Below are 41,179 nucleotides of genomic sequence, written 5' to 3'. Positions count from 1 at the left end.
TTAGCGAGGGGTAGTTGACTGCAGAGCCGACCGTCCGACACGGGGGCAAGGGGGAAGCGGGATGGGCTTCTGGGGGTACTACGTCGTGGGTCACGGCGAGCGGCCGCTTGCGGAACTGGGCGCGCTCGGCGGCGCACGCGAAGGGCTCGCGCTGCACGAACGGCGCGCCGACGGCTGGCAGATCTGGGAGGCCTCCGTCCCCGACGTCGGGTCGATGGCGAAGCTCGCCGAGGACTCCGGGGCGCCCGCGCTCTTCGGGTTCGTGATGGACAGCGCGTGCGTGGCGGTCGAGGCGGCGGGGCCGGGGAGCGGGGCGTGGAACGCGTGCCTGGCGCGGGACGGGATGGCCTCGTTCCTCGCGGCCGAGGGCAAGGAGCCGGACGATCTGTTCCTGCCGCCGCAGGACGCCGCGGAGCGGGCCGCGGCCTGGGCCGAGGAGGCGGGGCGGCAACCCGCGCCGGTGGCGGACCTGGTGAAGGTGTTGCAGGCGCCCGCCGATCCCTCCGCCGAGCTGCTGTTCTTCCGGTTCCTGGAACGGCTCGGACTGCCCCGGCAGTGACTTCGGACTGGCCCGGCAGTGACTTCGGGCGGTCCTGACAGTGACGATTCGGCCACGAGGGTGACGCTTTCGGCCAGCGGAACGCAGTAACAGGAAGTGCAGCGTCCGCGACGGAAGGCGACCCCGATGAGCCTGGTGGAACTGATCGCTCAGGCCGACGACCGAAGTCTGGCCGCGGGCGGACTCGCCTGCCTGGACCGCTGCCTGCCGCTGCTCGGCGGGGCCGACGACGACGTCCTTCGCCCGCTCTGGTCGAGCCTGGACGCGGGCGGCGCGGGCTGGGGCGAGGAACTCGCGCTGGTCCGCAAGGCGTACGGGGCCGTGGGGGAGGCGACGGCGGGGGAGACGACCGTAGGGGAGACGACCGTAGGGGAGACGACGGTGGGGGAGACGTCCGACGAGGGCGCGGCCCTCGTGCACCGGATGCTGTCGGCCACCCCGGACCGCTTCCCGTCCCCAGACCTGCGCGCCTGGGCGGACGCCTGCTCGGCGGCGTCCCTGCAGATCCACCGCCTCCTCGACGCGACGTCCCCGGCCGACACGGACGGCCCGCTGACCTCCGGCGAACTCCGCCGCCAGACCCGCGTCCTGGACCTCCTCGCCACCCCCGGCGGCGGCCTGCGCCAGGCCCTGGTCGTCTCGACGGAGGGGCGCCGGGTCGTACGAGCGGTGGTGTCACGCCGGGCCCGGGTACACGGGTGACCCTCAACTCCCCTGCGCGCGAGGGGAGTCACCCGCCCGTGGCGTCCCGGCACAGCAGGCGCAGTGACCCCTCGCCCTCGAAGGTGCGGCGGGCCTCGCTGATCGGGTCCCAGAGGGTGCCGTCCGGCGTGCGCAGCCAGTAGGAGTCGCCCGACTCCTCCCAGAGCGCACCCAGTTCGCGGACAAGGACCTCGCCCGCGTACGCGCCGAATCCGCGCAGCGCGTGGGCGACCGCCTCGTACGGCGGGTCCTCGCGGCGGAGTTCGGCTATGACCCGGTCCACGCTCCACAGGCTCTGCGGGGTGTGGTCCAGGCGCAGGCGTGCGCCCTCGCGGAGCATCGAGACGGAGTCGGCGGCCCAGCGGGCGGGCTTCGCGGGCATGGCGGCCGTTGCTTGGAGTGCAGTCACGTAGGGCTACTGCGCGCTGAAGGCGCAGATCATTACCCGGTTCGGGACAGGTCCCCGGAACCCTCACAGACGCGTCGCACCGTGTTCGCCGAAGTTCGCCGAATCGACACGGGATCCGGGTCCGGGCGGAGTGCGCCGAGTGACGGGCGGGGCGCGGGTGGCGCAGTACGGATGTGAAGCAGATACGTATGCGACGCCCCCTGCGTGCCGTCGCCACCGCAGCCGTCGCCCTCGCCTGTGTCGCGGGATGCTCCGCCGGGTCGAGCGAGCCGGACACCCCGGCCGCCTCGGCGACGGAGAGCTCCGCCACCCCCGTCCCGTCCGAGATCCGGCTCGCGGGCGCCCTCGCCACCAGGACCGACGTCCGCGGCTACCGCCTGGAGGACAACGACCAGCCCGCCGTACGCCCCAAGGCCGACCGGGAGGAGTGCCGTCCGCTCGCCGACATGACCGGCTCCGGCGTCGCGCGCAACCCCGCGGCGAAGGCCTGGTCCAGCCGGTCCTACGGCTCGACCACCGAACGCGGCCTGGCCGTGACGACCAGCCTCTTCTCGTACGAGGGCGAGGGCGCCGCCACCACGATCGCCGCCGTCCGCACGGCCCTGAAGGACTGCGCCGACGGGTTCAGCACCTCGGGGAACAACGGCGGCGCGACCGTCGAGTACGTGGACGTGCGGACCGACGAGGCCCCGTCCGGCGGGGACGAGGCGGTCGCCTGGTCCATGACCGGCAAGGCGCAGGGCCAGCGGGTGCCGCTGCGGATGACCGCCGTACGCCAGGGGAACGTGCTCGCGCTCTTCCTCGCGCTGCACCTGAGCGACCCGGAGCGGGCGGAGCTGCCGCAGGATCTGTACGACGCGCAGCTCAGGAAGCTGAAGCAGACGCTGGGTTCCTGAGGGATCGCGGCCGATCGCGGGGCCTCGCGCCGATCGCGGGGCCTCGCGCCGATCGCGCCGATCGCGGGGATCGCATCGACCGCGGGGATCGCATCGACCGCGCGCCTCGCCCGGAAGGCCGCCAGCGATCGGCCGGGGCCGCCACCCCCCACAGGAGAGGCCCCGGCCGTCGCACGGCACGGGCCGCACAGGCCCGTACTCTCTTCAGCGCCGCCGTTGGGTTTTGTGTCACACCGCTCTGTGTCACCCGGCGGTTGCACGTTGTGCAGACATGGACGTGGGGGCCATTCACGCCGTAGCGTCTTGTTCCTGCTGGGCTGCGAAATGGGCAGGATGAGGGAGTTGTTGGGGGACGACGCGGAGCTGACCGCCGCGGTGCTTGCGGCACAGAACGGTGACGAGACCGCGTTCCGTACTGTGTACCGCGCCGTGCACCCACGGCTGCTCGGATACATACGCACGCTCGTGGGCGAGCCCGACGCCGAGGACGTGGCGTCGGAGGCGTGGCTGCAGATCGCCCGCGACCTCGACCGGTTCGAGGGCGACGCCGACCGCTTCCGCGGCTGGGCCGCGCGTATCGCCCGCAACCGCGCCCTCGACCACATCCGGATGCGCGGCCGCCGCCCGGCCATCGGCGGGGACGAGACGGAGCTCACCGGGAAGCCCGGCGAGGCGGACACCGCGGGCGAGGCCATGGAGGCGCTCGCCACCGGGGACACCCTTGCCCTGATATCGCAGTTGCCGCAGGACCAGGCCGAGGCCGTGGTGCTCCGCGTCGTCGTCGGCCTCGACGCGAAGAGCGCCGCGCAGACCCTCGGCAAACGCCCCGGTGCCGTGCGCACCGCCGCGCACCGGGGTCTGAAGAAGCTCGCCGAACTGCTCGGCGCCGACGCAGCCGACGGCCTCGGAGCCGTGCCCCCGCAACCCGGCCGAGGCCGCGCCGGACAGGCGCCCAAATTTCCGGCGGGTGTGACGGATTCGCGTTCGCGGACGCAGAAGGACATGTGATGGCCGACGAGCGGGACCACTGGCTTGATGGGGACGCGGCGGAGCGTTTGCTCCGCGGCGAGCCCCTCGACGCCGTCGACGATCACGCCCGTGTCCAGGCCGAACGCCTCTCCGCCGTGCTCGGCGACGCCCGCCGCGCAGACCCCTCCCAGCAGCCGGAAAGCGCCCGCGGGCCGCATCCCGACGGGGGTGAACTGCCCGGCGAGGCGGCCGCGTTGGCGGCCTTCCGGGACGCGCGCGGTGCGTATGCCACGCGTGTAGACGACGCCCCCGGCACCTGGGTCCTCGGCGGCCGTCCCGGTCCCGGCGACACCGCCGGAGTGCTCGGTGACAGCGGTGCCGTACGCATTGGCACAGCCGACGGGAAGCCGCGTACGCGCTGGGGAAGACCCGTGCGCTACGGCCTCGCCGCGGCGCTCGCAGCCTGCACCCTCGGCGGGGTCGCGATGGCCGGCGCCGGTGTCATCCCCACGCCCTTCGACCGCGGCCCCGAACCCGGACCCGGCGCCTCCGTCTCCGCGGCGCCCTCCGACCCCGACCCGCTGCTCTCCCCGTCACCCAGCACCTCCGCGTCCGACCCCGAGGGCGGGCACTCCGGTTCCGCGACACCGGACGGCGCGACCGAGGGCACTCCGGGCTCCGGGCACCCCTCGCAGGGCGGCGGCGCCCCGTCCGACCCGGGCGGTACCGCGCCGAAGCCCACCGACTCGGCTCTGCCGAAGGACGACCGGGCCCGGTGGTACGCACGCGTGGTCACCGGCTGTCGCGACTATCTCGCGGGCAAGCCGATGGACCCGGAGAAGAAGCGCCGTATCGAGCAGTCCGCGGGCGGGCCCGAAGGCGTACGGAAGTTCTGCCGGCAGGCCCTCTCCGGCGACGGCAGGAACACTGACGACAGGAGCGGCTCCGGCCGGGACGGCGACGGGGGCGAGGACGGGGACGGCGGTTCGGGCCGCGGCTCCGAGGGCGGCGGCGACGGCTCGGACGGCGGCAACCGGCACGAGGGCAACGGCGGGGCCGGGGCGATCGTCTCGCCCGACTCGGCCGTGCCCGCCTCCACCGCACCTAGCTCCGCCACTCCCACGGTGAGTGGCACGACCAGGACGGCCACGACGAGGACGGCCACGACGAGGACGGCCACGACCAGGACAGCCCCGAGCACGGTCTCCACGGCCGGTCTCGACGGCACCGGAAATCCGTGACCTCACCGTGATCATCCGGGTGTGACAGTTTTCGGCGGGGTGGCGCAGTAAGAAGTGAGCCGACTGGTCATCGGCCGCGCGCGAGCCGGGGTTCCCCCCGTACCCCACGGCTCCAGCGCAAATGGCGGGGGTGGGACACGTTCCCCCGGTCCCACCTCCGCCCCTCCTCTTATCGGCCCTTATCGCCCCTTGTTGGCCCTTCCTGGCCTGAAGCTCTCACCAGTGGACGACGACCTTGTCGCCCTTGCGGACCTGCGCGAAGAGCGCGGCGATCTTCTTCTCGTCCCGGACGTTCACGCAGCCGTGCGAGGCGCCCGCGTAGCCGCGCGCCGCGAAGTCCGCGGAGTAGTGCACGGCTTGGCCGCCGCTGAAGAACATCGCGTACGGCATCGGAGTGTCGTAGAGCGTCGACACATGGTGCCGGGGGACCCCTTGACGGCCCGCGCGGTGCCCGCGTCGTACCGGCCCGTCGGGTACCTGGGGAACCAGCCGATCTGCCGCAGCCGCGCCTGCAGTTCCCGCACCTTCGTGCCCTGCGCGCCCGGCGCGAGGACCGGGGCTTTCGGCGCGGCGCTCGGCGCGGGCTTCGTCGGGGCGGGCTTCGCGGGGGCGGGGGACGCCGAGCGGCCCGGCGGCTTCGCGTCCACATGGACGCCGTTGCCCGGGCCGGTCCCCGCAGCGTGCACCTTGCACCCCGAGAGCAGCCCCGCCACGGCGAGCACCGCCCCGCACCACGTCCCCGCCCGCGCCCGTCTCCCGTTCGTACGACCCATGCCGTGCCCCCCCTGCCGTCGTGTCCCCTTTGGGAGGGTTCCCGCGCATGATGGGGAGCGAACCGCTCCGTTTCGTACGAAACGGGTCCGTCCCTCCGGGAGGCACAGAGATGGCGCGCGAGTCCGAGTCGGGTCTGCCCATCGAGCCGGTCTACGGCCCCGAGTCGCTCGCGGGCTGGGATCCCGCGGGGCGGCTGGGCGAGCCCGGCGCGTACCCGTTCACGCGGGGCGTGTACCCGACGATGTACACCCGGCGGCCCTGGACGATGCGGCAGTACGCCGGTTTCGGCACCGCCGCCGAGTCCAACGCCCGCTACCGGCAGCTGATCGAGCACGGCACGACCGGCCTCTCCGTCGCCTTCGACCTGCCTACCCAGATGGGCCACGACAGCGACGCCCCGCTCGCGGCGGGCGAGGTCGGCAAGGTCGGCGTGGCCGTCGACTCGCTCGACGACATGCGGACCCTCTTCGACGGCATCCCCCTCGACCGCGTCTCCACGTCGATGACGATCAACGCCCCGGCCGCGCTGCTGCTCCTGCTCTACCAGCTCGTCGCCGAGGAACAGGGCGTGTCCGCCGCGCGGTTGACGGGCACGGTCCAGAACGACGTGCTCAAGGAGTACATCGCGCGCGGCACGTACATCTTCCCGCCCGCGCCCTCGCTGCGGCTCACCTCGGACCTGTTCCGGTACTGCGCGGCCGAGCTGCCGAAGTGGAACACCATCTCGATCTCCGGCTACCACATGGCCGAGGCCGGGGCCTCGCCCGCGCAGGAGATCGCCTTCACCCTCGCCGACGGCATCGCGTACGTCCGCACGGCGCTCGCCGCGGGCATGGACGTGGACGCCTTCGCGCCCCGCCTGTCGTTCTTCTTCGTGGCCCGTACGACGCTCCTCGAAGAGGTCGCCAAGTTCCGGGCCGCGCGCCGGATGTGGGCCCGGGTGATGCGCGAGGAGTTCGGCGCGCGCGAGCCCAAGTCGCAGATGCTGCGCTTCCACACGCAGACCGCCGGGGTGCAGCTGACCGCGCAGCAGCCCGAGGTGAACCTGGTGCGGGTCGCCGTCCAGGGCCTCGGCGCGGTCCTCGGCGGCACCCAGTCGCTGCACACCAACGCCTTCGACGAGGCCCTCGCCCTGCCCACCGACAAGTCCGCCCGACTCGCCCTGCGCACCCAGCAGGTCCTCGCGTACGAGACCGACGTGACGGCGACCGTCGACCCGTTCGCGGGTTCGTACGTGGTGGAGCGGATGACGGACGAGGTGGAGGCGGCGGCCGTTGAACTCATGAGCCGCGTCGAGGAGTTGGGCGGTGCGGTCGCCGCGATCGAGCAGGGCTTCCAGAAGGGCGAGATCGAGCGGAACGCGTACCGCGTCGCGCGGGAGACGGAGGCGGGTGAGCGCGTGGTCGTCGGCGTCAACCGCTTCGCGTCCGACGCGGAGGAGCGGTACGAGCCGCTGCGGGTCGACCCGGCCCTTGAGGCCCGGCAGGTGCGCCGCCTCGCCGAACTGCGCGCCTCCCGGGACGGGGCGGCGGTCGACTCGGCCCTCGCGGCGCTGCGGGAGGCGGCGGCGGGGGACGCGAACACCCTGTACCCGATGAAGGAGGCGCTCCGGGCGCGGGCCACGGTCGGCGAGGTGTGCGGGGCGCTGCGGGTGGTGTGGGGGGCCTACGAGCCGACGGAGCGGTTCTGAGTGCCACGCCCCGGGTGGCTCGATATCGCTGTCAGACCCCCCTGGTGTTCCAGGGCCATAGACGTAGAATCACCCTCCCACACGGCCCCTGCCTGGGAGCTTGTGCGACCTACGGGGAAATGTACTGATGAGCGAAATCGAGCCAGACAGACCTGCGCCGACCCTGCGTTTCAACGTCCTCGGCCCGCTTGAGGGGTGGGCCGACGGGGTGCGGATGCGCCTCGGCGGGGCGATCCAGGAGCGGGTCCTTGCGACCCTGCTCCTGGAGACCGGGCGGGTGGTGACCATCCCGCGCCTGGTCGATGCCGCGTGGGAGGGCGAGCCCCCGGCAACCGCCACGCACCAGGTGCGCAAGGCCGTCGCCGACCTGCGTCGGCGTATCCCCGGCGGCAGCGCGGTGATCCTGACCGACGGGCCCGGCTACCGGGTGGCGGTGGCGGACGACCAGCTGGACCTGCTTGAGTTCGGCATCCGGGTCCGGGCAGCCGAGCAGGCCGTACAGGAGGGGCGGCAGCGGCCGGCCGCGACGGAGCTGCGGACCGCGCTCGCCCTGTGGCAGGGAGCCGTGCTGTCCGGTTCGGGCGGCCCGGTGATCGACGCGGCGGCGACCGCCCTGGAGGAGCGACGCCTCGCCGCCGCCGAGCGGCTGTGCGAACTCCGCCTCGCGCTGGGCGAGAGCGCCGAGCTGGTGCCCGACGCGCGGGCGCTGGTCACCGAGCACCCGTTGCGCGAGACGTTGCGCGGCCATCTGATGCTCGCCCTCTACCGCTCCGGCCGACAGGCCGAGGCGCTGGAGGAGTACGGCAAGGTACGCGCGCTGCTCGTCGACGAGCTCGGCATCGATCCCGGGCCACGGCTTGCCAGGTTGTACGAGGACATCCTCCGGGACAGCCCGGCGCTCGCCGCGCCCGCGCCGCAGGCACCCGCTGCCGAGGCGGCGGTCCACGACCGGGCTCCGGAGGCGGGCGGCCTGGCGCGGGATGGCCTGGCGCGGGATGGCCGGGTGCGGGATGGCCGGGTGCCGGGCCCCCAGGCCGCGCCGGATCCGCACGGCGTCGCGGGCCGGCAGGAAGCCGGTTCCGAAGGGGCGGCGGAAGCATCGGAGGCGCCCTGCACCCTGCCGTACTGCCTGCCCGACTTCACCGGGCGGGCCAAGGAGCTGGCCGAGCTGCTCGACCCGGTGGCCGGCAGCCCGCCGGGCGAGCAGTCCGTGCGGGTCGTGGCCATCGACGGCATGGGAGGCGTGGGCAAGACGGCCCTCGCGGTGCAGGCCGCCCATCAGCTGGCCGAACAGTTCCCGGGCGGGCAGCTCTACGTCGACCTGCGGGGCTTCACGCCCGGCGAGCAGCCCGTACCGCCGGGGACCGTACTGGACACCCTGCTGCGGATGGCCGGTGTCCCGGGTGACCGCATTCCCGATGATCCGGCCGGGCGTACGCAGCTGTGGCGGGCGACTCTCGCGGGCCGGAAGATGCTGCTCCTGCTCGACAACGCCGCCGACGCCGAGCAGATCAGGCCGCTGCTGCCGGCCTCCCCCGGCTGCCTGGTGCTGACCACCAGCCGCGCGAGGCTCCTCGACCTCGACGGTGTCGAGTGGGTGTCCGTCGGTCTGATGACGGCCGAGGACAGCGCCGCGCTGGTCGCGGAGACGCTGGGTGCGGCCCGGGTGGACGCGGAGCCGGAGGCGGCCGTCGAACTCGCCGAGCTCTGCGGGCAGCTGCCGCTCGCCCTGCGCATCGCGACGGCCCGACTGCGCAACCGGCCGCGCTGGACGGTGAGTTATCTGGTCGAGCGGCTGCGCGACGAGACGCACCGGCTGAACGAGCTGCGGTCCGGCGAACGCGGCGTCGAGGTGACCCTGCAGCTGTCGTACCAGTCGATGGACGAGCGGCACCGTGCCGCGTTCAGGCTCCTGGGGCTGCACCCGGGCAAGCGGATCGACGTCCGGTCGGCGGCGGCGCTCCTCGGCATGGACGCGCGGGAGGCCGAGGACACCCTTGAGCTGCTGCTCGACGTCCATCTGCTGCAGCAGCCCGACATCGGTGTCTACACCTTCCACGACCTGGTGCGGAGCTTCGCCCACAAGCTGCGCTCGGGAGTGACCGAGGAGGACGACGCGGCGGCGGTCGAGCGTCTGCTCGACTACTACCTGACGGCGACGGAGACGGCGTGCACCGTGCTGTTCCCCGGCCGGGTGCACCGTCCCACCGGTCTCGCGGCGTACCGGGGCGAGCTGCCGCCGCTGGACGACGCCGCCCTGGCGTGGAGCTGGTTCGACCACGAGCACAGTGGACTGGTGGCGGCCGCGCCCCTCGCCGAACGGCACGGGCACGACCGCCACACCATCGGTCTGGTCCGCAATCTCAGCTTCTACTTGAACGCGCGGGGACGGTTCGACGAGTTCTGGAGCCTCTGCCACCTCGCGGTCGCCGCCGCCCGCCGCATCGACGATGCCGCCCTGCTGTGCGTGGCTCTGTCGAACCTCGGGGTGGCGTGCTGGAAGCTCGGCCGCTTCGAGGAGGGGCTCGCCATCGCCGCCGAAGGGCGGGACCTCGCAATACGTGCGGGGGACAGGGCGACCCAGGCGCATCACGAGTCGGGCGTCGGCATGCTCCTCGCGGTCCTCGGCCGGTTCGACGAAGCCCTGCCGTTGCTGCAACGTTCCGTCGTCCTGAGCGGGGAGCTGGGCACACCGCGAGCCGAGGCGGACAACCTGACCATGCTGAGCACGGTGCATGATCAGCTTGGCCAGTACGAGGAAGCCGCTGCGGCCGCTCGCCGTGCGTGGGACATCAGTGGTCCGCTCGGCTACCGCGAGAACGAGCTCACGGCTCTGACCGAGCTGGCCTTCGCCCATCTGGGCCTCGGTGAGATGGGCGAGGCCTACGACTTCCTCAAGCGCGCCCGCGACCTCTGCGACGAGACCAGACCGCCGGGGGACGTTGCCCTGGTGTCCGCTCTGTCTGCCGAGGTCGCCCACCTCTGCGGGGAGGAGGCCGGGGTGAGCGACTTCGCGCAGAGGGCCCTCGATCTCGTCCGTACGGGGGGCTCTCCGGTCCGGCTCGTGAAGGTGGAGAACATCGTGGGGCGTTTCCATATGAGGCGGGGCGAGTACGCCAGGGCACAGTCCCTGCACGCGCATGCGCACAAGGTCGCCTCGGCGATGGGCTACCGCTCCGAGGAGACCCGGGCGCTGGTGGGCCTTGGCCATGTCGCCGAGGCGCTCGGCGACCGGGGAGCGGCGGCCGAGCACCGCGCCGCGGCCGCCGAGCTGTTCGACTTCATGGGCCTGCCGGAGTGCCGCCGGGCGTGGTGAACCGAGGCCTCGGGCGCTACGGGAGGTTCGGGCTCGGTTCGCCCGCGAGGACCTCGTGCCCCGCCGACGGGCCGTCCGCCGTCGGCAGGTGGGCTGCCGCACCGACGCCGAGCGCCAGGGCGGCCGCCGCGAGGATTCCCATGAGTCCGGTGAGCGCGCGTCGCATGTTCGTTTCTCCTTGGTGTCGAGCGGTGTGCAGCGGTGTGCGGCTCGCGTTTCCTGCGGCCGCTTTCGATGGGTCGATACTCGCCGCGCCCGATACCGGTCGGATCCCGTCCCGTTCCTGCTCCCGTTCCCGTTCCTGTTCCCGTTCCCGCGCATATCGGCCCGGCCGTCTCATCCGTGGCCCAGCTCCCGGGAAGCCACGACGCGGGCTCCCCTCGCAGTGAGCAGTACGTCGGTCCGCGCCGCGCCCGACTCGTATCCGACCAGGTCGAGAAGGTCACGTACGGCCTGCCGGATGACGGAGCGCTGCGACTCGGTGGGTGGCCGCGCGGCGGGGCCGGCCGCCGTGATGTCGGCGACCAGGTGCATCCCGTCGACGGTGAGAGTCCTGACCCCGAACACAGGGCCGGGGCCGTCCACCGGGGCCCCGCTCCTGCCGATGAGGCGCCGCAGGGCGGAGGGATCGGGCAGGCGGCTCGCGGCCGCCTCCCGCTCCGGGAAGAGCGCGCGGTGCACCGCTCGGGCGGTCGTCGCGGCCCCGGCAGCGAGCGCGGACCCGGAGTCGCCCGCCAGAGAGAGCACATGCCGCACGTCGTGCTGCCGGGCCAGGGCCGTCAGGAGGGTGCGCAGCGCGGACACCTCGCCGAAGTCGGCGGACACCAGGCGTTGGTGCGGGATGCCCGCCTTCACCAGCGGCTCCGGCGGCCCGAGTCGGGGATCGGTGACCGCCCAGAAATCCAGGCCCGCGTCGGCGGCCGCTCGTACGAGACCTGGTCCTGGCATCACGAGCAGGACGCGAGGAACCGGCCGGGCGGCGCTCACCGCGCCGCTGCCGGGGTCGCGGCGAGCCGGTCGCGGATGGCCGACACCAGCTCGGCGATGCCTTGGTCCCTGAGCACCTGGTAGTGGTCGCCCTCCAGGTCGATCACGGTGGGCGGGGCGGCGGACCAGCCGGACCGGCCCTCGATGAAGGAGTAGTCGTCGCCGGACGCCCGGAAGATCGTCACCGGCGCCTCGATGCGCCGCTCGGCCAGCTCGACGAACGAGTAGTCGAACGCGTAGGTCTGCCCGACGATGCGGGTGATGCGGCGCACCAGCTCTTCGTCGAGCGCCGGGAAGGCGGCGGTGACGAAGGCCACGAAGCTGTCCTCGTCGTGCGTGGCCGACAGGCAGGCGTCAAGCTCGGGACCGGCGATCGAGCCCGCGAAGACGGAGAAGAGGATCGTCACGTAGGCCGGGTTGCGGTAGGAGGCCTCGCGGCCGTGCCGACGCCCGTCCGCCTGTCGCACCTTGGGGTTGCCGGGGCAGATCAGCAGCAGGTCCGCCACCCGCTGCCCGGCCTGTTCGAGCTGGAACGCCGTCTCGAACGCCACCCGGGCGCCGAAGGAGTAACCCCACAGCGTGTACGGCCCTTCGGGCTGCAGGCGCCGGATCTCCGCCACATCGGCGGCCGCCATCTCGCGGATGGTCGGATACGGCACCTCCCCGCTGTTGATCCCGGCCGACTGGATGCCGTAGAAGCTGCCCGGCATACCCGCCTCGCGGGCGAGGAGCCGCAGGTTCATCGGGTAGCCGCCGAGGCCGGGCCAGCAGAACACCGGGCTTCCCGCCCCGTTCTCGTGCAGTCGCACCAGGCGGGACGAGGGGGCCACGCCGCCTTCCCCGGCGTGGGCTGCCGTTGCCCGTACCGTCTCGATGTGCGCGGCCAGATCCTTCAGCTTCGGGTGTTCGAAGAGGATCTGCAGCGGGAGCGATATCCCGAACTCCCGGTTGATCACCCGGGTGAGCATCACGGCGGTCAGTGAGTTGCCGCCGGCCTCGAAGAAGCCGTCCTCCATCGACACGTCCGCGTACTTCAACGCCCGCCCCCAGGCCTCGGCCAGCCACCGCTCGGCCGGTGTCACGGGTGCGACGCAGGGGGACGTCTGGGCGGAGCCGCTCACCTGCTCCGTGGCCGCGAGGGCGGCGCGGTCGATCTTGCCGTTGGCGGTGAGCGGAAGGTCGTCGAGGACGAGCACCCGGTTGGGAATCATGTAGTCGGGCAGGAGCCTCGCGAGGTCGTCGCGGATGATCTCCGTCGGGCCGCGCATGTGGACGGAGTCCTCGCGCATCCCGGTGGAGAGCGTCTGCTCCTCGCTGACCTTGCCCCCGAGGAAGAAGTACGAGGCCCCCGATCCGATACCGGCGGCGGCGAGGACGGCGTCGATGCGCTGCGCGGCCGGCAGCGGGTGCCCGCTCTTCGACGAGTACCCGGAGGACATGAAGCCCAGGCGCAGCCCGTTGCGCTGCAGATGGTGCAGCTTCTTCCCGAGTTCCACGTACGCGAGCCTGCTGTCCTCGGCCCTGCTGACGGCGGTGATGCCGAAGCTCGCGGCCTCGTACACACCCTGGTTGATCGCGATCACGTCCTTCTTGCGCACCATCTCGTCGGATACGCGCTCGAAGTCGCCGCAGGCGTGGCGGTACAGACCGGTCGGCAGGCCCGGCACCTTGCCGGGGTGCGTCTGGAGGAAGAGTTCGACGTCGTCGTGGCCGGGCAGGCCGTCGTTCGGGACGATCTCGAACGTGCCCAGGCAGTAGTCCTCCTCGGCCACGTCCAGCGCCTCGCGCACCGTCTCCCGCTGTGTGCCGGGGCGGATCGTCAGCCCGTACGAGGGCAGGACCTCCTCGAACACGCCCAGCATGTGGCCGGTCTCGAACTCAAGGACCTCCTGGATGTTGTTGCTGTACACGGGCTCGATCGCCCGCTTCTTGCCCAGGAAGTGCACCCGCAGGCCTTCCGGTGCGCCGGAGCGTGCCGCGCCGACCAGGACGAGCCGGTGGTCCACGGGGTGGAAGTAGTAGACGCCGGCGTCTAGTCCGGCGAGTCCGCCGCTGGTCTCCAGGTACATCTGGGTGGCGTAGAGCGCGCCGGGGGAGGCGTAGGCGTACTTCGGCAGCAGCCGGTCCTCGCTGTGGAACGGCCCGAACCAGCGCAGGATCTCGCCCAGTTCGGCCGGGGCCAGCCTGCTGACGGGCCGCCGAAAGGCGGACACCTCACGCGGCTTGAGCAGCTCCCGCAGGTCGGCGTAGGAGACCTGGCCGCCCTCGTAGAAGCGGTAGGTCTTGCGGGCGAACACCTGACGGCGCTGCTCGTGCGACTCCTCGCGCCCGGACAGCTCGACCACGGGCCGGTCCCGCAGCTCGTCGGGGTCGCGCAGCCCCGCGTTGGACAGCTGGGCCTTGACCTGCAGCTTGCTGGACTTGGACTGGTGGTGGGCGCCGTGGCTGCCCTGGTCCATCAGGGCGGCTTCCCTGGGGTTCAGCTCCACGCAGGCGACGAGGTTCTGGAAGCCGGTACGGGGATCGTCGACGACCACCGTGGCCGCGCGCCGTACCCAGGTGTGCTCCTCGATCGCGGAGGCGACCTCCTCCAGCTCCACCCGGTAGCCGCGCAGCTTGACCTGGGAGTCGGCCCGTCCGGAGAACTGGATCGTCCCGTCCTCGTTCCAGTACGCCAGGTCACCGGTCCGGTAGAGGCGGTCGCAGGGGACGAACTCGGGTGCGGTGACGAAGCGTTCCCTTGTCTGGTCCGGAAGGTTCAGGTAGCCGCGCGCCAGTTGGATCCCGCCGATGTACAGCTCGCCCTTCTCACCGATCTCCACCGGCTGCAGGTTCTCGTCCAGGATGAAGCACATCGTGTGGTCCACCGGCACACCGATGGGAACGATCGCCGACTGGTCGTCTCCGGCGAGCGTCTCCGGGGCCACGCGATGCGCCGTCGCGTTGATGGTGCACTCGGTCGGCCCGTACAGATTCACCAGGGACGTGTGCGGCAGTTGCGCGGCGAACTCCCGCGCCAGCTTGACGGTCAGCGCCTCGCCCCCGGAGAACACCCGGCTGAGCGACGTGCACGACGGAAGGGTCTCCGTGTCCAGAAGCGCCTGCAGCAGTGTGGGAACACACTGCAGCGTGGTGACCTCGTTCCGGATGACGGTCTCGATGAGGGCCTCGGGATCACGGTAGATCCCGGGCGTTCCCATGACGACCCGCCCGCCGACGGCGGGAGCGAGGATCTCCCACTGTGCGGCGTCGAAGCTCATGGGGGTCTTCTGCAGCACGGTGGTGCCGGGGCCCAGATGACCGTGGTCCCGCATCCAGCGCAGCTGGGAGACGATCGCGCGGTGCTCGATCATCACTCCCTTCGGGCGGCCGGTGGAGCCCGAGGTGTAGATGACGTACGCGAGGTCGTGCGCGCGGGGAGCGGACCGCGCCGGCGGACGGGTGCCGGTGGTGTGCGCCCTGGTGGCGGGACCCTCAGGGGTGACGGTGCCCTCAGGGATGACGGTGCCCTCAGGGGTCAGGGCGATCACCGTGACTCCTGGTGGAGCGAGTTCCTCCGCTCTCGCCGTCAGATGCTCCTGGGTCACCAGGACTTCCGTGCCCGAGTTCTCGACCATGTAGCGCAGCCGGTCCTCCGGGTACTCCGGTGAGAGCGGCAGGTAGGCGCCGCCGGAGGCGAGGATGCCCCACGCGCCGACCATCAGTTCGAGCGACGGCTCGACATACAGCCCGACCGGGGTGTCCGCGGTGACGCCCAGGCGGCGCAGTTCACCGCCCAACTGCTCTGCCGCGCTGTTCAGTTCGTCGTACGTCAGTCTTCTGTCCTGGTGTACGACCGCCGTCTCGGCCGGTCGTACCGCGGCCTGCTGACCGAGCAGGTCGGCGACCCGGGTCTCCCCCAGGGGCGTGCTTGTCCGTGCGTTCAGCGTGGTGGTTTCCACCGGGTTCTCCTTCGACTGGTTGCCCGCGATCACGCGGCTGTGGACTCTTCGTGCTGTTGCTGCTGTTGCTGCTGTTGCTGCTGTTGCTGCTGTTGCTGCTGTTGCTGCTGTTCGCGCTGTTCGTGCTTCTGCTTCTGCTTCGTACGAGTGCTCGGGCGGTGTTCTCCGCCGGTCTGCGCGAGGACGACGGAGGCGACGACGGCGAGGGCGCCGACCGTCTGCAGGGGAGTGAGGGCCTCGCCGAGGACCAGGTAGCCGAGCAGCGTGGCGGCGAGCGGTGAGGCGAAGCCGAGAAAGGACACGGCGAGTGCGGGAAGCCGCTCCACGCCCCGGAACCAGATCGCGTAGGCGAACAGCGCCCCGATCAGGCCGAGGTAGGCGAACCCCAGGAGGTTGCCGCCGCTCAGCGTGGCGGGCAGGCCCTCGGCGGCCAGAGTGACGGGCAGCAGGACGAGCCCGCCCGCCGTCAGCTGCCATCCCGTGAAGGTCAGCAGGCTCACACCCGGCGGCCGGCCCCAGTGCTTAGTGAGGACGATCCCGGACCCCATGCACACGGCGCCGAGGAGGCCGGCGGCGATGCCGACCGTGTCCGATGCGGCGTGCGGCCGTAGGACAAGGAGGGCGACACCGCCCGCGCCAAGGGCACAGGCGATTCCATGGACGGGTCTGATCCTGTTCTTGAGGAGCAGGGCCGACAGGAGCAGCACGATCATCGGCTGCGCGGTCATGACCAGGGCGGCGACGCCTCCGGGCAGGTGGTAGGCGGCGACGAACAGCAGGTAGAAGAAGGCCCCGATGTTCAGCACGCCGAGGACCAGGGCGCGCCACCACCACCGCCCGCGTGGCAGCACACGGCCGACCGCCAGGAGGAGCAGTCCCGCCGGAAGCGCCCTGAGCAGGGCGGCGAGCAGGGGCCGGTCCGCAGGCAGGAGTTCGGTGGTGACCAGGTAGGTGGAGCCCCAGATCGCGGGGGCCAGCGCGGTGAGGACGGGTTCGAGCGCGCCCCGGTACCGGCTCACCGGGTCACCTGGCCGGGTGGCGTGGGCTGTTGCGGGCTGCTGCGGTGCGGGTGGCTGCGGTGCGGGTGGCTGCGGTGTGGGTGGCCGCGGTGTGGAGTGCTTCGGTACGGGGTGCTTCGGTACGGGGTGCTTCGGTACGGGGTGCTCCAGTGCGGGGCGCTCCGGTACAGGGTGCTGCAGTGCGGGGCGCTCCGGTACAGGGTGCTGCAGTGCGGGGCGCTTCGGTACGGGGTGCTCCAGTGCGGGGCGCTCCGGTACAGGGTGCTCACCGCGCACCCGGTGGACGTGGGCGTCACCGTGCGGGTCCTCTCGGGTCGGTGGCCGGTTCGGCGGTCATGTCCGACCCTCGGTGTCGCCCTTACCGATCCGTTCCCAGGGCGGTACCAGCCGTGCGGTGAGCCTTACGGGAACCGGACAGGACGGAATCGGGAACGGCGCCCGGCAGTCTCCTCGGCGACCGACCGCCCCGAGGAGAGGTAGCCCGTCCCATGCCCACGATCGTCCTTGTCTCCGGCAGCCTGCGCCGCGACTCCGTCAACACGGCCGCGCTCGCCACCCTCCGCCGACTTGTCACCGAACGCTCCGCCGAGGCCGAGGCCGAGGTCGAGGTCGAGGTCGTCCCGCTCTCCATCGGTGACCTTCCGCACTTCGACGGGGACGAGGAGCAGCGCGGAGATCCCCCCGCGGTCGCCGCGGCCAAGTCCCTGGTGGCCCGGGCCGATGCGGTGGTGATCAGTACGCCCTCGTACAACGGTGAGATTCCGGGCGTACTCAAGAACGCCCTCGACTGGTTGTCCCGGCCGTACTCCGAGAGCGCGCTGACGGGCAGGACCGTCGCCGTGCTCAGCGCCTCACCGGGACCGCGCGGCGGCGTGGACGCGCAGCTGGGCCTCGTCGGCGTACTGCGACGGGTCGGGGCCCGGGTGGTCGAGCACGAGCCGGTTGCCGTCGGCGGTGCCGAGGAACTGCGTACCGCGGACGGTGACTTCACCGACCCGACCGTGCTGGCCGGCCTCGGCAGTCTGGCCGATGCGGTACTCGCAGCCGTCGGGGCAGCCGACGCACGTGTCGGGGCCTGACGGCCATGACGATCGGCATCTTCCGTCAACTGGGCGAGGACCTGCGGGTCGTCGTCGAGCGGGACCCCTCGATGCGCAGCCGTACCGAAGCCCTGTGGCACCCGGCGCTGCCCGCACTGTGGACCCACCGCCTCGCCCACCGCCTCCACCGGCGCGGCCTGCGGAAATCCGCGCGGATCCTGGCGTACTGCGCCCGCCGGGCCACCGGCGTGGAGATCCATCCGGGTGCGGTGCTCGGCCGGCGCGTGTTCATCGACCACGGCGCGGCCGTGGTGATCGGCGAGACCGCGGTGGTCGGCGACGACGTGACGCTCTACCACCAGGTGACACTCGGAGCCGTCGGCTGGTGGAACGACGTGCGACGGCCCGAGGGCGAGCGCAGGCACCCCGTGGTGGGGCACCACGTCGTCCTCGGCACGAACGCGACCGTGATCGGACCGGTGACCGTGGGCGACCACGCTGTGGTCGGCGCCCAGGCACTGGTCACCAAGGACGTACCGGCCGGCGCCAGGGTCTTCGCTCCCACGGCGGTCGTCCAGCCCGTCGGATCGGCGGCGCGGCGTGAGGACGCCCGCCCGCCCCACCGCACCCCCCAGTCCGTCACGACCCGTAATGAGGACGTCTGTGAACCACTCTGTCGTCGACAGCATCGAGAGCCTCGTCGGCTCAACTCCCTTGCTCCGCCTACGACTTGACCGTCTCGCGGCAGACCTGTGCGCGGACGGAGCCCGGGCCTCCGGCTGCGCCGACGTCGAGCTGCTCGCCAAACTGGAGTCGGCCAACCCGCTGTCCAGCGTGAAGGACCGGGCGGCCCTGTACATGCTGCGGAGCGCGGAGGAGCGTGGCGAGATCCGGCCCGGAGGCACGGTCATCGAGGCCACCTCCGGCAACACCGGGATCTCGCTGGCCGCGTTCGCCGCATCCCGTGGCTACCGCTGCCTGATCGTGCTACCGGAGGGCGCCACCGCCGAACGGGCCGCCCTGCTCGGGGCGTTCGGCGCCGAACTGGTACGGACGCCGCGGGAGGACGGCTATCCGGGAGCCCTCGCCAAGGCCGAGGAGCTGCACGCGGCCATGCCCGGCTCCTGGTTCACCCGCCAGCACGAGAACCGCGACAACGCACGGGCCCACTACGAGACCACGGGACCGGAGATCTGGGAGGCCACCGGCGGCCGGATCGACGTACTCGTCTGCGGGGTGGGGACCGGCGGCACGCTCAGCGGGACCGCCGCCTACCTCAAGGAGCGGGACCCGGCGATCCGGGTCGTCGCCGTCGAACCCGAGAAGTCTCCGGTGCTCTCCCAGGGGACCGGCGGGCTCCACCGCATCCCCGGCCTCAACGGCGGTTTCGTCGCCCCCGTCACCGACGTCTCGCTGATCGACGTGGTGGTCACCGTCAGCGACGAGGACGCATGGCGGACCGCCCGCCGACTCGCCCGTGGCCAGGGCGTCCTCGCCGGGATTTCCGCCGGTGCCGCCGTGCACGCCTGTACGCAGCTCGCGGCCAAGCCCGAGTACGCCGGTACGACCATGGTCACGGTGCTGCCGGACACCGGTGAGCGCTATCTCAGCCTCTGGGCCCCGTCCGACACGGAGGGACGGGTGACATGGCAGTGACCGGAACCAGTCGGTGGCGAGGGTGGCGAGGGTCGCGAGGCGGCAGCCCGGCCCCCCGCTCTCCCGCGCACCGCCGCTACATGCTCGGCATGCTGGTCGACGCGACCGGCAGCGGCATGTACCTCCCGGTGTCGTTGCTGTACTTCCACCACGTCACCGGGTTGCCGATGACCCAGGTGGGCGCGTTCATGACCCTGGCCGCGCTCGTCGGCCTGGTGTGCACACCGGTGACCGGGATCCTGGTGGACCGGTTCGGCGCCCGTGCGGTCGTCGTGACCGGCTACGTGGTGCGGGCGGTGGGATTCGCCGCGTATCCGCTCGTGGACGACGGCGGGCAACTGCTGCTCGTGGCCACGCTCGTGGCGCTCGGGGACCGCTCGTTCCCGGCCGCGATCCAGTCGCTGATCGCGGACATCGCGCAGGGCACGGGGCGCGACCGCCTGATCGCGGTGCAACGCAGCCTGCGCAACGCCGGACTCGGCGCGGGCGGTCTGCTGGCCGGCGCGGTGCTCGGCATCGGCAGCGATCTCGCGTACCACTCCCTCGTACTCGGCAACGGTGCGGCGCTGCTGCTAGCGGCCGGCCTGCTCGGCAGCCTGCCGGGCACCCGCGGCAGGAGCGACGCCGGGCCCGGCGCGGAACGTGCGCAGGCCAAGAGGCCCGGTGGCTACCGCGATGTGCTGCGGGACCGGCCGTTCGTCCTGCTCACCGCGGTGAACATCCCGATCGCCTTCGGCTACATGGTGCTCGCGGTCGTGCTCCCCGTGTATGTGACGCAGGTCCTTCAGGCCTCGGCGTCCTGGCCCGGTGTGCTCTTCGCCGTGAACACGGTGCTCGTCGCGGGTGCGCAGGTGCCGGTGACCCGGCTGCTCGCACGTCATCGGCGTACGCGTTCGGCCGCGCTCGGCGGTGCGGTCCTCTCGCTCTCGTTCGTGTTCTTCGCGCTGCTCGGGGCGGCCCCGGACAGCGGGGTGCTGATCGTCGGCGTGTTCGTCGCGACCGTGCTGTTCACGCTGGGCGAGCTGCTGCACGGAGCGACCGCTTCCGCCCTGGCCACCGAGGCGGCCCCGGAGCGGCTGCGCGGCCGCTATCTGGCCTTCTACCAGTTCTCCTGGTCCGTTCCCGCGACGGCGGCTCCCGCGCTGTTCACCGCGCTGATCGCCTTCTCTCCCACCGCGATGTGGCTGCTGCTCGCGACCTGCGCCGGGCTCGCCGCGCTGGCCCTGGTCCGGCTCGAACGCCGACTGCCGGACGCGGCCGTACGACCCCGAGGGCCGGAGCCGGAGCCGGAGCCGGAGCCGGAGCCCGCACAGCCCACACCCCTCACCACCAAGGAAGGAACACCCCAGTGAACGGCACCAACGGCACCAACGGCACCAACGGCACCGACAGCACCGACAGCACCAACGGCACCAACGGCACCAACAGCACCAACCCCAGCAACAGAACCCTGCTGCTCGTCGGCGGTCTGGAGGAGCACCTCCGCAAGGCCAAGGCCCTCGGACTGAAGGTCATCCTCCTTCAGCACCCCACCAAGTACACCGCTGCTCAGGAGGAGTTGGCCGACCTCACGGTTCAGGTCGACTACACGGACTGGGACGAGGCGAAGGCAGTCGTCGAAGAAGTGCGGGAGACAGCGGACTTCAGCGCCGTAGTCTCGCTCACCGAAGCGGGCGTGGACACCGCCGCGCGCCTCAACGACCTCTACGGCCTCGGCGGCACCGGCCACGAGGTGACCGCCCGCATCCGGGACAAGTGGGCGATGCGCCGCCACATGGCACGGATCGATCCGGCCGCCGTCGGGGCCGCGCTCCTCGAAGCCCGCGAGGACCTGGACGGCTTCGGGGAGCGCTACGGCTATCCGTTCGTCGTCAAGCCGACCGACGCCACCGCCAGCTTCGGAGTGTTCCGGGTCGAGGGACGTGAGGACGCCGAGCGGGTCTGGGCCGAGGTGGAACGGCTGCGCGGCCGCCGTACGGACCGTGGCACGACGCTCTACACCATCCAGGAGTTCCTGATGGAGGAGTACGTGGACGGGCCCGAGTTCAGCGTCGAGTCCTTCAGCTTCGCCGGCCGTCACGTCATCGTCGCCATCACCGAGAAGTTCGTCGACGAGAGCAACTTCACGGAGCTCGGGCACGCGCTGCCCGCCCGCCTGGACGACCACGAGGCGGACGCGGTGCGCGCCTGCGTGGCGGGCTTCCTGGACGCGGTCGGCCTCACCGACGGCACGTGCCACACCGAGGTGCGGGTCGGCCGCCGCGGCCCCGCGGTCATCGAGTCGCACAACCGCCCGGGCGGCGACGCCATCCCCGATCTCGTCCGGGGCGCTTACGGGATCGACCTGGCGACGCTTGCCCTCGGCTGGCCCTTCGGCCTCGTCGAGGAGCTGCCCGACCGCCCGCTGCCCGAGCGCGGGGCGAGCACCCGGTTCCTCGTCGGCGGTCCCGGCACGGTCGCGTCGGTGGAGATCGACGAGGACCTCCAGGAACGCGACGACGTACTGGTCGCCAAGGTCACCGCACGACCGGGCGACACGGTCCGCCCGCTGCAGGACAACTGGGACCGCCTCGGCCTGGTCGCCGTGACGGCCCCGGACACCACGGCGGCGATCGAGTCCGGCGCCCGGCTGATCGAGAGCGCGGTCCGTGTCCGTATCGCCCAGGGGCCGACCGCCCCTTCCCTCGCCCATGTCGCCCCGGTCACCTCCCTTGCCCATGTCGCCCCGGTCACCTCCCTTGCCCATGTCGCCCCGGTCACCGACCGCACCCGAGCCCTGGAGAGCACCCGATGAGCATCCTGATCCTGCACCGCAACCCCCTGCAGCCCTACCCGTACGACAGCTGGCTGGCCGACTACGAGGGTGACGTCGTCCTCCTCGCCGCACGCGACAAGATCGAGCTCTTCGGCGAGCAGGTCCCGACGGGCAACCTCGGCTACCGCCGGCTCGAACTCCTCGACACCTTCGACGACGAGGAGCTGGTGCTGCGGCGCGCGCTCGAACTCGCCGCCGAGTACGACGTCGAGCACGTCATCGCCTTCCAGGAGGGCGACCTGCAGCGGGCCGCGTGGCTCCGGGAGAAGCTGGACCTGCCCGGTCAGCTGCCGGACGACGTCCTGCCCTTCCGGGACAAGGTCCTCATGAAGCAGCGGGTGCGGGCGGCGGGCATCGAGGTCGCCCCCCACACGGTGCCCCGGAACGCCGCGGACGTAGGTGAGTTCGCCGCGCGGCACGGGTTCCCGCTGGTCTTCAAGGAGCGCGACGGGTTCGGTTCGATCGGCCTGCGGATCGTACGGGACGAGGCGGAGCTCGCGCGCCAGGTCGCGGAGGAGTTCGGCCCGCACCGGACGCCGCGCGAGGACCTCCTCCTGGAGGCGTATGTTCCGGGCCGGATGTGCCATGTGGACGGACTGGTCGTGGACGGCCGGATCGCCTTCGCCTGGCCGTCGCAGTACCAGTACGACCTCTCCTCGTTCCAGAGCGACTCGGGCGCCCGTATCGATCTGACCCTGGACCCCGAAGACCCGCTCACCGAACGGCTGTTGGCGCTCACCGAGCGGTTTCTGGGTGCGCTGCAGGGCGGTACGGAGCACTACGCCTTCCACGCCGAGGTCTTCCACACGCCTGACGACCGCCTGGTCTTCTGCGAGGTCGCGAGCCGCCCCGGCGGTGCCCGGATCCGTGACGTGATGCTGGCGGTGTTCGGCGTGAACCCGGCCGAGTACGCGGCACGCGCCGCCGTCGGTCTGCCGCTGCCCGCCCTTGAGGCGCTGACCGGGGGCGAGCGCCTGGCCCCTCGGCGGATGGCCGGCCAGCTGCTGATGATGAAGCGGCCGGGCCGGGTGATCGGCGTACCGGCGCCGCCGGCCGACCCCTGGGTGGAGTTCTGCGCGGTCTTCGTCAAGCCCGGCGACGTGATGGGGGAGGCCTCCATCTCCTCGGACTTCCTCTCCGCGGCGGTGCTCTCGGCGCCGACCCGCGAGGAGTGCGAGCGGCGCCTGCGCGCCCTCGGGGACCGCTTCGAGGCGGAGACCGTGATCGACGCCGGGTGACCTGGGGCACGCCCTGGACCGGTCGCCGGGAAGCCGCGTCCGCTATCCGGAATGCGCTGTCCCGAGCGCCGGGCGCCGTGCGACACTCCGCGCATGTTCGGCGTCATAGACCTCCCCACGTACCTCGCGGGCCTGGCCCTGATCATTCTGCTGCCCGGCCCGAACTCCCTGTACGTCCTCTCGGTGGCCGCCCGTCGCGGCGTACGCACCGGGTACCGGGCGGCGGCCGGCGTCTGGTGCGGGGACACGGTCCTGATGACGCTCTCCGCCGCCGGTGTCGCCTCCCTGCTCCAGGCCAACGCGCTGCTGTTCGGCATCGTGAAGTACGCGGGCGCGGGCTATCTGACCTGGATGGCGGTCGGGATGCTGCGCGCCGCCTGGTCGATGTGGAAGAGCAGGCGCGAGGAGCGGGCGCAGGGGGAGGGCGAGGCCGCTGCGGGCTCGGACGAGCGGCCGTTCCGCCGGGCCTTCGTCATCAGCCTGCTCAACCCGAAGGCGATCCTGTTCTTCATCGCCTTCTTCGTCCAGTTCGTCGACCCGGGCTACGCCTACCCGGCGCTCTCCTTCGTCGTCCTCGGCGCCTTCGCCCAGCTCGCCTCGGTCCTGTACCTCTCGGCCCTGATCTTCAGCGGCACGAAGCTCGCCAACGCCTTCCGCCGCCGCAAGCGCCTCTCGGCGACGGCCACTTCGGCGGCGGGCGCCCTGTTCCTGGGCTTCGCGGCGAAGCTTTCGCTGGCCAGTACGGGGTAATCTGCCCCGCACACCCTGATCTGGGAGGGGGAGGTGCGACATGCCTTCGATGGCGCAGAAAGCGACGCTTGCCGATGCTGCCGAACTCCTCTGGGACGTGCTGCCGCCCGGGCACCGGGTGGAGGTTCTCCAGGGGAGGCTCACCGCAAGGCCGCACGCGGACGGATCGCACGCGCTCTCGCTGACCGAGTTGGGCAGGGCGTTCGAGCGGGCCGGTATCCGGGGCAGCGGGCTCGAATGGATCCAGGCTCTCGGCATCTGGCTGGCCAGTGGTCCCGATGACTACGCGGTCCCCGACTTCGCCGTGGTGGACAAGGGCTTCCTGGGTGCAGTGGTCGAGAAGAACTGCCACGCGCCACATGTCTTCCGGCTGGTCCTGGAAGTGACCTGCGTGGACTGGGCCGACGCGCTCGGCCCCAAAGCCGAGTGCTACGCCCAGTCCGGCGTCCCCGTCTACGTCGTCGTCGACCGCAAGCACGACGAGGTGCTGCTGTTCAGCGAACCGGTGGACGGTGTGTATCCCGAGCCTGTGCGCTTCAAGCGGGGGCAGACGTTCCGCGTGCCTGAATCGGTCGGAGTCTCCCCCGAGTTGAGCGTGAACACCCTCCTCGACGGCGACTGAGCCCTCACCTCCCCGTCAGCTTCCTCCGAATCAACGGCGTCCCCCACTCCTCCACATACCGGTTCAGCAACCGCGCAAGCACCAGCATCGCGACGATCGTCAGGCCGAACGTCGTCCAGGACGGCAGGCCGAGCCCTCGGTGCAGGGCGGCGACCGAGACCCAGCCGAGGTGTTCGTGGACCAGGTAGAAGGGGTACGTGAGCGCGCCCGCCGTGGTCAGCCAGCGCCAGTCGACGCGGTTCAGCCAGCCGAGGGCGATCGCGGCGACGGCCACGTATCCGAGCGTGACGACGGCGATGATGCCGAGCGATGAGCGGTACGAGAAGAACTCCGGGTTCGGCGCGTGCCACAGCCGGTCCACCGCGTAGTGCTGGCCGATCAGCCAGCTCACGCCGACGATGCCCCAGGCCGTGATGTCCTTGCGGTCCCGGTGCACCAGGTACAGGCCGATGCCGCCGATGAAGAACGGGGCGTACTCCGGCATCAGGACCAGGTCGAGGAGCGGCCAGTTCGCCGCCTCCGCGATGGCCGCCGCGAGCGTCCAGACCGCGCAGAACAGCACCACCCGCTGCCGGTTCGCGCCCGGCAGGACCACGCACAGCGCGAACAGGGCGTAGAAGCGCAGCTCCGCCCAGAGCGTCCAGCACACCCCGAGCACCCGGTCCACGCCGAGCGGCTGCTGCAGCATCGTCAGGTTCACCAGGGCGTCGCTGGGCGAGACCGCCGCGTACGTCACCGGGGGCAGCGCGAAGACCGCCGTCACCAGGACGATCGCGACCCAGTAGGAGGGGAAGAGGCGGGATACGCGGGACGCGAAGAAGGAGCGCAGGGGCCTGCCCCAGCCGCTCATGCAGATCACGAATCCGCTGATCACGAAGAAGATCTGCACGCCGAGACAGCCGTACGCGAACCACTCGTGCGCCGTGGGGAACTGGACCGCGGGCGAGCTGCCCCAGGCCTCGCCGATCTCGCCGTCCCGGCCGCCGTAGTGGTACGCGGCGACCATCAGGGCGGCGATGAGCCGGAGGCCGTCGAGGGCGCGCAGGCGCGGGACGCGGCGGGCGACGGACGGCCGTGCGACGACCGTGGTGGGGGCGAGGAGAGTGCTCGGCGGCGCGCTCATCCGAGAGCTGCCCGCTTGACGGCCCTGGCCCGGCGGGCCACGCGCCGCACCGTCGCATTGCGCGGAATGAAGCCCAGCTGGCTGGGGACACCACCCGGCAGGGCGAGCGAGGTGAGCCGGCGGCGCTTGAAGTAGCGCCAGGTGTGCGCGTTCAGGCGGTCCGAGAGATAGGACTCCGCGGCCGGGCGCAGCTCCGGATAGATCTGCGGCTGCATCGCGAAGCCGACGGCCTTGACCAGCCCTTCCAGGTCAGAGGTCTCCTGGTGCTGCGCCTGGACGGCCGCCTTGTCGGTCAGCTCGGGCACCGTCGCGTCGACGATCGTGACCGGCACCCGGTTGCTGTTCTGGTACGGGGTGAGCCGCTCCAGGAGCACCTCCGTGCCGATCCGCGCGACCGGCAGGCCGTAAAGCGCGGACGCGGTGAGCAGGGCCGTGGAGAAGCAGCCGACGACGAGGGCGGGGCGCAGCCGCTGGTAGAGCACCTCGGCGAGGACCGGCTCGTCCAGGACGGTCAGCCGGGCGCCGAGCCGCTCCGCCTCCTCCTCCAGATGGCGCGACCAGCGGGCCGGGGCGCTCGGGTGCGGCTTGAACACCACGTGCTCGTGGCCGAGTTCGAGGGCGCCCTTGAGCATGCGGACGTGCAGCCGCTCCTCCTCCTCGGCGGTGAGGATGTCGAGCGCCGAGAGGTACTGGCCGAGCAGCAGCGCCGGTTGACCGGACGGCAGCTCCAAGTCGCCCTGGCTGTCGTCGAGTTCACCGAGCACCTTGGTGAAGGTGTCGGTCGGCACGATCTCCGGCCCGACCCCGAACTCCGTGAGCAGCAGCGGCTTCAGACCCGGTACGAGGTCCAGGTGCAGCAGCCGGTCGATGCGGGTGCCGACCAGCGGGTCCAGCTTGTTGCGGGTCGGGCCGTAGCTCATCAGGCCGTCCGCGTACACGTCCACGGGGGCGCCGGTGAAGATCTGGGTGAGCGCCAGGGCCGGGTTGACCTGGATGGACTCGACGGCCAGATGGATGTCGTCGTCTCCGAGGTCCCACAGCATCCGCAGATACCGCTCCCACAGCGGGATGTCGTCCGCGCGCGGCGACCAGCCCCCGGGGTGGAACGGGGAGATGGCCTCGTTCCAGGAGAGCACCCCGTCGAAGCGGCCGCGCAGCTGCTCGAAGCCGGGCATCGTGTCGAGGGCCGGGGCGGTCTCCGGGTTGGCCGCGTTGTTGCTGACCAGGAGCAGGCGCCGGGAAGCGGCCGGGAAGCAGTCCGCGTCCAGGGCTGCGGCCAGGGTGGCCGTCCCGTACAGGGTGGAGGCGAAGAAGATCTGCGTGGTGCCGCGGCCCCCCGTCGACGTGTGCGAGGTCATCACGCGGCCACCTCCGCCGAGACCGGACGGCGGCGCAGCCGGCGCAGCCGGGTCGCGCGCTTCACGTCCATGGAGTCGAGCGCGTCGTCGAGTACGTCCTGCGGCATGCGCTTCAGTGCCGCGGCGCTCAGCGAGCGCAGCTTTCGGGCCACGGGAGGTTCAAACCTTTCGATGGATCCCAGGTGGTGGGAAATGATCGCGCAGTACGTCCGCACCGCTTTCGGCAGCAATTCGGCCGCGTCCCGGTCAGCGGCGGTTTCCCGTACCACCTGGTCGAACGCCCGAATGAAATCGAGCTGCCGTACGTCCCCGATCTGGGTCAGCGAGGAAGCCACCCCGCGCCGGTAGTAGACGCCCAGATGCCCGAGAACGGCCATGGATTCGGCCTCCCGGTGCAGGCGCCAGATCCACGGCCGGTCCTCGGCCGTGCGCAGTCCGTCGGTGAAGTGCAGGAGGCCCTTGTCGACGAGCCGGCGGTGGTACATCCCGGCCCACGCGAACGCGTAGTCCACCGAGGTGGACCGGTCCGCGGGCAGGATGATCGAGCGCGGGTCGAGGGCCACGCCGCGCCGCCCGTGCGGCACCCGGTGGACGCTGCGCGCCCGCGCGGTGCACTGCACATGGTCGGTGCGCACGAAGTCGCAGCCCAACTCCTCCATGGATGCGAGGAGTTGCAGGTAGTACCCGGGCGCGAGCCAGTCGTCGCCGTCCAGGAACGTGAGGTACTCGCCCTCGGCCACGTCGAGGCCGGTGTTCCGCGCCGTGGCCAGACCGCCGTTCACCTCATGGCGTACGTATCTGACCCGGGCGACATCACAGAGCTCGCGCTCGGCCCGCCGCAGGATCTCCGGCGTCTCGTCGCGCGAACAGTCGTCGACGAGAATGAATTCGAAGTCGGCACGCGCGTTGTCCCGCAGCGATCGCAGGGTGTCGGACGCGTATTGCTGCACGTTGTAGAACGGCACGATGACGGAGAGCTTAACCACGCAGGGGACGTTAGGTTGCCGAGCGCCATTCGTCTCGACCGTTAGTGGGCCGGTGGGTGAACGAAGCATGGCGGAATGGTTAACCGGCCTTTCTCGCGGGCCAGTTGGCCGTTCGGCGGTCTGCTGTTAACCGTTTGTTGTATTCGGATTAGGCCGCGCCTCCGAATTCCTTCCTAGCGTCATCGACGTGCCAAGTACGAGGAAGAAGCAGCGGGTCGCCGTCCTCGCGGATTCCGACACCCGATGGAAGTGGGGCTCGCTCACCGCGAGCCGCCTCATCGAGGACAGTCGGCAGGACGTCCGCCTTGACGGTTACCTGCTCCGCGGCCGGGCGACGCCCACCCCCCGCCAGCTCGCCGAGGTGGGGGTGCGCGCCGACACGCTGCGCGAAGTCACCGCCGTCGAGTTCCTGCGCGCGATGGAAGGCCAGGGGCAGGACGGCGACGAGCCGTACGACCTGATCGTGCTCGCCCTGGTCGGCGGAGCCGTGCAGGCCCTCCTGCACGGTCTCGCGCACAGCTGGCGCGGCCGCGAGCAGCGCCCCGTGGTCGCCACCGGCTATGTCGGCGTCGTCTACGAGAAGCTCGCCGACGGCCTGCTCCTGCGCCACGGCGCCGACCTGGTCCTCGCCAACTCCCGCCAGGACGCGGAGCGTTTCCGCGCCGTGTACGAGGGCGTGGGCGCCGACGCCGGCTCGGTCGTGGAGTGCGCGCTGCCCTTCCTCGGCGGCGAACCGTACGACTCCGGTCGGACACAGCACCCGTACACCGTGGTCTTCGCGGCGCAGCCCTCCGTGCCGGAGAGCCGCAAGGACCGCGCCTACCTCCTCGACCGGATGGTGGCGCACGCCCGCCGGCACCCGGAGCGCGAGGTGCTGATCAAGCTGCGCTCCAAGCCCGGCGAGCACACCACGCACATCGAGGAGCTCCCGTACCAGAAGCTGGCGCAGAAGGTCCCCGGCGGACTGCCCGCCAACTGCCGCCTCGTCTACGGGCACATGGGCGAGGTCCTGGACCGCACCGACCTCCTGGTCACGGTCTCCTCGACCGCAGCCCTGGAGTCCCTGCACCGGCGCATCCCCACCGCGGTCCTCACCGACCTCGGGGTGCGCGAGGCGCTCGGCAACCACCACTTCGTGGGCTCCGGCTGCCTCGCCTCCTGGGACCAGCTCGACGAGGGGCACGTCCCGGAGCCGGACGAGGCGTGGCTGGCCCGCCAGGGGGTGGAGGTCGAAGGGGCCTACGACGCCGCCCGCGCCCGCGTCGCCGAGCTCGCCGCCCTGGACCGGATGCCGCCCCTCGACCCGTACTACACACCCGTCACCGCGCCCGGCTACCAGCCCGGCGTGCTCGCCCGGCACCACCTCGGGCCCGACGGCGCCCCGCTGCCCGGTGCGCCCCTCGCCGCGAAGGAGCCGGGCCCGGTGCGCCAGGTCGTACGGCAGGCCGCGCGCGGCGCCTACCGGCACGGCGTGCAGCGCGTGGCCCCGGTGATCCGGCGGATGGGCGAGCTGTGAGCACCCGCCCCACCGGGAGTCCCCGGCCCGCCGGGAGTCCCCGCCCCGCCGTGAGTCCCCGTACGACCGCCGTGGCCGGCGCCTCCCCAGCCTTCCGCGTACCCACCGCCCCCCAAGGAGAACAGCCCATGAGCAACTCGCAACCGGGAGAACCGAGCCCAACCGCCGCGCCCGTGCGCCGCGTTCTCGCCGTGATCCCCGCACGCGGCGGCTCCAAGGGCGTACCCGCCAAGAACCTCGCCCCCGTCGCGGGCGTGCCGCTCGTCGCCCGCGCCGTACGCGAGTGCCGCGCCGCCCGGCACGTCACCGACGTGGTGGTCTCCACCGACGACAAGGCCATCGCCGCCGTCGCCCGTGAGGCCGGTGCCGAGGTCGTGCTCCGCCCCGCCGCCATCGCCGGGGACACCGCGACGTCCGAGGCCGCCGTCCTGCACGCCATGGACGCGCACGAGGCGCTGCACGGCTCGCCCGTCGACGTGGTCCTGCTCGTCCAGTGCACCAGCCCGTTCCTGACCCGCGAGGACGTGGACGGCGTGGCCGCCGCGGTCGCCGAGAAGGGCGCCGAGACCGCCCTCACCGTCGCCCCCTTCCACGGCTTCGTGTGGCGGGACAGCGCGGACGAGGCGACCGGGGCCGTGGACGGTGCCGTCCGCGCCCGGAACGCGGTCGACGGCAACGGGTCCGCGTCCACCGCCACCGTGCTCGCCGCGGCCGGGGGCTACGGCGTCAACCACGACAAGTCGTTCCGCCCGCGCCGCCAGGACCGCCCGCAGGACCTCCTGGAGACCGGCGCCGCGTACGCCATGGACGCCCCGGGCTTCCGCGAGCACCGGCACCGCTTCTTCGGCCGTACGGAACTCGTCCGCACCGACCCCGCAAGGGTGTTGGAGGTCGACGACCCGCACGACCTGGCGCGCGCCCGCGCGCTCGCCCCGCTCCTCGACCGCGAGGAGCTCCCGACCGCGTCCGACGTGGACGCGATCGTCATCGACTTCGACGGCACCCAGACCGACGACAAGGTGCTGATCGACTCCGAAGGACGGGAGGTCGTCGCCGTGCACCGCGGCGACGGACTCGGCATCGCGGCCCTGCGCAAGTCAGGCATCCCGCTGCTGATCCTGTCCACGGAACAGAACCCTGTGGTCGCGGCCCGCGCACGGAAGTTGAAGATCCCCGTGCTGCACGGCATCGACCGCAAGGACCTCGCACTCAAGCAGTGGTGCGAGGAGCAGGGCATCGCGCCTGAGCGCGTGCTCTACGTCGGCAACGACGTCAACGACCTCCCGTGCTTCGGCCTCGTCGGCTGGCCCGTGGCGGTCGGGAGCGCCCACGACGTCGTGCGCGGCGCCGCACGCGCCGTCACCACCGTCCCCGGTGGCGAAGGCGCGATCCGAGAGATCGCCAGCTGGATCCTCGGCCCTTCTCTCGACTCCCTCAACAGCTAAGGAAACACCTCATGTCTGCTGCATCCCAGTCCCGCCTGCGCACCCTCGGCAACAAGACCGCGGGCCCCGGCCGTCCCGTCTACATCACCGGCGAGATCGGCATCAACCACAACGGTGACCTGGAGAACGCGTTCAAGCTGATCGACGTCGCCGCCGAGGCCGGCTGCGACGCGGTCAAGTTCCAGAAGCGCACCCCGGAGATCTGCACCCCGCGCGACCAGTGGGACATCGAGCGCGACACCCCCTGGGGCCGGATGACCTACATCGACTACCGCCACCGCGTGGAGTTCGGCGAGGCCGAGTACCAGGCCATCTCCGACCACTGCAAGAAGCGCGGCATCGACTGGTTCGCATCGCCGTGGGACACCGAGGCCGTCGCCTTCCTGGAGAAGTTCGACATCCCGGCCCACAAGGTCGCCTCGGCCTCGCTCACGGACGACGAGCTGCTGCGCTCGCTCCGCGCGACCGGCCGCACGATCATCCTCTCGACCGGCATGTCCACCCCTCGCCAGATCCGCCACGCGGTCGAGGTCCTCGGCTCGGACAACATCCTGCTCTGCCACGCCACTTCGACGTATCCGGCGAAGGCCGAGGAACTCAACCTGCGCGTGATCAACACCCTGCAGGCCGAGTACCCGAACGTCCCGATCGGCTACTCCGGCCACGAGACGGGCCTGCAGACCACGCTCGCCGCGGTCGCGCTCGGCGCCACCTTCGTCGAGCGCCACATCACCCTCGACCGCGCCATGTGGGGCTCCGACCAGGCCGCTTCCGTGGAGCCGCAGGGCCTCACCCGCCTGGTCCGCGACATCCGCACCATCGAGGCCTCCCTCGGTGACGGCGTCAAGAAGGTCTACGAGTCCGAGCTCGGCCCGATGAAGAAGCTGCGCCGCGTCGAGGGCGTCGTGGCCGAGGCCGAGTCGGCGGACCGCGAGCCGGTCGCGGTCTGACGCGGCACACGGAACCCACGGAACCCACGGAACCCGGAGACACCTCACGGTGATGTCCGAACACGGGCCCGACGGCGCGCCCCGGGACGCGGAGCAGGTCACCCCTGCCCTCCGCGCCCCGGGCGGCCGCGGTGCCCACCCTCGTACGGGCTCTCGTACGGGCTCTCGTACGCGCTCTCGTACGCGCTCTCGTACGGGCTCTCAGGTGGGCGGCACCCTCGCGTTCGTGGAGAGCCCGGTCCAGCTTCTGAACGTCCTGGAGTGGGCGCACGAGGACGCTGGGCGGCCGGGCGTACGAGGGGAGTTGACGATAGTCATCCTCTCCCCCCTCGACCCGATGTCCCGCGGCCAGCTGCGCCGCGTCGCCGAACTGGCCCGCGACGAGGGGCACGCGGTGCGCTGGGAGGAGGCGCGCGGCGGCGCGAGCGCCCCCCTGAAGACGATCGGCGCCCTGGCTCCCGAACTGCGCCGGGCCGCCCGCATCGTCATCGGAGACCCGTTCTCCCGCTACGTACAACTCCTCCTCACCATCACCCGCGCCCGCGACCTGGTGGTCGTCGACGACGGCACGGCCACGATGGAGTTCATCGCCCAACTCGCCCGCGGCGAGCGGCTGGTGCGCTGGCACCGGCACGGCGGCCGCCCCGGCCCCCGCGACCTGGTCTTCGCCCCCTTCGCGCGGGCGGCGGTCCGCCGCCTGACGCCCGGCTCGGGCAGCGAGGTGGAGGTCTTCTCGTCCATGCCGGTGAACGAGATCCCCGAAGGCGTACGCCTCACTCCGAACACCTTCGCCTGGACCCGCGCCCGCTTCGGCCCGCCCCGCCTGACGAAGGGCGCTGACCTGGTGGGCACGTCCCTGGTCGAGACGGGCGTGGTCGACCCGGACCGCTACCTGGAGGCGGTCAGGCGCCTCGCCCGCACCCACGGCGCCACCCGCTACTTCGCCCACCGCCGCGAAAGCGCCGAGAAACTCCACGCGCTGGCGTCCGCCACGGGCCTGGAGATCGTCCGCCCCGACCTCCCCTTGGAACTCATCGCCCGCAGAGGCCCCATCGGCCGCACCATCCTCAGCTTCCCGTCGACGGTCGTCCACACGCTGCCGCTGGCCCTCGCGGGCACGGAGGTCGAGGTGGCGGTCTGCGACATCGACCCGGCTTGGCTGACGGAGAACGCGTCGCCTCGGGCGGAGGGGTTCCTTTCGGGGGTTACGGGGACGGCCAGGGACGTACGACGGTTGCACTCGACGGGGAGTGCCTGAGGGCAGGCATCAAGGGTGCTCGTCCGGGAACGGTGGGCGCACGAACCGCTTCAGACGTTCCTCGGACGCGCCGTACGCGGAGACGTTCCGCCGCGCTTGCGCCAGGCTCACGCGGTTGGGGCCACCGACACATCCCTCCGGATCGTCCTCAGCGGGGCTGTCGTCCCCCCTCCCCCAGGACAGACCGAGCATGTCTCGTGCCGCCCTCTACGCTCAATCGTCAGGAACCCGCATCAGGAACCCGCATCAGGGGCAGGCGGACCTGCCGCTGGCGGAACCGCCGTCGACTTCCCTTCGTTCCTCCACCTCAAGCCATTGCATCCGTACGGTCGGCAAGGCGCTTCAACTCGGGGGGTGCGGAGCGTCCGGCGACGAGCATGAGGTCACGAACGGCAGACCGGGCCGCAACGTGCGACTGGACCATCTCGGGAGCGAGCTCCTCCGCTCGCAGGAACCAGCGGATGGCCTCACCCGCATGGCGAAGTTGTGCATGCGCACGCCCGAGAGCCATGGCCAGACGTGCCTGACGCTCGGCGGAGAGATGCGTGGCGTCCAGTGCCTCACCGACATGGAGCGCTTCACCGGCGTCACCCAGATCCACAGCGATCGAGACGGCCTGGATCTCGACATTGGTCGGGCCGAACTCGAGGTCGAAGTCGTTTCTGTCCTCGCCAAGTTGAAGCGCGATCCGACGTGCACTCTCCAGCTCCTTCTGCGCGTCCGCACGGTTCTGGGAACGGGCGTAGACCAGGGCGAGTACGAGGTGCAGGGATCCGAGCAGAGACAGGGTTTCCGCAGTGACGCGCTCGGGGCCGTTCGTGTGCCGACGCAGGACACTGACCGCCGAACGGGCCGCATGCTCGGCTTGGTCGTAGCGCTTCAGCCGGACGAACGCGTGCGCCAGCCGGAAGATGCCCGCGAAGACGTCGAGCGGGCGCCCGGACCGCTCGGCCGCGCTGATCGAGCGGTCCGCGGCCACCCAAGCGGCGTCTGCCTCGTTCTGGCGGACGAACGCGGCGGACAGGGCGTGGTAGGCGCGCGCCAGGAGGGAGTACGCCTCGGGTCGGTCCTTCGCCGCGGCGGTCCGGGCAGCGCGTTCGAGGCGCGGCAGGATGCGCCCCAACTCCGTACTCAGCTCCGTGTACCGGTCGCTGTGAGCGAGGTGCCAGATGCTGTCCACGGCTGTGCGCAGCTCAGCCATGTCGGGGCTCTCGTTGCGGCCTTCCTTGTCGAGCACCACGTCGAGTGCGGGATGACCGGAGAGCAGCAGCCTGGCCTGATCGAGGTCGTTCGGGACCGGGCCGGTGGCAGGTGCGCTGCTCGCCTGCGGCGCGTCCGGGCGCAGGTCCTGGACGGATACGCCGAGCGCGTCGGCCAACAGCCGCAGTACATCGAGGCGGTTGACCGGCTGAACGCCTCGCTCGACCTGGGACAGCCAGCTCGGCGTACGGCCGATCTCGGCGGCGAACTGCTTCTGCGTCATGCCGCGTTCGGCCCGAAGTCCGGCAACGCGGGCGCCGAACGAGCGCCGTCCCTCGTCGGTCACTGGGATCACTGCACCTTTCCGTCGATGGCGGACAAGAGCGTCACCTCGGTCCGGGCAACGTATCGCTCCCGCTCACGCAGGAAGTGCTGCACGTACGGCTGCGCTTCATGAGCTTCGAACGCGGCCCGGTCCTCGTACAGCTCGTAGAAGACCCGGACGCTCGGTTCGTCCGGTACGCGGTGGGTGAGGTAGAGCGCCGTTCCGGGCTCGGCGGCTCTGACACCTTCGAGGGTCTTCGCGGTCAGCGCGTCGAAGGCATCGTTGGCGCCTTCGCGCAGGGTGAAGCGGACCACCAGTCCAAAACCTGAGTGCACCCGAACTCCTCTGTCGTTGTCGCAGTCAGGTTCTCAGGTGGGTAGTCCTGTCGGTAGTAGCAGTTTCACTTGACTCGCAATTTTTCTGCTACTACTTTGGTGACGATGCAGATACGAGGCGTCACGAAAGGACCCCCGCGACCGCGTCAACGGTCCGGGGGCATGGCCAACCTGACGGAAGCAGGTCGACGTGCTGCACTTTATCGCCCGCTGCTTAGAGCCGGTTCTACGGCTACTTCTCCCGCCGAGGGGCCGTCATCGGTCGCGGTTTGCCGGTGATGGCGTGCAGGGCCCAGCGCCCTGTGCCGCCCGTCCGGCGCTCACTCCAACTGTCCGTGCCGAACTGCGAGTTCGCCTGTACTCCGGGTCCCCCGAGCGCGACGAGGTCCGCCTCCAGCGCGCCCGCCGCCGGGCCCTGCTGCTCTCCTCTTACGGCATCGACGTGGGGCCGAGCCGGATTCACGGGGTGGAGGTGACGCCGTGACCCGCCATGACGACTCCGCTCGGACCGTGCGTCTGCTGCCCTGGTCGAGCCCGGAGGGCAAGCCCTGCTACCTGATCAGTGACGGAGCACCGGCTCCAGCCACGTCTCCCGCGTCGCCGACAACGTCGAATCCGTGCAGCTGGACATGGCTGACGACCTACTCGACCACGCCGCTGACATGAAGGCGAACGAGCAGGTGACTCGGGCGCAACTGAGTTTCCTGGTGGACCGCATGGCGGAAGCCTTGCGCGATGTGTGCCGCATCGCCATGAGCAGGGGAGATCGCCTGCAGCAGGCTGACTACCACGGCGATGGTTCGACGCCAGCTCCGGAGGATTGATCCGGTCCGGGATCAAGATGCAGCAGCGGATCACTCTGAATCCGGGGAGCGCTCCGTTCTGGCTCGCCCAGTCCCTGGGCTGGAGTGCACCGCCCCGCGCCTGGACGCAAGCGCGGAGCGGTGCCCGGCGGGCAATCTCTAGGGGTCGGGCGGGTCGTCGCCCGCGAATTCCCCCGCCGCTGCCAGAGCAGCGAGCACGCCGACGACACCGACGGCCCAGCGCCAGCCGCCGTCCAGGTCGAATGCCAGCAGTCCTGCACAGGCGATCACCAGCGTCGCGAGCCCCAGAAAGAACGGGCTGACGGATTGCGGCCACAGCGACTGCGGGTCCCACAGCGATAGCTTTCGGTCCTGGTCGGCCCGAGCGTCCCATTGCGCACTCATGCCGGAGGTGGTCTCCAACTTCGCGACATCGGGCGCTGCGAGCTTCCCGTGCACCACCAGTCCTGAATCGAAGACCAGCACGGCAGGAGTGGTGACCTTGGAGGACTGCCGCCTGAGCTTGGCCCAACAGAGCCAAAGATTTTCCCCGGAGACAGATTCCGGGACGTTGCGCACAGGGAATGGGGCCAAGAAGTAGACGGTTCCCGCCTCTGCACGCACCTTCAGCACAGCGCGCCTGACCGGTCGTACCACCTCGCCGTCAGGAGCGCGTCGGTCCCTTCCGGCTTCGGCGCACTGCCCACGCAGAGACCTGCCATCGTCGCCCAGCCGCGCGAAACTTCGCCATCCGAACTGGTCCCGGACCGTGCTGAGCGCGGCTCCTACGGCCGCAAGAAGCAGGAAGGCGAGTACGAGACGGGGAAACCACGAGAGTGTCTGACCGTCTACCTCAGCGAGCAATTCGGGAGAACCCCACTGCAACGCGCCCAGCTGGAGGTCCGAGGGCGCGAACATCACGCTGATCAGGTCGCCCCGCTGCAACTTGTCTTGAGAGCGGGCGCCCACTGTCGCTTCGGCGGTGTCACCACGTGTGCCACGCAACTCGACCACGACACGGGCGGTGTAGAAGTCCTTGCCGCGGCTCGGTGAATGCTCACGACTGCCCTCGACATCGAGGACGCGCACGGCCTTCACCTCGGCACCTGCAGTGCGGATCTGTTCCACCCTGTCGGAGGGCAGTGGATCTCCCACGGTCATCGCGGCGAGGGCCAGCAGGCCGACGCCGACGCCGACTCCCCAGCTCAGCCGACGCATTTGCGGTCCACGCCGAGAGGGGAGGCGCGTGGGCAGAGGAGCGATCTGGGCGATCTCGCCGGCGTACCCGCCCGCTTCCGGCAACCTGTCCGCCGAGGGGGCTGGATCCAGTCTTCTCCGGTACGCCGCGACTACTCCGACACAGGCCAGCGCGCAAGCGAGAGCAACCAGAATGGTTCGTTGCCGCAGGACGGGACTCGAACTGAGCGTCCAAACGGAAAGTACAGTGACGGCAGCAAGGAAAGCGACGATGCCACAGTAAAGACCAACACGCTTTGTCAGCTCGCTCTGCCGAGTGGGCTTCACCACATGGGTCATACGAGTCACCCGAAGTCCTGTTTTATCTTGTCCACGGCGGGAGTGCTCAGGCTATCGCTGTTCCGTTTGGCGGCCGATTCGGCGGCCGCCTCGCTCTTGTCGACGTCGCCGACCTCGTCCTTGGCATCGTTCGCCGCGACGCCACCTGCCACAGGGAGGGAGCTGCCCCATCCGGTGTCGATAGCGGAATTCTGATGTTCAGGACGGCGTCCGACGTTGGTGTAGTCGTTCTCGCTGCGGAGGTCCCTGGCGAAATCATCAAGACCTCTGTCCACGGACCTGCCTGCTCCTCCGACACCCCCCGCTGCACCGCCGGTTACGGCAGTGACACCCGCCTGTCGGATGTCGAAGTCCTCCGCGTATTTCCCCGTCTTGTCCTTCTTGTCATCCGGCATGATTTGCTTGCGAGCCGAATCGAGGGCATCACCCGTGAAGCCACCAGCCGCGCCGCCTGCTACGCCGCTCAAAATTGCCCCCCGCCCAAGCGCCGTGGCTGCCTTACCCGCAGCAGTGCCCACAGTGGCGCCGGCGAAGCCCCCGGTGAGGTTGGTCCCGACCTCCCAACCCTTTCCGCTGAGCTGGCTGGTGATCATTCCGCCGATGGAACCGCCCGCCCAGTTTGCGAGTCCTTCCACCGCGACTTTACGCCAGCCACCGGCAGCGTGAAGTGTGCGGAACGCCTGCGCGATACGGCGCAGGGCCCGGCCCAGTATGCCAATGGCGTTGAGGGCTCGATCGACGAGCATGGTGACGCGCGCGGTCCCCACCGCTGCTGATATCCCAAGCGTGAACACAGACATACCGGCGGAGACCGCCGCAGAGATCCCGATCTCCAAGTAGATGTCGTGCACTTCGGCGTTGATCTCGTCGATGTTCTTGGCGGCTTCGTCGAGCCCTTTGGCCGCCTCTTCGAAGTCATCGGTTGCCGCTAGCACGGCATCCGAGAACTCCTTCCAATGCTTCTGAAAGGCATTTGCTGCCAGACCTCGCCACGTATCACCGACGGTGTCGTTTACGTTGCCGTCCAGGGCCTTGACGAGTTCGCGAAGGTTCTCTGCGAGTTTGCGCCACGCCTTGGCTGCCTCGCGTAGTTCGTCAGGCCTCCCGCCCGGGTTCCAGACTTCGATGCCGAGTTCGATGATCTCCTCGGCCGCCGACTCACTCCCGCTCACTTGGCTCCCCCCTCGTTCTTTCCGAAGAGAACGGCGGTGGCCTCGTCGTTTACTTCGGTGTTCGTGTTCACCTTCCTGAGCGCATCCGCGATTGCATCAAGATGCTCGTGGACGACCTTCATCGCGTCCGTGACATTTCTAGAGAAGTCGATATAGGCTGTCGTTACCTCCTCTGACTCCGTGAGGACGCCGAATCCGTCGGTTATGGCTTCCTCTCCGGTCTGGTCGCTGAATTCTTTGAGGTAGGCGCGCAGGTCGTATGCCTGCAGTTCAAATTTCTTGGCGAGGCTCCGTCCGGCGCCATCTGCGTAATATGGAGAGTCGTCGGCCATGGTTCGTCCCTGTCGTCATGGGCTGTTCGCTGATGACGCCCATAGTCAATGGGGCGCCTAGTATCCAAATCTTGTTCGCGGCGCCTCGCGTTGAATGGGTGGCTCCGTGTTAGGCCGGAGGTAAATTCCACACGCACCTTGGCATGGCTGTGCAACCGCAGAGGGCGGGGCGCGGTCGGCGGCGCCGAAGCCCCGGATGTGTGGGCGTTTCCGGGTCTACGCCGGAGACCGGAGCCGAGGTGGCGATGTGTGCCCGGCTCAGTGGTCGTGCCGTGAGGGTTCGGCTCCCTCATCGGTCAGGCGAGCCAAGCTGTCCTGACTGGCAGCGAGATCAGTGTGTCCACCCATCAAGTCCCCCCGAGATGCCGCCGCCCGGCGCTGTGAAGTCACACGCGTCACCCTAACAACCTGCCCCACACCGTGCGCCATCGCATACGAGCAACGCACCCTGGGCGCAGTCCAGTTCCTATGCCCTTGTGTGATGTTGGTGCCACCTTCCGCTCGATGGTGTCGCATGTGTGAAGTTGGCGTGCCCTTGCGGCGCAATTCGACCACCTGCTCGGAGTTAAGGACTTTCGTAGAGCCTTTGGTGCGCCCTGCGAGGGCAAGGGCACAGGGTGCCGGTGCTCAGCACCATGTCCGCTGGCACAGCCCCGGCCCGACCGAACCAGAAGTCATACCCCCCACACCCCCCACCCATACACACGCGACCTGACTTTCCTACGTCAATCTGGCTGAAGTTTCGTTGATCGCGGGTTGGTTGACCCCGAAACAGCCCTACCCTTCGCAGGGTGAACCAACTGATGTCCCCCGAGTCCGAAGTCGCTGAGTTCCTGCCCGGCACCCTCTCCGACGCGCTGCGTGCCGAACTCATCGCGTTCCGGCGTGACTTGCACATGCACCCCGAGCTGGGGAACCAGGAGTTCCGTACGACCGCGGCCCTCAAGGCGCGGCTCGAACAGGCCGGGCTCGCGCCGCGCGTGCTCGACACCGGGACCGGGCTCGTGTGCGACATCGGCGTACCGGATCCCCTGCGGCCCGTGCTCGCGCTGCGGGCCGACATCGACGCCCTGCCCATTCCGGACACCAAGGGGAGCGTGCCGTACCGCTCGACGGTCCCCGGCCGGGCGCACGCCTGCGGGCACGACGTGCATACGACCGTCGTGCTCGGGGCCGGGCTCGTGCTCGCCGAACTCCACAAGCAGGGCCGACTCCCCGCTCCCGTACGGCTGATCTTCCAGCCCGCCGAGGAGGTGCTGCCGGGCGGGGCGCCGGACGCCATCGAGTCCGGGGTGCTCGAAGGCGTCGGCCGGATCATCGGCGTGCACTGCGACCCGCGGGTCGACGCCGGGCGGATCGGCCTTCGGCACGGGCCCATCACCTCGGCCTGCGACCGCCTGGAGGTGTCGTTGGACGGCCCGGGCGGGCACACCGCCCGACCGCACCTCACCACCGACCTCGTGACCGCCGCCGCCAAGGTCGCCACCGACGTGCCCGCGCTCGTGGCCCGCCGGGTCGACGCCCGCTCGGGGCTCGCCGTGACCTGGGGGCGGATCGAGTCCGGGCACGCCTGCAACGTCGTCCCGCAGCACGCCGAACTCTCCGGCACCGTGCGCTGCCTGGACCTCAAGGCGTGGCGGGCGGCGCCGGACCTGGTGCACGGCGCGATCCAGGAGATCGCCGACCTGCACCGCGCCAAGTCCGAGATCAACTACATCCGCGGTGTCCCGCCCGTCGTCAACGACCCGGCGGTCACCGATCTGCTGCACGACGCGATGACCGCGCGGCGCGGCGCGAAGAGCGTCGAGGACACCGAACAGAGCCTCGGCGGCGAGGACTTCTCCTGGTACCTGGAGCATGTGCCCGGCGCCATGGCCCGCCTCGGCGTCCGCACTCCGGGCGAGCGCACCGTACGCGATCTCCACCAGGGCGACTTCGACGCCGACGAGACCGCGATCACCGTGGGCGTCGAACTCTTCACGGCGGCGGCGCTGCTCGACGCCCGTCCCTAGGCCCTGTCTTCAATCTCCCTCCCCCAGCTACCGCTGGGAGGTGCCCCCAGCCCCGCGACGCCATGCACGCTCCCCCAGCCTTCGGCCGGGGGGACCCCCACTCGCCGCACCGGGCGAAGGCCCAAGTAGCTCCGCTACGAGGGCCTGCGCCCGGCACGCCGTGAGCACGCACCTGACGCCGCGGGGCCGCCCTTCGGGCGACGA

The 41,179-nt window shown here is 70.9% G+C and carries 34 protein-coding genes and 2 pseudogenes; 21 read left to right on the top strand and 15 right to left on the bottom strand.

Features of this window, described 5'->3' with window-relative positions; translation table 11 throughout:
- Window positions 1-61: 61 nt before the first annotated feature.
- Window positions 62-559: a hypothetical protein gene (locus tag QIT00_RS35490; protein ID WP_282539621.1), complete on the top strand. Its 498-nt coding sequence runs from the start codon at window positions 62-64 to the stop codon at window positions 557-559.
- A gap of 126 nt (window positions 560-685) precedes the next feature.
- Window positions 686-1,261, top strand: a complete 576-nt coding sequence (locus QIT00_RS35485) for a hypothetical protein (protein ID WP_282539620.1) — start codon at window positions 686-688, stop codon at window positions 1,259-1,261.
- A 28-nt stretch (window positions 1,262-1,289) separates the two neighbouring features.
- On the opposite strand, the gene QIT00_RS35480 is transcribed toward QIT00_RS35485, so the two are convergent.
- Window positions 1,290-1,643 carry a hypothetical protein gene (locus QIT00_RS35480; protein WP_282539619.1) on the bottom strand — a complete coding sequence of 118 codons (354 nt, stop codon included), beginning with the start codon at window positions 1,641-1,643 and terminating at the stop codon, window positions 1,290-1,292.
- A 215-nt stretch (window positions 1,644-1,858) separates the two neighbouring features.
- On the opposite strand from QIT00_RS35480, the gene QIT00_RS35475 reads away from it, so the two are divergent.
- From QIT00_RS35475 to QIT00_RS35465, 3 genes are all read left to right on the top strand, one after another.
- Window positions 1,859-2,566: a hypothetical protein gene (locus tag QIT00_RS35475; protein WP_282539618.1), complete on the top strand. Its 708-nt coding sequence runs from the start codon at window positions 1,859-1,861 to the stop codon at window positions 2,564-2,566.
- Window positions 2,567-2,908: 342 nt separating this feature from the next.
- Complete coding sequence (locus QIT00_RS35470) at window positions 2,909-3,574, top strand: RNA polymerase sigma factor (protein WP_282539623.1); 666 nt, start codon at window positions 2,909-2,911, stop codon at window positions 3,572-3,574.
- Window positions 3,574-4,776, top strand: coding sequence for a hypothetical protein (locus tag QIT00_RS35465; protein WP_282539617.1), 1,203 nt, complete (start codon window positions 3,574-3,576; stop codon window positions 4,774-4,776). Before QIT00_RS35470 ends, QIT00_RS35465 begins: the two co-directional genes overlap by 1 nt.
- 216 nt (window positions 4,777-4,992) lie before the next feature.
- On the opposite strand, the pseudogene QIT00_RS35460 reads toward QIT00_RS35465, so the two are convergent.
- Window positions 4,993-5,549 (bottom strand): annotated as a pseudogene (locus QIT00_RS35460) (L,D-transpeptidase family protein).
- Window positions 5,550-5,659: 110 nt separating this feature from the next.
- Here QIT00_RS35460 and QIT00_RS35455 point away from each other — a divergent pair.
- Window positions 5,660-7,240: an acyl-CoA mutase large subunit family protein gene (locus QIT00_RS35455; RefSeq protein WP_282539616.1), complete on the top strand. Its 1,581-nt coding sequence runs from the start codon at window positions 5,660-5,662 to the stop codon at window positions 7,238-7,240.
- A 127-nt stretch (window positions 7,241-7,367) separates the two neighbouring features.
- Window positions 7,368-10,556, top strand: coding sequence for an AfsR/SARP family transcriptional regulator (locus tag QIT00_RS35450; RefSeq protein WP_282539615.1), 3,189 nt, complete (start codon window positions 7,368-7,370; stop codon window positions 10,554-10,556).
- A gap of 16 nt (window positions 10,557-10,572) precedes the next feature.
- On the opposite strand, the gene QIT00_RS35445 is transcribed toward QIT00_RS35450, so the two are convergent.
- The 4 genes from QIT00_RS35445 to QIT00_RS35430 form a co-directional block, all read right to left on the bottom strand.
- Window positions 10,573-10,722 (bottom strand): hypothetical protein, encoded by a 150-nt coding sequence (locus QIT00_RS35445; protein ID WP_282539614.1) that lies wholly within the window; start codon window positions 10,720-10,722, stop codon window positions 10,573-10,575.
- A 170-nt stretch (window positions 10,723-10,892) separates the two neighbouring features.
- Window positions 10,893-11,504: a hypothetical protein gene (locus QIT00_RS35440; RefSeq protein WP_282539613.1), complete on the bottom strand. Its 612-nt coding sequence runs from the start codon at window positions 11,502-11,504 to the stop codon at window positions 10,893-10,895.
- A gap of 35 nt (window positions 11,505-11,539) precedes the next feature.
- Entirely contained in the window at window positions 11,540-15,469 is a 3,930-nt protein-coding gene (locus QIT00_RS35435; RefSeq protein ID WP_408909918.1) for a non-ribosomal peptide synthetase family protein, read from the bottom strand.
- Window positions 15,470-15,513: 44 nt separating this feature from the next.
- A complete protein-coding gene (locus QIT00_RS35430) occupies window positions 15,514-16,503 on the bottom strand; it encodes an EamA family transporter (RefSeq protein ID WP_282539611.1) in 990 nt (329 codons plus the stop codon).
- A gap of 488 nt (window positions 16,504-16,991) precedes the next feature.
- On the opposite strand from QIT00_RS35430, the gene QIT00_RS35425 reads away from it, so the two are divergent.
- From QIT00_RS35425 to QIT00_RS35390, 8 genes are all read left to right on the top strand, one after another.
- Window positions 16,992-17,582, top strand: a complete 591-nt coding sequence (locus QIT00_RS35425; protein WP_282539610.1) for an NADPH-dependent FMN reductase — start codon at window positions 16,992-16,994, stop codon at window positions 17,580-17,582.
- A gap of 5 nt (window positions 17,583-17,587) precedes the next feature.
- A complete protein-coding gene (gene epsC, locus QIT00_RS35420) occupies window positions 17,588-18,277 on the top strand; it encodes a serine O-acetyltransferase EpsC (protein ID WP_282539609.1) in 690 nt (229 codons plus the stop codon).
- Window positions 18,195-19,199 carry a PLP-dependent cysteine synthase family protein gene (locus QIT00_RS35415; RefSeq protein ID WP_282539608.1) on the top strand — a complete coding sequence of 335 codons (1,005 nt, stop codon included), beginning with the start codon at window positions 18,195-18,197 and terminating at the stop codon, window positions 19,197-19,199. The genes epsC and QIT00_RS35415 overlap by 83 nt, the downstream gene beginning before the upstream one ends.
- 89 nt (window positions 19,200-19,288) lie before the next feature.
- Window positions 19,289-20,551 carry an MFS transporter gene (locus QIT00_RS35410; protein WP_408909917.1) on the top strand — a complete coding sequence of 421 codons (1,263 nt, stop codon included), beginning with the start codon at window positions 19,289-19,291 and terminating at the stop codon, window positions 20,549-20,551.
- A complete protein-coding gene (locus QIT00_RS35405) occupies window positions 20,548-21,993 on the top strand; it encodes an ATP-grasp domain-containing protein (protein WP_282539606.1) in 1,446 nt (481 codons plus the stop codon). Before QIT00_RS35410 ends, QIT00_RS35405 begins: the two co-directional genes overlap by 4 nt.
- Window positions 21,990-23,252 carry an ATP-binding protein gene (locus QIT00_RS35400; RefSeq protein ID WP_282539605.1) on the top strand — a complete coding sequence of 421 codons (1,263 nt, stop codon included), beginning with the start codon at window positions 21,990-21,992 and terminating at the stop codon, window positions 23,250-23,252. Before QIT00_RS35405 ends, QIT00_RS35400 begins: the two co-directional genes overlap by 4 nt.
- A gap of 93 nt (window positions 23,253-23,345) precedes the next feature.
- Window positions 23,346-24,002 (top strand): leucine efflux protein LeuE, encoded by a 657-nt coding sequence (leuE, locus tag QIT00_RS35395; RefSeq protein ID WP_282539604.1) that lies wholly within the window; start codon window positions 23,346-23,348, stop codon window positions 24,000-24,002.
- A gap of 40 nt (window positions 24,003-24,042) precedes the next feature.
- Window positions 24,043-24,624, top strand: a complete 582-nt coding sequence (locus tag QIT00_RS35390) for a Uma2 family endonuclease (RefSeq protein ID WP_282539603.1) — start codon at window positions 24,043-24,045, stop codon at window positions 24,622-24,624.
- A 4-nt stretch (window positions 24,625-24,628) separates the two neighbouring features.
- Here QIT00_RS35390 and QIT00_RS35385 read toward each other — a convergent pair whose 3' ends face one another.
- Genes QIT00_RS35385 through QIT00_RS35375 form a run of 3 tightly spaced genes read right to left on the bottom strand, consistent with a single transcriptional unit; the run spans window position 24,629 to window position 28,091 of the window.
- A complete protein-coding gene (locus QIT00_RS35385) occupies window positions 24,629-25,747 on the bottom strand; it encodes an acyltransferase family protein (protein ID WP_282539602.1) in 1,119 nt (372 codons plus the stop codon).
- On the bottom strand, window positions 25,744-27,105 hold the full coding sequence (locus QIT00_RS35380) for a polysialyltransferase family glycosyltransferase (protein WP_282539601.1): 1,362 nt from the start codon (window positions 27,103-27,105) through the stop codon (window positions 25,744-25,746). Before QIT00_RS35380 ends, QIT00_RS35385 begins: the two co-directional genes overlap by 4 nt.
- On the bottom strand, window positions 27,105-28,091 hold the full coding sequence (locus QIT00_RS35375; RefSeq protein WP_282539600.1) for a glycosyltransferase family 2 protein: 987 nt from the start codon (window positions 28,089-28,091) through the stop codon (window positions 27,105-27,107). The genes QIT00_RS35380 and QIT00_RS35375 overlap by 1 nt, the downstream gene beginning before the upstream one ends.
- 187 nt (window positions 28,092-28,278) lie before the next feature.
- Between QIT00_RS35375 and QIT00_RS35370 the strand changes: the two genes are divergently transcribed.
- The 4 genes from QIT00_RS35370 (at window position 28,279) to QIT00_RS35355 (ending at window position 33,260) form a co-directional block, all read left to right on the top strand.
- Window positions 28,279-29,607, top strand: a complete 1,329-nt coding sequence (locus QIT00_RS35370) for a DUF6716 putative glycosyltransferase (RefSeq protein ID WP_282539599.1) — start codon at window positions 28,279-28,281, stop codon at window positions 29,605-29,607.
- A gap of 128 nt (window positions 29,608-29,735) precedes the next feature.
- Window positions 29,736-31,052, top strand: coding sequence for an N-acylneuraminate cytidylyltransferase (locus tag QIT00_RS35365; RefSeq protein WP_282539598.1), 1,317 nt, complete (start codon window positions 29,736-29,738; stop codon window positions 31,050-31,052).
- A gap of 11 nt (window positions 31,053-31,063) precedes the next feature.
- Window positions 31,064-32,002 carry an N-acetylneuraminate synthase family protein gene (locus tag QIT00_RS35360; protein ID WP_282539597.1) on the top strand — a complete coding sequence of 313 codons (939 nt, stop codon included), beginning with the start codon at window positions 31,064-31,066 and terminating at the stop codon, window positions 32,000-32,002.
- 52 nt (window positions 32,003-32,054) lie between these two features.
- Window positions 32,055-33,260 (top strand): hypothetical protein, encoded by a 1,206-nt coding sequence (locus tag QIT00_RS35355; protein ID WP_282539596.1) that lies wholly within the window; start codon window positions 32,055-32,057, stop codon window positions 33,258-33,260.
- A 9-nt stretch (window positions 33,261-33,269) separates the two neighbouring features.
- Here the strand turns inward: QIT00_RS35355 and QIT00_RS39100 are convergent, their stop codons facing one another.
- From QIT00_RS39100 to QIT00_RS35345, 3 genes are all read right to left on the bottom strand, one after another.
- Window positions 33,270-33,452, bottom strand: a complete 183-nt coding sequence (locus QIT00_RS39100) for a CPCC family cysteine-rich protein (protein ID WP_408909916.1) — start codon at window positions 33,450-33,452, stop codon at window positions 33,270-33,272.
- 115 nt (window positions 33,453-33,567) lie between these two features.
- On the bottom strand, window positions 33,568-34,806 hold the full coding sequence (locus QIT00_RS35350; protein ID WP_282539595.1) for a helix-turn-helix domain-containing protein: 1,239 nt from the start codon (window positions 34,804-34,806) through the stop codon (window positions 33,568-33,570).
- Between the two features lie 5 nt (window positions 34,807-34,811).
- On the bottom strand, window positions 34,812-35,120 hold the full coding sequence (locus QIT00_RS35345; RefSeq protein WP_282539594.1) for a putative quinol monooxygenase: 309 nt from the start codon (window positions 35,118-35,120) through the stop codon (window positions 34,812-34,814).
- Window positions 35,121-35,630: 510 nt separating this feature from the next.
- Here QIT00_RS35345 and QIT00_RS38815 point away from each other — a divergent pair.
- Window positions 35,631-35,944, top strand: a pseudogene (locus QIT00_RS38815) (hypothetical protein).
- Window positions 35,945-36,082: 138 nt separating this feature from the next.
- Here QIT00_RS38815 and QIT00_RS35335 read toward each other — a convergent pair.
- The 3 genes from QIT00_RS35335 to QIT00_RS35325 form a co-directional block, all read right to left on the bottom strand.
- Window positions 36,083-37,141 carry a hypothetical protein gene (locus QIT00_RS35335; RefSeq protein ID WP_282539593.1) on the bottom strand — a complete coding sequence of 353 codons (1,059 nt, stop codon included), beginning with the start codon at window positions 37,139-37,141 and terminating at the stop codon, window positions 36,083-36,085.
- Between the two features lie 323 nt (window positions 37,142-37,464).
- Window positions 37,465-38,631, bottom strand: a complete 1,167-nt coding sequence (locus QIT00_RS35330) for a WXG100 family type VII secretion target (protein WP_282539592.1) — start codon at window positions 38,629-38,631, stop codon at window positions 37,465-37,467.
- Entirely contained in the window at window positions 38,628-38,963 is a 336-nt protein-coding gene (locus QIT00_RS35325) for a hypothetical protein (RefSeq protein ID WP_282539591.1), read from the bottom strand. The genes QIT00_RS35330 and QIT00_RS35325 overlap by 4 nt, the downstream gene beginning before the upstream one ends.
- Before the next feature lie 803 nt (window positions 38,964-39,766).
- Here QIT00_RS35325 and QIT00_RS35320 point away from each other — a divergent pair.
- Entirely contained in the window at window positions 39,767-40,975 is a 1,209-nt protein-coding gene (locus tag QIT00_RS35320; protein WP_282539622.1) for a M20 family metallopeptidase, read from the top strand.
- Window positions 40,976-41,179 lie beyond the last annotated feature (204 nt).

Origin of the sequence: Streptomyces luteolus, from assembly GCF_029968015.1 — a bacterium.
Taxonomy (GTDB): domain Bacteria; phylum Actinomycetota; class Actinomycetes; order Streptomycetales; family Streptomycetaceae; genus Streptomyces; species Streptomyces luteolus.
The sequence above is the reverse complement of the archived record's forward strand: the minus strand, read 5'-3'. Positions and strand labels throughout refer to the sequence as shown.

What these genes read in the sequence shown, in the direction of transcription:
- QIT00_RS35490 (WP_282539621.1), top strand. Translation starts at nt 62, where the DNA reads ATGGGCTTCTGGGGGTACTACGTCGTGGGTCACGGCGAGCGGCCGCTT.
- QIT00_RS35485 (WP_282539620.1), top strand. Translation starts at nt 686, where the DNA reads ATGAGCCTGGTGGAACTGATCGCTCAGGCCGACGACCGAAGTCTGGCC.
- QIT00_RS35480 (WP_282539619.1), bottom strand. Translation starts at nt 1,643, where the DNA reads ATGCCCGCGAAGCCCGCCCGCTGGGCCGCCGACTCCGTCTCGATGCTC.
- QIT00_RS35475 (WP_282539618.1), top strand. Translation starts at nt 1,859, where the DNA reads ATGCGACGCCCCCTGCGTGCCGTCGCCACCGCAGCCGTCGCCCTCGCC.
- QIT00_RS35465 (WP_282539617.1), top strand. Translation starts at nt 3,574, where the DNA reads ATGGCCGACGAGCGGGACCACTGGCTTGATGGGGACGCGGCGGAGCGT.
- QIT00_RS35455 (WP_282539616.1), top strand. Translation starts at nt 5,660, where the DNA reads ATGGCGCGCGAGTCCGAGTCGGGTCTGCCCATCGAGCCGGTCTACGGC.
- QIT00_RS35450 (WP_282539615.1), top strand. Translation starts at nt 7,368, where the DNA reads ATGAGCGAAATCGAGCCAGACAGACCTGCGCCGACCCTGCGTTTCAAC.
- QIT00_RS35445 (WP_282539614.1), bottom strand. Translation starts at nt 10,722, where the DNA reads ATGCGACGCGCGCTCACCGGACTCATGGGAATCCTCGCGGCGGCCGCC.
- QIT00_RS35440 (WP_282539613.1), bottom strand. Translation starts at nt 11,504, where the DNA reads ATGCCAGGACCAGGTCTCGTACGAGCGGCCGCCGACGCGGGCCTGGAT.
- QIT00_RS35425 (WP_282539610.1), top strand. Translation starts at nt 16,992, where the DNA reads ATGCCCACGATCGTCCTTGTCTCCGGCAGCCTGCGCCGCGACTCCGTC.
- epsC (WP_282539609.1), top strand. Translation starts at nt 17,588, where the DNA reads ATGACGATCGGCATCTTCCGTCAACTGGGCGAGGACCTGCGGGTCGTC.
- QIT00_RS35415 (WP_282539608.1), top strand. Translation starts at nt 18,195, where the DNA reads ATGAGGACGTCTGTGAACCACTCTGTCGTCGACAGCATCGAGAGCCTC.
- QIT00_RS35410 (WP_408909917.1), top strand. Translation starts at nt 19,289, where the DNA reads ATGCTGGTCGACGCGACCGGCAGCGGCATGTACCTCCCGGTGTCGTTG.
- QIT00_RS35400 (WP_282539605.1), top strand. Translation starts at nt 21,990, where the DNA reads ATGAGCATCCTGATCCTGCACCGCAACCCCCTGCAGCCCTACCCGTAC.
- leuE (WP_282539604.1), top strand. Translation starts at nt 23,346, where the DNA reads ATGTTCGGCGTCATAGACCTCCCCACGTACCTCGCGGGCCTGGCCCTG.
- QIT00_RS35390 (WP_282539603.1), top strand. Translation starts at nt 24,043, where the DNA reads ATGCCTTCGATGGCGCAGAAAGCGACGCTTGCCGATGCTGCCGAACTC.
- QIT00_RS35385 (WP_282539602.1), bottom strand. Translation starts at nt 25,747, where the DNA reads ATGAGCGCGCCGCCGAGCACTCTCCTCGCCCCCACCACGGTCGTCGCA.
- QIT00_RS35380 (WP_282539601.1), bottom strand. Translation starts at nt 27,105, where the DNA reads ATGACCTCGCACACGTCGACGGGGGGCCGCGGCACCACGCAGATCTTC.
- QIT00_RS35365 (WP_282539598.1), top strand. Translation starts at nt 29,736, where the DNA reads ATGAGCAACTCGCAACCGGGAGAACCGAGCCCAACCGCCGCGCCCGTG.
- QIT00_RS35360 (WP_282539597.1), top strand. Translation starts at nt 31,064, where the DNA reads ATGTCTGCTGCATCCCAGTCCCGCCTGCGCACCCTCGGCAACAAGACC.
- QIT00_RS35355 (WP_282539596.1), top strand. Translation starts at nt 32,055, where the DNA reads ATGTCCGAACACGGGCCCGACGGCGCGCCCCGGGACGCGGAGCAGGTC.
- QIT00_RS39100 (WP_408909916.1), bottom strand. Translation starts at nt 33,452, where the DNA reads ATGCTCGGTCTGTCCTGGGGGAGGGGGGACGACAGCCCCGCTGAGGAC.
- QIT00_RS35335 (WP_282539593.1), bottom strand. Translation starts at nt 37,141, where the DNA reads ATGCGTCGGCTGAGCTGGGGAGTCGGCGTCGGCGTCGGCCTGCTGGCC.
- QIT00_RS35325 (WP_282539591.1), bottom strand. Translation starts at nt 38,963, where the DNA reads ATGGCCGACGACTCTCCATATTACGCAGATGGCGCCGGACGGAGCCTC.
- QIT00_RS35320 (WP_282539622.1), top strand. Translation starts at nt 39,767, where the DNA reads ATGTCCCCCGAGTCCGAAGTCGCTGAGTTCCTGCCCGGCACCCTCTCC.